Origin of the sequence: Mycolicibacterium thermoresistibile (genome assembly GCF_900187065.1) — a bacterium.
In the GTDB taxonomy this organism is placed as follows: domain Bacteria; phylum Actinomycetota; class Actinomycetes; order Mycobacteriales; family Mycobacteriaceae; genus Mycobacterium; species Mycobacterium thermoresistibile.
The window spans coordinates 345,638-403,308 of the sequence record NZ_LT906483.1; the positions used below are offsets into that span (position 1 = coordinate 345,638).

Sequence of the window (57,671 nt, forward strand, 5' to 3'; positions counted from 1 at the left end):
CGACTTCAAGGGCGAGGCCGGGGCGGACATCTTCCGCAACTTCCCGCAGGTCGTCGCGGTCATCTCGAACATGGCCGAGAAGCGGTCGCTGGCCGAACGGTTCGCCGACACGCTGCGTGGTGAGGTGGCGCGGCGCGAACAGTTGCTGCGGGAGGCCGGCCGGAAGGTGCAGGGCAGCGCGTTCAACTCGGTCACCGAGTACGAGGAGGCGATCGAGGCCGGCCACGACCTGCCGCCGCTGCCGACGCTGTTCGTGGTGGCCGACGAGTTCACCCTGATGCTCGCCGACTACCCCGAGTACGCCGACCTGTTCGACTACGTCGCCCGCAAGGGCCGGTCGTTCCGCATCCACCTCCTGTTCGCGTCCCAGACGCTGGATGTGGGCCGGATCAAGGACATCGACAAGAACACGTCGTACCGGATCGGTCTGAAGGTGGCCAGCCCCAGCATCTCCCGGCAGATCATCGGGGTGGAGGACGCCTACCACATCGAATCCGGGCGCGAGCACAAGGGCGTGGGCTTTCTGGTGCCGGCCCCCGGTGCGGTGCCGATCAAGTTCCGCAGCACCTACGTCGACGGTATCTACGAGCCGCCGGTGCGGGAGAAGGCGATCGCGGTGCACGCCGATCCGCGGCCCAAGCTGTTCTCCGCCACCCGGGTGGAACCTGATCCGGGCACCGTGGTGGAAGTGGCGGAACCCGAGGTGGACGTCCGGCCGCCGAAGAAGCTGATCGCCACCATCGGTGAACAACTCGCCAAATACGGCCCCAAGGCGCCGCAACTGTGGCTGCCGCCGCTGGAGGACGAGATCCCGCTCGCCGACCTGCTGGCCCGCTCCGGTGTCGGGGAGCGTCAGGGCCGCTGGCCGCTCGGTGAGATCGACCGGCCGTTCCTGATGCGCCGCGATCCGCTGATCTTCGACGCCGCCTCCGCGGCGGCGAACATGGTCATCCACGGCGGCCCGAAGTCCGGCAAGACCACCGCGCTGCAGACGTTCATCCTGTCGGCGGCCGCCCTGCACTCCCCGCGTGAGGTGACGTTCTACTGCCTGGACTACGGCGGCGGTCAGCTCCGCGATCTGGCCGACCTGGCCCACGTCGGCAGCGTCGCCTCACCGCTGGAACCCGAGCGGATCCGGCGCACCTTCGGGGAGCTCGAGCAACTGCTGTTGCAGCGCCAGGCCCGCGGCCCGCAGTCACGCGGCGACGGAGACTCACCGGATGGGTTCGGTGAGGTGTTCCTGGTGATCGACAACCTGTATGCGTTCAGCCGGGACAACACCGACATGTTCAACACCCGCAACCCGTTGCTGGCCAAGGTGACCGAACTGGTGAACACCGGCCTGTCCTACGGCATCCACGTCGTGATCACCACACCGAACTGGATCGAGGTGCCGCTGGCCATGCGCGACGGGCTGGGCCTGCGGTTGGAGCTCAAGCTGCACGATCCGCAGGACAGCAACGTGCGGGTGGCCGGTGCGCTGCGCCGCCCGGCCGAGAGCGTGCCCGCCGATCAGCCCGGCCGCGGGCTGACCATGGCCGCCGAACACTTCCTGTTCGCCAAACCGGACCTGAGCGCCATCCCGGCGATCAACGCCCGCCATCCGGGGGTCAGCGCACCGCCGGTGCGGCTGCTGCCCACCCAGCTGGCGCCCGAGGATCTGGGGCCGCTGTATCCGGCGCCGGAGCAGGTCGTCATCGGGCAGCGCGAGGAGGATCTGGCCCCGGTCAGCATCGACTTCGCCGAGAACCCGCTGCTGATGGTGTTCGGGGACAACAGGTCCGGGAAGACCACGCTGCTGCGCCATCTGATCCGCACCATCCGGGAGAACTCGACCCCGGATCAGATCGCGTTCACCGTGATCGACCGGCGCCTGCAGCTCGTCGACGAGCCGTTGTTCCCGGACAACGAATACACCGCGAACATCGACCGGGTGATCCCGGCGATGCTCGGGCTGTCCGCGCTCATCGAGAAGCGCCGGCCGCCGGCCGGTCTCACCGCCCGGGAGCTCAGCGGGTGGCGCTATGAGGGGCACACCCACTATCTGATCGTCGACGACGTGGACCAGATCCCGGACTCGCCGGCGGTCAGCGGCCCGTTCGTCGGCCAGCGGCCGTGGGCGAACCTGATCGGACTGCTCGCCGAGGCAGGCGATCTGGGCTTGCGGGTGATCGTGACCGCGCGGGCGACCGGATCCGCCCACGCGGTGATGACCGCGCCGCTGCTGCGCCGGCTCAACGAGCTGCAGGCCACCACCCTGATGCTGTCCGGCAATCCGCAGGACAGCGGAAAGATCCGGGGCCACCGGTTCAGCCGGCTGCCGGCCGGCCGCGCCATGCTGCTCGACCCGGACAGCGACACCCCGGTCTTCGTCCAGCTGGTCAATCCGCTGGCCACCGCCGCGGTGGCCCACAACAACCAGGCCCACAGCGACCGGCCCCACAGCGACCGGCCCCAGCACAACCGGCACAGAGAGGAGTACAACTGATGACTCTGCGGGTGATTCCCGAGGGCCTCGCCGCCGCCGCCAGCGCGGTCGAGGCGATCACCGCGCGTCTCGCCGCCGCTCACGCCGCCGCCGCACCCGCGGTGACCGCTGTCATCCCGCCGGCCGCCGACGCGGTGTCGCTGCAGACCGCCGCGGGGTTCAGCGCGCACGGCGCCCAGCACGAGGCGATCGCCGCCCAGGGCATCGAAGAGCTGGGCCGCTCCGGTGTCGGCGTGGCACAGTCCGCGACCAGCTACGCCACCGGTGATCTGTTGGCCGCCTCGTCGTATCTGACTGCCCACGGCTGATGATGACGGCTCCGATCTGGATGGCGCTGCCTCCCGAGGTGCACTCCGCGCTGCTGTCCAGCGGTCCCGGCCCGGGCTCGCTGCTCGCCGCGGCGAGCGCCTGGCACGCCCTGAGCGCGGAGTACGCCTCGGCCGCAGCCGAACTCAGCAGTGTCCTGGCCAACGTGCAGGCCGGTTCCTGGGAGGGGCCCAGCGCCGAACGGTACGTCGCCGCGCACGCCCCCTATCTGGCCTGGCTGACCCAGCAGAGCGCGAACAGCGCCGCGACCGCGGGCCGGCACGAGACCGCCGCGGCCGCCTACAGCACCGCGCTGGCCACCATGCCCACCATGGCCGAGCTCACGCTCAACAAGACCACCCATGCGGTGCTGGTGGCGACGAACTTCCTGGGCATCAACACCATCCCGATCGCGCTCAACGAGGCCGACTACGTGCGGATGTGGATCCAGGCGGCCACCTCGATGAGCACCTATCAGGCCGTCGCGGGCACCGCGGTGATGAGCGCCCCGGCCTCGTCTCCGGCGCCGCTGCTGCTGGCCCCCGGGGTCAGCGAGGCGGCCGACGCCATGGCCACCACCCAGCAGATCGGCTCGCAGGCCACCGCGGCCGATTCCGGCACCGCGCTGAACCTGTCCGACCTCATCGCCAATCTGCTGCAGTACTACCAGGATTACCTCGACCAGCTGTTCGGGCCGATCGTCGACTTCCTGCGCGACCCGATCGGCAACCTGTTCCAGCTGATCGACGACTTCCTGACCAACCCGGCCGGTGCGCTGGTCACCTGGTGGCCGCTGCTGTTCGCGGTGGCCTACCAGGTGTTCACCAACCTGGTCGGCTGGCCGACCTGGGCGATGATCCTCGCCTCGCCGGTGCTGATCCCGCTGGCGATCACGCTCGGGGTGGCCGGGCTGGTGATGATCGCCGATCAGGCCCAGCCGCCCGCCGAGGAGGCCGCGCCCGAGGAGGATGTGGCGGCGCCGGTGCGCGCCGAACCGCAGAATCCGCTGCCGCTCACCGCCGGTGTGGCGCCCGTGACGCCGGGGGCCCCGGCCGCCGGCGGGGCTGCGGCGACCGGTGCCCCGGCAACCGCCGCCGCCGCTCCCGCGGCCGCGGCCGCCGCGCCGGTCATTCCGTACGCGGTGCGGGGCGACCATCCCGGCGAGGGGTTCACCCCGACGCTGCGTGACAAGTCCGGTCTGCCGGCGCCGGCCTCCGACATCCCGGCCAGCGCCGTCGCCGCGGTCGGCGCCTCGGCACGGGAACGTCGCCGGGCCCGGCGCAAACGCGGTGCGAAGGTGAAGGATCACGGCAACGAGTTCATGGACATGAACATCGGGGTGCCGCCCGAACCCGCGGAGGAGCCCCAGGTTTCGGCGTCCAGCCGCGGCGCCGGCCCGCTGGGCTTCACCGGCACCGCCCCCAAGGGGGTGCAGGAGGTCGCCGGCCTGACCAGGCTGGGCACCGACGCGTTCGGCAACGGACCGGTCAGCCCGATGCTGCCCGGCACCTGGGATCCGGACGCCGAGAACCCGGGCCCGCCGGCCCGGGATCTGCACGACCCGGATGCCCCGGACCCCGAACAGGAAGGAGGACCGCGGACCTGACCGACATCGCCCACACCTGCCTGTTCAGATCCGGGAACCGGGTTGTGGTCACGACCCGGACTCTCACAGACGTCGACCGAAAGGAAGAATCATGAGCCTGCTCGACGCCCACATCCCCCAGTTGGTGGCCTCGGAGTCCAACTTCGCCGCCAAGTCCGCGCTGATGCGCAGCACCCTGGCCCAGGCCGAACAGGCCGCCCAGTCCGCCCAGGCGTTCCACCTGGGTGAGTCGGCCGCGGCATTCCAGGCCGCGCACGCCCGCTTCCTGGAGGTCTCGGCCCGCATCAACGCGCTGCTCGACATCGCCCAGGCCAACCTCGGTGAGGCCGCCGGCACCTACGTGGCCGAGGACGCCGCCGCCGCCAGCACCTACACCGCCGCCACCGCCGGCTGACCGGGCCGCAGACCACCACCGACGAAGGGAAAACCCATGTCGCAGATCATGTACAACTACCCGGCGATGCTCGCGCACGTCGCCGAGATGAACAGCTACGCCGGCGCACTGCACGCGGTGGGCGCCGACATCGCCAGTGAGCAGGCCGCGCTGGCCGGCGCCTGGCAGGGCGACACCGGCACCACCTACCAGGCCTGGCAGACCCAGTGGAACACCGCCCTGGAGGAACTGGTGCGGGCCTACCGTGCGATGGCCAGCACCCACGAGATGAACACCATGTCCATGAACGCGCGCGACAAGGCCGAGGGCGCGAAGTGGGGCGGCATGTGATGGGGTCTCGTGCGGCCTGATGCTGTGCCGGACACCGGATCCGGGCCGAACGCGATCGAGCTCACCGTCGAGCAGGCGTGGTATCTCGCCGAGGAACTCGACGCGGGCGGCTACCCGTGGGTGCTGGCGGTCACACCGCCGTACAGCGACCCGGCCGACGCCGCGGAGTTCCGCTCCGATCAGCGTGATGAGCTGACCGGACTCGGTGTGCTCGACGCGGACGGCCGGGTCGGCGACACGGTGGCGCGGTGGGTGCGCACGGTGTGCCGCCCCGACCGCTGGCTCGATCTGCGGTTCGTCACCGGGGTCGGCGACATCCTGCGCGGTGTCGTCGCACGCCGGGACGACCGCACGGTGGTGGCGCTGCGCAACGCCGAACTGATCACGTTCACCGCGATGGCCATCGACCATCCGCAGGCGTTGGTGCCGGTGCTCACGGCGGGCCTGGCGAACCGCCCGCCGGCCCGGTTCGCCACCTTCGCGCTGCCCGCCGATGCCGGGGCCCGCGCCGACGAACGGATCCGCAACGGGGCGGACCTGGCGGAGGTGATGGAGTTCCTGGGGATCCCGCTGTCGGCCCGGCCGGTGGTGGAGGCCGCCTTCGACCACCGCCGCCGCTACGTGGAAATCGTCGCGGGCGAACGGGCCAACGGCAATCAGCTCAGCACCGAGGTCGGCGTCAGCATCGTCGACACCGCGCTGGGCCGGGTGCTGGTCAGCCCCGAGCAGGCGTTCGACGGGGAATGGGTGTCCACCTTCGAACCCGGCACCACCGACTCGATCGCCGCCGCGGTGGAACGGCTCATCGCCACGCTGCCCGGCGGAACCTGGTTCCCGCACCTGGCCCGCGCCCGTGACTTCGACCACCGAACCGAAATGCAGAGAAGAGGACCATGTCCGACAACACCGTGATGCCCATCGTGCGCGTCGCCGTACTGGCGGCCGGTGACGACGGCGGGCGTCTCACCGAGATGGCGTTGCCCGCCGAGTTGCCGCTGCGCGAGATCCTGCCCGCGGTCCAACAGATGGCGGCGCCCACCGAGGACGGCGCCGACGTCCCCGATGCGGTGCGGCTGAGCCTGGCGCCGATCGGCGGCGCCCCGTTCAGTCTGGACGCAACCTTGCAGACGGTGGGTGTCGTCGACGGGGATCTGCTGGCGCTGCAGCCGATTCCGAGCGGCCCGCCGGCGCCCCGCATCGTGGAGGACATCGCCGACGCCGCGGTCATCTTCTCCGCCGCGCGCACCCGGCCGTGGAGCCCGGCCCACATCGCCCGGGCGGCGGCCGTCGCGCTGATCGGCCTGATCCTGGCGGCCTCCGCGCTGTCGGTGGCGCATCGGATCCTGACCGGAGATGTGCTGGGGTTGTTCGTGGTCAGCGGGGTCGCGGTCGCCACCGTGCTGGCGGCGCTGCTGGCCCGCCCCCGCTCCATCCCGCTCGCCGCGGCGCTGTCGGTCGCCGCGCTGGTGCCGGTCGGGGCGGCGTTCGCCCTCGCGGTGCCCGGTGATTTCGGCGCGCCGCATCTGCTGCTGGCCGCCGCCGGTGTGACGGCCTGGTCGATCATCAGCATCACGGTGGCCGAACGGTCGGTGGCGGTGTTCACCACCGCCTCGGTGCTCGGTGTCGCCACGATGGCCGCCGCGGCCGCCGCCACCCTGTGGGAACCGTCCTGGGTGGTGCTCGGATGCGGTCTGATCGTGCTGGGACTGCTGGTCACCGTGCAGGCCGCGCAGCTGTCCGCGATGTTCGCCCGGTTCCCGCTGCCGGTCATCCCCGCCCCGGGCGATCCCACCCCGTCGGCGCAGCCCCTGCGGGTGCTGGAGGATCTGCCCCGCCGGGTGCGGGTCGGTGACTCCCATCAGACCGGTCTGATCGCCGCCGGGGTGCTGCTGTCGGTGGCCGGTTCGGTGGCTCTGGTCGCCCCGCCCGGGGCGTCCGGCTGGGCCTGGTACGTCGTGGTCGCCGCGGCCGCCGGTTCGACACTGCGGGCCCGGGTGTGGGATGCGGCGTCGTGCAAGCTGTGGCTGCTGTCGCACAGCTATCTGATCACCGTCGCGCTGCTGATCGGTTTCACCGTCACCGAGCGGTACCCGGCCGCGTGGCTGGCGTTGGCCGTGCTGGCGCTGCTGGTGACGGTGTGGGCGGTGGTCGTCGCCTACCCGAGGATCGCCTCCCCGGACAGCTATTCGCTGCCGATGCGGCGGCTGACCGGATTCCTGGCCACCGCGCTGGACGCATCCCTGATCCCGGTGATGGCCTATCTGGTGGGGCTGTTCAGTTGGGTGCTCAATCGGTGATGAGGCCGGGGCGGAATTCGGGCGGCCGGGTGTCGCGGGCCGGTGCCGCGGCGCTGGCGGTGCTGCTGATCGGCGCACCGAGCGCGGCGGCGATCACCCCGCCGGAGATCGATCCGCAGGAGCCGCCGCCCGCCGGCACCGCCGGACCCGCCGCGCCGATGGCGCAGCGCGGCGCCTGCGTCGCCACCGCGGTGCTGCCCGGAACCGACCCGGCAGCGGTGAGCCCGAACCTGACCGCGCTGAACCTGTCCGACGCGTGGCGGTACAGCCGCGGAGAAGGACAGCTCGTCGCGGTCATCGACACCGGGGTCCAACCCGGCCCGCGGCTGCCCGACGTCGAGCCGGGTGGGGACTACGTGCAGAACGGCGACGGGCTCACCGACTGTGACGGTCACGGCACCGCGGTGGCCGGTCTGATCGCGGGCCAACCCGGGCCGGACGGGTTCAGCGGCGTCGCGCCGGCCGCCCGGCTGCTCGCCATACGCCAGACCTCGAACCACTTCGCCCCGACCGATGCGGGGGCCGACCCGGTGGTCACCCGGGCCGGACTGGACGTGCTCAACATGGCCCGCGCGGTGGTGCGGGCAGCCGACCTCGGCGCCCGGGTCATCACCATCTCGACGGCCACCTGTCTGCCCGCCGACAACACCGTGGCCCAGTCCCAGCTCGGCGCCGCGTTGCGGTACGCCGCGGTGGAGCGGGACGCGGTGATCGTCGCCGCCGCCGGCGATGTCCGCTCCGGCGGGCCGACCGGCACGGCCTGCCGGTCCAACCCGTTGGGCGATCTCAGCCGCCCCGACGATCCGCGCGACTGGGCCGGTGTCGGCTCGGTGTCGATCCCGTCGTGGTGGCAACCGTATGTGCTGTCGGTCGGTTCGCTGAACACCGCCGGACAGCCGTCCGACTTCACGATGTCCGGACCGTGGGTCGGGGTGGCGGCACCCGGTGAGGACATCGCCTCGGTGAGCAACGCGCCCGGCGGCGGGCTGGCCAACGCGCTGCCCCGCGGCCAGGACCAGCAGCTCGCCCCGCTGGCCGGAACCGGTTATGCCGCGGGCTATGTGGCCGGGGTGGCGGCACTGGTGCGCAGCCGGTATCCGGAGCTCACCGCCGCGCAGGTGGTACACCGCATCACCGCCACCGCACAGGGCGCCGCCCGCTCCCCGTCCAACCTGATCGGCGCCGGCCGGGTCGATCCGGTCGCGGCGCTCACCTGGGATGTGCCGACCGAACCCGAAACGACCGGGCCCGCGGCCAAACCCGTCGCCGCACCGCCGGAGCCCGAAGCGGCCGACAACACACCGAAGATCGTGGCGTTCGCCGGGGTCGGCGTCATCGCGCTGCTGCTGGTGGTCGCCGCCGCGGTAGCCGCGCACCGACGAAAGGATTCCCAGACATGACGGCCCGAATCGCGCTGGCAGCACTGTTCGTGGTGGCGGCCGCCATGGCCTATCCGTGGCAGACCACCTTCGACCGGTGGGTGCTCGGGGTCGCTGTCGCAGTCGTCGTGCTGTCGTTCATCGGTTGGCGCGGAATGTTTCTCACCACGATGGTGCGCCGCCGGCTGGCGATGTGGCGGCGCCGCAGGCGGACCGAGCCGGCGCAGGACGACCCGACCACCGCGACCGTGGTGCTGCGGGTCGACTCCGCGGGGAACCGCGACGAACTGCCGCTGGACGTGATCGCCGGCTACCGCGACCGCTACGGCATCCGGGCGCACGGCGTCCGCGTCACCAGCCGGGACCGCGACGGCGGCCGGACCACCTGGGTCAGCATCATCATCCGCGCGGTGGACAACCTCGACGCGCTGCGGGCGCGGTCACCGCGGATTCCGCTGCAGGAGACCTCGGAGGTGGCGGCCCGGCGGCTCGCCGACCACCTCCGGGAGATGGGTTGGCACGCCACGATCGTCGACGCCACCGACGCACCGGCGCTGGACGGCAAGGAGACCTGGCGGGGGCTTCGCGACGAGTCCGGCCATCTGGCCGCCTACCGGATCACCGTCGACGATCGGCTGCCCGAGACCCTCGCCGACCTGTGGGACGGGTCCGCCGCAGAGGTGTGGACCGCGATCGAGTTCAGCGGCACCACAGCGCATCCCATGATCACAGCCGGGTGTGCGTTGCGGTCGGAGAAGAAACCGGAGGCGGCCGGGCCGTTGCCCGCGCTGACCCCGCAGCGGGGTCTGCACCGGCCCGCGCTGGAGGCGCTCGCCCCGACGTCGGGCCGCCGGCTCCCCGGGGAGCCGGTGCCGCTGCCCGACGGTCTGCTGGACAGCCTGTTCTGGCCGGTCCGCGGTGTGCGGAGCACCGCCCGGCAGCGCAGGACGGCCCGGCAGGTCGAAACCGAATCGGTCGACACGGCGCCGGTCAGCCGAACATGACATCGCCGAGGAACCGGGTCATCCGGCGCAGATAGTCCGGCTGACTCACGTGCAGCAGGTGATTGCCCGGAAACCAGTGGAATGCGCAGCGGTCCCAGTGCTTCCACAACAGTTCGGCCTGCTGCGGTGGGGCGAACCGGTCACCGAGTCCGGTGATGATCAGCCGTCGCTCCTTGGGGACCAGCGGCCGGTAGTTCAGCGGTGAGTGGTACATCCCTGCCGCGCCGGCCAATTCGCGGTCGATGGCGGTCACGGCGTTGGTCAGCGCCACCAGTTTGTTGGCCGGGAACCAGTCGTCGAACGCCGCCTGCGGGGTGACCACCGGAACGTTCGGGATCACCGCCTGGATCCGGTCGTCGACGGCGGCGAGCAGCGCGGAGGTGTAGCCGCCCAGCGAGATGCCGGTCAACGCGATGCGGTCGACACCGGTGAACTCCAGATAGTTCATCAGCGAGCGGAAGTCGTGCACCGCCTGGGCCATCGCCTCGGCGAAACCGGCGAGGCCGTGAGCGAAGAAGCCGTATCCGCTGAACGGCGAGTTCCTCTCGGCGCGCCGGCCGTGGAACGGCAGCGTGTAGAGCAGCACGTCGTAGCCGGAGCGGTAGAACCACGGCAGCGACAGGAACAACCCGTTGGCCAGATAGGCCGACCCCATGAACCCGTGGATCACGCACAGGGTGGGCCGGGGCCCGTCGCTGTGGCGCCAGTGCTGGGCCCGCACCACGTTGTTGCGTCGATATCCCCGGCACCGGTCCCGCAGTTCCGGGTTGATCGCCTCGAAGTCGCTGTCGAACCGGATGTTGTGGACGTGGCCGCGGGCCACGAATTCGGCGACCGGATTGGCCGGCCGGGTCGTCACCCGCGGCACCGTCGTCGGCGCCGGGAACGCCCTGGCCGGGTCGCGTTGTTCGGCCAGTTCGGCGTAGAACCGCAGATGTCTGCGTTCGGCCCGGGAGGCATCGCGGTTCAGCAGCGCCCCGACGAAAGGCGGCAGCATCGTCGTGCCGATCAGCGATGCGACCGCGGTGCGCAATGCGAGGTCGGCGGCCAGCGAGGCGTCGACGGTGATGCGCTGGGCCAACGTCAGGTCCGCACGCCGTGGCAACCCGCCGGCGCCGGCATCGGCACCGGGGACGTCCGGGACCGGAAAGGACGGATCAACCGGGGCGGTTGATTGCGAATCACCCACGTGGTCTGCCTTTCTCGACGCTGCGTCAACCGTAATGCCGGCACACCGTGCGTTGACGGTGAACACACGGTGTCGGCTGTGCACGTGCGACGTCGGCTGTGCACGTGCGACGTCGGCTGTGCACACACTGCGTTGACAGTGACCCGGCGGCGGGATTTCGGGCCGAACGGCGCGGCGTCGGCACTGTCGAGACCAAGGCCGCACACTCAACACCGGTATCGCACACTCAACACCGGTATCGCACACGGACCGCAGGGCTCGCACGTGACGGTACAGCCAACTCAGCCGGTACAGCCAACTCAGCCGCGCTTCCCTCACGGGTCGTAGGGCACCCCGACCGTGCGGACGACGAATTCCGGCGGCACGTCGAACGCCAGGGTGCGACGCGGCAGCTGATCGAGCACGTCGGGCGGGATGTCGTCCTTGTAGTGCAGCGACAGCAGCCCTTCCCAGGCCGGATCGACGTCGCCGACGTCGAGGCGGAGTTCCAGCCCGCCGGCGGTGATCTCGGCGGTGACGGCCCCGGCCTGCGGAGCGTCCCACCGCTGGTCGACGATCCGCCCGGCCAGTTTGGGCAGCGACGACAGCGTCGCCAGCGCCCGCTCGTTGGTGAGCACCAGCGAGCCGACATAGCTGGCCACGGTGCCCGGGGACCGTATCCCGCTGATCCTGCCGCTGAACCGGCGGGTCACCGCGACATACTCGGAGAGATGAAGAATGCCCTCATGCTCGAGTTCCCGGCGCAGCTCGGCGGGGAGCTTGCCGATGCGCAGCAGTTTGCGTAGGAACACGGCCATGCGAAGCCAGCATACTCAGCGAGACGACAGTGCCCGTGCCGCCGGCTGAGTCGGGGAATGGTGTTTTCGGCGGCACGGGCGCTACCGGACACATCGGTGGCCGGGCGCGCGTCGTTACACGGATGCGGAAAAAGGCGTGAACCGGCGGACGGTGGGGCTGATCGGTTCGGCGGTGGCCGCCGTCGTGGTGTACGGGCTGCTGTGGTTCGCCACCGCACACGGCTGGGACCGGCTGGCCCGGCTGGACGCCGCGGCGCTGTCGGCGGCCCACGACTTCGGCGCCGACCGGCCCGCCTGGGTGATGAGCTGGGCGGTGTTCTGCACGGTGCTGGGGCCGATGGCGTTCCGGCTGGCCGCGCTGATCGCGGTGGTGGCGGCCGTCCGCCGGCGCAGCCCGCGGGTGGCGGTGTTCCTGCTGGCCACCGTCGTGTTCAACGGCGTGCTGATCGAGGGCGCCAAATGGCTGGCGGACCGGCCGCGTCCCGCCACCGCGCTGGTACCGGCGTGGTCGACGGCGTTCCCGTCCGGCCACGCGGTCGGGGTGCTGCTCGCGGTGCTGGCGTTGCTGACGGTGTTCTGGCCGAAGATCGACCGGCGAGCCGGGTGGACGCTGGCCGCCGCGGTGGTCGTGTTCGCCATCGGTGCCGGCCGGGTGGTGCTCAATGTGCACCATCCCTCCGATGTCCTCGCCGGCTGGGCGCTGGGCTACGCCTGGTTTGTGGGCTGCTATCTGGGATGTCTGCGGCCGACGTGGCCGGACCGGCCGGCGCGGGCAGAACCCGTCACGGGAGGGGCCCGAACACCGGCAGGGCCCGATAGCGCACCCTGAAGGTCGCGGAGTCGACCTCGGTTCCGACCTCGCCGTCGTGGGCCAGCACCGTGGGGCCGTCGACGGTGCTGAACGAGAACTGCGGCACCCGCATCTCGTGGTAGAGCGGGCTGCGGTCCAGACGGCCGAGCAACAGCGCCCCGACGATGCGCAGCCGGGCGAACGGGCGGCCGGTCTCCAGCATCCGCACGTCGATCAGCCCATCGTCGATCCGGGCCCGCCGGGTGGGCGCGAATCCCGACGGCAGGTACACCGAGTTCCCCAGGAAGAACAGCGACGTCTGTAATGTCTTGTTGTCGTACCGGATCCGGACCGAGCGATCCCGCCGCAACGTCTGCGCCATGGCGTACACCGTGGCCAGCGGCTTGCCGATGCGCCGCTCGAGCCGTTCGCGGCGCCGGACGAAATCCGGATAGGCGCCGATGCTGGCGGTGTTGATGACCATCTGATCCTCGTTGAGACACACCAGATCCACGTAGCCGGCGCTGCCGGTCCGGATGGCCTCGACGGTGCGGTCCACGGTGTCGCAACCGATGTCCTTGGCGAAGTGGTTGAACGTGCCGCACGGGAACACCGCCAGCGGCAACCCCGCCTCGAGCGCGATGCCGGCCGCGCAGGCCACGGTGCCGTCACCACCTCCGACGGCGAGCACCTCGGCCCGGTCCGCCGCCTTGCGCAGCGTGCCGACCAGATCATCGGCGCTGTTCGGGTCGAGTTCGACGATCTCGGCGGCCGGCAGGGCGGCCCGCACCTCATCGACCGTCTCCGCACCCGAGCCGTCGCCGGACTCCGGGTTGATGACCAGGACGACACCCGCACCGTCCGGACGCGGCCGCGTCTCCAGCCGCAGCGGATCGGCGGTGGGCAGCCGCGTCGGCGCCACCGGCGGCACCGCCCGGCCACCCAGCACCGCGATCCCGGCCCCGATCCCGAAACCGGCCAGCACGTCACCTGGATAGTGCGCCCCGGTGACCACCCGCGACAGCCCGACCAGCCCGGCCAGCAGGGCCAGCCCGAAACCCAGTGGCGGGCTCTCCAGGCCGACACCGACGGCGAATGCCGCCGCACTGGCCGAATGCCCGGAGGGCAGGGAATGGCTGGTCGGCATCCGGCGCGGCCGCCGGATCAACGGCACGATCGCGTAGTCCGGGCGGGACCGTTTCCAGATCCGTTTCGCCACTTGGTTGGTCACCAGACTGGTGACGGCCAGGCCGGCGACTCCGCGCACCGCCGCCCGGCGCGCCGACGGTCCACCGACCGACGCCATCGCCGCGGCGATGGCCAACCACAACGTGGAGTGGTCGGCCGCCCGGGTCAACGGCGGCATCACGGTGTCGAGCAGCGGGGTCGGGGATTCGGCGATCGCCTCGAACACCTCCCGGTCCAGGGTGCCCAGACCCTCGCCGATCCGGCCCAGGGGGGATTGCCGCCGACGCAGCGGCCCGTCATACATGGGCTCAAACGTAACCCGATGTCACGTCCGGTAAACGCGCTACCGGATCGTGTCCGAACGTTGACGGCATCGATAACAGCGCCGCCGACCATGGGAGGGGTGCGCCGACTCCTGATGCTGGTGGGTGTCGCTGTCCTCACGCTGGCCACCCCGCCGGCCGCACAGGCCGGCTTCACCCCGTGGTTCGCCCGGTCGGTCGGGTCGGCCACCCAGGTGATCTCCGTGGTCGGCGTCGGTGGCTCGGACGCCAAAATGGATGTCTGGCAACGCACCCGACGCGGGTGGGAACCGGTCGGTGCCGGAATACCGGCCAAGATCGGGGCGAAGGGGATGTCGGCCGATCACTTCGACGGCTCGATGATGACCCCGATGGGCATCTACACCCTCGACTTCGCGTTCGGCACCCAGCCCAATCCGGGCGGCGGGCTGCCGTACGTCCAGGTCGGTCCCGACCACTGGTGGGACGGCGACATGAAAAGCCCCACCTACAACACCATGCAGGTGTGCAAGAAGGAGCAGTGCCCGTTCAGCACCGCGTTGTCCAACGGGACGGAGAACCTCAACATCCCGCAGTACGCGCACGCCGTGGTGATGGGCGTCAACAAGGCCCGTATCCCGGGTAAGGGTGGCGCGTTCTTCGTGCACACCACCGACGGCGGACCGACCGCCGGCTGTGTGGCGATCGACGACGCCACCCTGGTGTCGATCATCCGGTGGCTGCGGCCCGGCGCGATGATCGCGTTGACCGAGAAATAGGCGGTCAGATATTCAGTGCACGACCGGGTTTCAGCTGAAAGTTCAGGTTCTCCAGCGTCATCGAGGCGTCGTAGGTGCGGTCGTAGCCGGTCGCGCAGATCTTCCAGCCGTCGGCGGTGCGCCGGTAGCGGTCCCGGTAGAACGCCGCGCCGATCAGCATGAAGTTGAAATCCGGGGCGATCACCCGGTCCTGCAGATACCAGATGCCGGTCGCCTCGTCGCCGTCGACGGTGATCTCCGGATGGGTCACCCGGTGTTCGGTGATGATCTCCGGTCCCAGCGACGTCCGCATGAAGTTCACCAGGGAGTCCCGGTCGGAGAAGGCGTGCTCGGAACCGAGTGACTCACCGTAGTCGCCGGAGACGTCCTCGGTCAGGGTCGACGCGAACTCGTCCCAGTTCTTGGTGTCCAGCGCGCGCAGGTACCGGTACTTGAGCTGCTTGATCTCGTCGATGTCGCTCATCCCGATATTGCAGCACAGGGGAGATCGCGCGGGCGTCAGGAGGCGGTGAGTCCGCGCGTGGCGGGGCCCTCCAGCAGTGCGCCGTCCGGGGCGAACCGCGACCCGTGCAGCGGGCACTCCCATGCCTGATCGGCGTCGTTCCAGTTCACGATGCCGCCCAGGTGCGGGCACACCGGCGACACCCGGTGCTCCACCCCGTCGACCCTGCTGCGCGCCTGCAGGTGCCACGGCGGACCGCTCACCACGCCGCAACCGTCGTCGGGACTGCGGTCGCCGGTGCGGGTGACCGGTGTCAGCCAGCCCCGGGCCAGGTACATCCCGACCTGCAGATTCAGCATCATCGCCTTGGGGATGCCGGACACCTCGTGCGGGCTCCAGCTGGCGAACGCCTCCGCCCAGTCCGTCCGCCCGCCCAGGATCCGGCTGGACAGCGCCAGCGCCGCAGCGGCGCCGTTGGTCATCCCCCACTTGTCGAAACCAATTGCCACAAAGATGGATTCGTTACCCGGCAGGATCGGTCCGACATACGGCAGATCGTCGATCGGCGAGTAGTCCTGCGCGGACCAGAAGTACCTCTGCTGCGCCCCCGGGAAGTGCCTGCGGGCCCACTCGTCGAGTTCGGCGACCGAGGACGCCGGGTTCTTCTCGTGCCCGACCGGATGTCCGGCGCCGCCGACGATGAGCAGATCCCCGGCGCCGGTCGGCGCGTAGCGCAGCGAGCGGGTGGGGGAGTCGGTGGAGATGTACATGCCGCGGGTGATCTCCCCCGGAACCTCGTACGCCAGACAGTAGGAGCGGTTCGGTTCGAGCCGGGCGAAGAAGCCGCCGCGGTCGAGGATCGGGATGCCGGTGGCCAGTACACATCGGTCGGCCCGCAGATCGAACTCGTCGCCGGCTCCGCTGCGGGCGTGCAGGGTCAGCCCGTCACCGCGTCCGGACACCTTGTGCACCCGCAGCCCCTGCACCAGCCGGCCGCCGCGTTCCTCGAGTTCGACGACCAGGCTGTCCAGCAGCGGCATCGGATCGAACTGCGCCTGATCGGCGAGCCTGACCGCACCGTGGAACGGGAACGGCACCCCGCCCTCGGCGTCGTCCACCCACTCGACGTCGAGTCCGGCGATCTTGGCGGCCAGATACTCGGTGCGGGCGGCCGGCACGCCCTGCAGGGACTGGGCGAATGTGTAGGCGTCCTCCCGCTGCACGGACAGACCGTGCGCCGCACAGTGCCGCACCAGCCATTCCAGCCCCTCGAGGTTCCCCTCGACGTACTGCCGGGCCCGCCTGGGTCCGTGTTTGGCGAGGATCTTCGACATCCGGCTGCCCTGCAGGACGCTGATCTTGGCGGTGGTGTTGCCGGTGGCGCCGGCGCCGACGTACGCGGCCTCCACCACCAGGACGTCCTTTCCGCCCCGGGCCAGCAGCACCGCGGTGATCAGGCCGGTGATCCCCGCACCGACGACCACCACATCGGCGCGGCGGTCGCCGGCGTCCAGCGTCCGGGGAGGTGGCGGCTGGTTGGTCCGGTCGGCGAGCCATAGCGACGTCATGGCGTGCCTGTACCCCGCGGGTCACCGGCGAAAACGGCGCGTCCCGGGCGCCGCGGGGTGTCTGCGTGAGGGTCCGCGGGGCGACCACTAAGGTGGGCACCCGATGAGCTCCCCCTTGGGGTTGTCGATCGGGTGCACCAACCTGGTCGCTGCGCAGGTCGGCAATCAACCCGAACTTCGACGCACGGCGCTGCAACGCCCGGACGGCACCGTGCTCACCGGCTTCGTCGAGCGGGTCGGCGATCCGGTGCCGCTGGTGGCCGCCGACGGATCGGCGCACACCGCCGACCGGTTGCTGGTCGAAGCGCTGGAGTTGATGGTGGCCACGGTGGGTGGCGGCCCGGCGCCGGCCACCACCATCGCCGTCCCCGCGCACTGGCCGTCGTCGACACAGTGGGCGTTGCGGAACGCCCTGCGCGGCAACGAAACCCTGTCCCCGGGTGGGGTTCCGCCGCGGTTGGTGTCGGATGCGGTCGCGGCGCTCACCGCGGTGCAGGCCAACCCGGGCCTGGAGCTGCGCGGTGTCGTCGCCCTGCTGGATTTCGGGGGCAGCGGCACCAGCATCACCCTGGCCGACGCGGTGTCGTCCTTCGAGCCGGTCGACGAGACCGCCCGCATCGCCGATTTCTCCGGGGACCAGATCGATCAGGCCCTGCTGTCGTTCGTGCTGGACAGCGTCGCCCAGTCCGGCGGAACGGACCCGGCGGGCACGGCCGCGGTGGGCGCGTTGAGCAGGCTGCGGGAACACTGCCGCCGCGCCAAGGAGCGGTTGTCCGCCGAGACCGTCGCCGAGGTGGCGGTCGAGCTGCCCGGCCACCGATCCGTGGTCCGGGTGACCCGCGCCGATCTGGAGGCTCTGATCTCCGAACCGCTGCGCGGCGTGCTGGCCGGCCTGGACAACCTGCTGGAGCGCAACCGGATCACCTGGGCCGACGTGTCCGCGGTGGTGACAGTCGGTGGCGGTGCCGGCATCCCGCTGGTCACCCAGCTGTTGTCGGAACACTCCCAGGCGCCGGTGGTGACGACCGCCCGGCCCGCGCTGGATGCGGCCGTCGGCGCCGCGGTGCACGCAGCGCAGGGGCTGGCGGCGCAGGCCGAGACCGCGGCGGCACCCGCGGTGGCAGCCGACGCGGCCGCACCGACCGCCGCCGCGGCCGCCGTGCCCGCCGACCCGGAGGGGTCGTCGACGTTCCGGGCGCTGGCCTGGTCGCAGGAGGAGGGGGTCGACGACGTCGTCCCGTTCACCGGCGACGGCGCGTACCCCGACGGACCGTTCACCGAGGGCGGTTATACCGACGGGCCGTTCACCGGCCAGGCCCGTCCCGAGGTGCAGTGGGTGCCCGAGCAACCTGTCGAGGAATCCGGCGCCTGGTCCCGGCTGCCGGTGGCGCTGTTCAGCGTCGCCGGTGTCGCGGTGCTGCTCGCACTCGGCGGCGTGGCGTACGGGTTGACCTCAGTGTCCGAGGACGAACCCGACCCACCCGTCACCGAGGTGCGCACCCCGCCGCCGCCCAGTGCGCCCCTGCCTGTCGCGCCGCCGGTCGAGCCCCCGCCGGTCGAGCCCCCGCCGCCGGTCATGACCGTCACCCAGGCGCCCCCGCCTCCACCGCCGGCGGCCCCGCCGCCCGAGCCGCCACCGACCACGCAGACGCCCACTCCGACGACCACGACCACCACGACCACCACGACCACCACGACGACAGCGACCACGACGACAACGACCACGACAACAACGACCACGACGACAACGACCCCGCCCACGACCACCACGACCGTGCCGACGACGACGGTGCCGACCACGACCGTGCCGACGACGACGCAGACCCGGGTCACCACCACGCACATCTCGGTGCCGTTCCTGCCGGTGCCGATCCCGGTGCCGGCGCCGCAACAGCCGTAGCGCCGCCACGGCTGCCCCTGTCCGCGTCCGGTCCTTCCCTGTACTCGGAGCCACCCGGCATGGCACGCTTACCAGGTCATGGTGCGTCGAATCGGTCCAGGGCGGATGGTGCGCCACCGCCGTCGGGTGCTGACCGCGGCCGCAGTGGTCGTGGGATTGTCGACCGTCCCGGGGGTGGCAGCGCACGCAGCGCCACGGACACCCCAGCCGGACGCCGACTGCTCGCTGAACCTCGTCGATGCGCTCACCCGGCTCCCCGACGACGAGACCACCCTGGTCTGCGTCGATCAGGGCGGCGGCAGCTACCGCTGGGTGACCTACGACTCGCCCTACCCGATGAGCGACCGCTGGTTCAGCTACGGCCCCGAACTGCGGTTACGCGGTCAGGGTCTGCGCAATCCGGAGATGATGTCGGGACGCTGGACCGGCTATCCGCAGGATCCGGACGGTCGGTGCGGGGCCGAACAGATCGAGGTGCTCCGGGCCGGGGAGGTGGGACCCGCACAGACGGTGACCGGCCGTCCCGGCGAGCCCACCGAGATCACGGTGTCGCCGACGATGTACTCGATCGAGCTGACCGGCCACTGTCTGTGGCAGCAGGCCGGCTGATCTGCCGTCCCGGCCGGCTCTGCTGCGGGGTCTTCGTCACCGGGGAACGGACGTCACGCAGCGAGTCCCCCACCCGGTTGTCAGTGGTCGCGCCGCGAACCGGTGACTCGGTGACGGTATCGCCGCGTCCGGTGATCACGTTGAGTCGAGTCCGCTTCCCGGGTGTCACGGTGTCCCCGGCATCATCGGCGGCGTCATCGGTCCGGGCCGAAGCCGCCTGCGCCGGCGGTGCCGGCGGTGCAGGCGTGACGGCCTTCTCTGCCGTCACGGTCCGGGAACCGGTCGGCACGGTCTCCTGAACCGGCAATGATTGCGGGGTAGCGGATTCCGTGGCCGCCGGCTGGATCAGGGTGACCGCACGCACCGCATCGGTGTCCGGCAGTGACGTGGCGGAGGGCAGCCCACCGGAGAACCCACCGGAGCCCCCACCGAAGACACCGTCGACGATGTCGCCGAAGCCGGGGAACCGGTCGATCAGGTCACCGAGGTCGCGCAGGCCTTCGAGCGAGGCGGGAAGTCCCAGCGCGGTCAGCACATCGGCGATCGGATTGCGTCGGGGCGCATCGTTGATGCCCGGGATGCCACCGCCGAGGAATTCCCGCTGGATACCTGCGACCAACGCGGTGACGACGTCCTCGGGTACCCGTGCCCAGTCGATGTCGGGCCGGGTGCCGAAGGGAACGCCGCCGCCGTCGGCGTTCAGACCCGCCTGATCGTGGGTGCGCCGGTATCCGTTGTCCTGATCGACGTCGGTGTAGCCGAGGTTGACCAGGATGCGCAGCGCATCCTCGACCGCGTCGGCGAACGGGTTACTGAAGTTGCCGCCGGTCGCGATGTTGAGCAGGTCCACCGGAATCCGGAACGGCTCGAGCAGTGGCAGTGCCCCGGACCGCAGCGTGAGGTACTCGTTGAGCGCCTCGAAACCCTCATCCGGGATGTCGAGAGCGAACTCGTCGGGGAGCAGGTCGCCGGCGAGATCCAGCAGCAGGTCCCGAGACAGGTTGAGGGGAAGGATCACCGGAAAACCGAGCAGCTCGGTGGAGACGTCGACACCGACACCGTCGCCGATGACCGCGGAGAGCACATTGCCGAGCACGCTGCCGAGGACAGGTTCGAGGACCCGGCCCACGGTGTCATCGAGGTTGTCGATGTCTGTGCCGCGCAGGATGTACGTCGGAAAAACCAGCGCCGCAGCCGAATTCGCCAGTGAGAACGGGTTCTTCCAGGCCGGGAAGTCGGACAGCGGGTCGAATTCAACCGTCGCGTCGAGCTTGACCGGAACCAGCACCGCGTCGCCGTCGCGTTCGACGTCCATGTCAGGGGTGACGGTGTTCAACCCGATCAGATCGGCGAATGACCCGAAGCGGGCGGCGATGCCGCCGTTGGCCCGGCCCGGGTTCCGCAGCAGGATCAACGGCAGGATCGTCAGGCTGGAACCGTCTGCCGCGGTCTCCCCGGTTCCTCCGGGCTGATTCGCCAGATCGGCCACCACCTGCGGATAGGCCATCCCCGCGGCGAGTGAGCCCAATCCGAATCCGAGCACGATGGGAATGCGGTAGTTGCGGAGTGCGAGGGGAGCCTCGGCGCCGGCGGTGATCTCCCGTGGAACCAGGGCACGAGCTGCCGACCCCGCGGCTTGCGCTGCGAGTCGCGCTCCGGTTTCCCCGAAACCCGAACAGCCACTGGGGCAGAGGGCGTCGTACGTCTCGTTGTAAGCGAGGTCGTAGGCCTGCTGCCGGAACTGCTGATACTGCTCTTCGGTGAAGACGATGGTCGTCGGCGGCACCCGGAGGGTGGTGTCGATATCCGCGTACGGCGTGCCGTTGATGTCGCGGGCGATCGCGTCGGGAAGACCCGGCGCCCACAGCGGATTCAGGCCGAGGAGGCTGAGCGCCCCGAACGGCGCGCCGGTGGTGATGATGTTGAGGGGGAGAGCGATCTCCTCCTCCTCGCCGATGGGGAACGAGGCCGGGATCGCGGTGAGCAGATCGCCCAGGTCGGGAAGGTCGAGTCCCAGGTCCTCGAACAGGAAGCCGAAGTCCAGTGAGCGCAGATACCCGACGTTCTCCTCGCTCCCGAGGGCCGAGAGCAGTTCGGGACCGAGCTGGTCCAGATCCTCGAACAGCGCCCGGAGTTCCGCCGGGAAACGGGTCGGCGGGGCGCCCTCGGCGTATGCCCGCAGCACCTCGGCGAGGGCCTCCGCCACGGCGGTCGGGATGATCCGGCCGGATTTGTCGACGTACTGAACCGCGTCGGCACCTGCCGGCGTTGCGGCGGCGGTCGCCGATGGCGCCGCCAGCCCCAACGTCAGTGCCGTCACCGATGCCGCGACCCCGCCCGCCAGCGTCGCCTTCGTGAAGTAGTGCCCCGCCCGTGTCCTGCGCTGTGAGCCCACCCCGCCCCCTCTAAGGGTCTTCTCAGTGTTCGGCGGGGAGCTTAGCAACGCAAGGGGCGTTTCATCTACCAAAAGCGAATAGCTGAAATACGGCCAAGATCAGTATCCATACAGTTCAAGGCAGTATGCGCAACCGTCAATATAGACTGATGAATTTGCTGAAATGTCATTCAGGAGCCGATGTGCATGGTCGGCGATATGCACAGCGTTGTCGGGTTCATAACTATTTCTCAGGAATGCGACGCTGAGCGCAGCCGGCGGGCCTGTCCCGTCACAGGCTCTCCCGCACGAACGTGAGCACCTCGTCGGCGGCGGCGAAACCCCCGAGGTGGCTCTCCTCCAGTCGCAGCACCAACTCGGCGTCCGGCAACCGCTCGACGGCTTTCTGGGCATCGGTGAGTGTCACGATGTGGTCGCTGTCGCCGTGCCACCACCGCACCGGCGCCCTGACGTCGGCGAGCCGGAATCCCCAGTCGCGGCCGAACAGCCGGGCATCGTCGACGATCGCCCGCAGGCCGCCACGGGCGGCCAGCACCAGATCGTCGATGAACATCGCTTCCATCTCCGGGTCGTGGAGCACCCGGCGATCACTCTCCGGGCTGATGCTGGCGTAGGCCTGACAGGCGAAGTGGGCGAACGGCAGCACCGGCGTCACCAGGCCGGCGAGTGTCGTGGCCAGCGGTCCGCGCAGCGTCCCCAACAAAGAGGTGAAGCGCCGGGCCAACTCGATGGCGCCGGTCGCCGACGCGTCCGGCCCCACCGACGGCGTCACCCCACCCAGGACCGCGATGGACCTGACCCGTTCCGCCAGCGGCGCCACCGCGCCGCAGGCCAGCGCGTACGGACCGCCGCCGGACAAGCCGACCACCGCCAGTCGTTCGGCGCCGATGGCGTCCGCCACGTAGGTCACGTCGGTCACCCAGTCCGCCACCGACCGGTACCGGTACGGATCGGACAGGCCCGCTCCCGGGCGTTCCAGCAGCACCACCCGCAGACCGAGTTGTTCGGCCGCGCGCCGCCCGGTCAACGGGAACTGGCGCCGGCCGCCCGGGGTGCCGTGGAGCCACACCACGGGTACGCCAGCCGGATCGCCGAACTCGGCGAATCCGAGTCGACGGCCGGTCGGCAGGTGAACGCGCCCCTCGGCGCGGGGCTTCTCGGTCGGCGGCACCAGAAACGGATGCCGCCACGGGTTTGCTGTCCTCATCGTGCGCCTATCCTCGCAAACATGCGGCGCGGTGTGGTCGGAGCCATGGTCCTGACAGTGGGGATCGGCTGCTCGGCGACGGTCTCCGACGAACCGTCCGCCGGGGCGGACCACGGTGAAGATCACCTGGTGCCGGCGATCGAGGCGACCGATCCGGACGCCCCGCCGGTGCGGCATCGTCAGCTGCGGGTGTCGTTGCGGCCCCCCGACGGCGGCCCCGGCCCCGACCGGCGGACGGTGACCTTCCGCGTCTACGACCCGGTCGACCAGGTGTCGCGCACCCGCGGGCTGATGGGCGTCACCGATCTGCCCGATGACGCCGGCATGCTGTTCCGGTTCGCCACGCCGCGCACCGGGGGATTCTGGATGAAGAACACCGTGCTGCCGTTGTCGATCGCCTACGCCGGTTCGGACGGCGTGATCAGCTCGATCGTCGACATGCAACCGTGCCGAGCCGACCCGTGTCCGTCGTATCCGCCGGATGCGCCGTACCGCATCGCCCTGGAGGTCAACCGCGGTCAGTTCGACGTTCGCGGGGTGACGCCGGGCTGGCGCATCGAACTCCCCGACGACCTGCCGCCGCCACCGGACGGCTGACGCAGAACCTGCTTGCGACAGCCGATTTCAGTGGTCGTCCGGAGCCGATCCGGAGCCGGTCTGCAGTCGGTGCGAATCAGCCCCGGGACGCCCGCGGCGCCGTTACCATCGGAACCCGTGACACGTTACGGTCCGCCCGACGACGGCGGCTATTACGCCGAGGACCCGTACCCGGCCCCGGGCGGGCCGCCGGAGCCCGAAGCCCCCAAGTGGTACCGCACCCCGGCGGCCATGTTCGCCGCCGGTGTCCTGGCGGCGCTGCTCCTGGTGTTCATCGTCTGGGCGGTGTTCCGCACCGGCTCCGAGGACGTGCCCGGCAGCACCGAGGCCCCGTTGACGCCGATCACCCCGACGGCCCCGGCCACCACGGCGACGACCGCCGAACGGGTCACCGAAACCGTGACGGTCACCGAGACGAGCACGGTGCCGCCGACCACCACGACCGTGACCACGACCACGACACCCGAACCCACCGTGAGCACCACGGTCAGCACGACCGTGAGCACCACGGTGAGCACCACGACCGTCACCGTCACCGAACCGCCGCCGGAAGGGGAGTGAACCGACCGGACGGCGGGTCGCTGTAGGGTACGCCCCATGAGCCAGCGGACGGTATCTACGGTCGCGTCGATCATGTTGTCGGCCAGCGTTTTTGCCGTGCAGGGTTGTGTCAGGCCGGATCCCGTCGTGGAACTGCCCGCACCGTCGGCGGGCGGGCCGTGCGCCGAGTCGGTCGCGGCCGCGCTCACCCGACTCGCTGACGGTCAGACGCTGCAGTGCCGCAACGACTCCGGTGAATACCGGTGGGAGTCGTTCACCGACCCCTATCCGAACAGTGACCGCTGGGTGAGCGCAGGGTCCGGGTTGACGCTGTCCGGCCAAGGGCGGCGCAACCCGGAGATGTTGTCCGGCAAGTGGATCGGCTATCCACTGGATCCGGCCGCCCGCTGTCGCGCCGAACAGGCCGTCGTGGTGCGGGCCGGTGAGGTCGGTGAACCCCGGGCCACGGTCGGTGAACTCGGTGAACCGCTCGAATTCGAGGTTCTCCCACTGATGTTCACCATCACCCTGGGCGGTGACTGCCTCTGGCAGAAATCCTGACCCGGCGCGGCCGGCGCGTCCGACGGATCAGCCCGGGAACTGCGGCTCGTGGAACCGGTTCAGGATCGGGATGCGTTCGATGATGCGGTCCCGCAGCCGGGGCTGAGGCGCCGGATCGACCGGCGGTGGAACGTATCCCGGCGGCTGGACAGCCGGTGGTTGGGGCGGCGTGTACTCGGACGCCGGCGGCACATGGGCGGGCTCCGGTGGGGTGTACACCGGAGCCGGCGCGACATTCTCCGGCGCGGGCGGCGGTGCGGCCGGCGGCGGGGCCGGTGCGGGCGCCTCCGGGGCCGGCGGTGGTGCGGCCGGAGCCTGCCACCGCTGTTGTGCGGAGGCCACTTCGCGGACCGGGGCCACCTGCTCGGGTTCGAGCTGCTCGGGCAGGATCTCCGGTGCCTCCGGGGGTGGGGCCGGCGGTGCCTCCGGTGCGGGCGGCGGCGCCTCGGGCGCGGACGGCACGACCTTCGGCGCCGACGGCGGGCCGGCCACCGGACGGGCGTCCCCGGCGGTGGGGGACGTGGCGCGCTGCTCGGAGGCCGGCTGCGGAGTCAACGCCAGCGACAGCGACACCACGAACGTCAGGCTGGCGGCGACCAGCACCGAACTCAGCACGCCGACCCTGGTCAGCCGCAGCGGCCGGGCGGGCGGGTACGCGACGGCGGCGGATCGCGCCGACGCCAGCGCCGCACCCCGGGCCAGCGCCAGATCGCCTTCCTGCGCCGAGAGGACCGGTACCTCGAGCGTTGCCTCCAGCGCGGCGGCGACGTCGCCGACGTCCGGCGCGGAACCCACGACGAACACCGCCTGCGGCGTCGCGGCGGTGTCGCCCAGGGTGGTGAGCAGGTGGTCGGCGATGTTCTCCGGCGCCGGCGCAGCGGCCCGGCCGATGCCGTCCAGCACGACGTCGTCGGCGCCGACGACGGCGATGACGGCGTCATCGGGTTCGGCGATGCACACCGCGATCTCGGTGTAACCGGCGAGGTCGGCGAGGCCGGTGGCCAACGCCTCGGCCGCGTCCAGTTCGGAGACCGAGACGACATTCCGGCAGCCGCGGGCCAGCAGATCGTCGACGACGAGCCCGGCGGCGGTCGTGGCGTCGTGGCTGCAGGTGACGCCGATGGTGGAGATCCCGTCCCCGGAGGCGGCCGCGTTCAGGGCCGGGCCGAACGTGGGGTTCTCGGACAGCGCGAGGACCAGATCGTCGGTGGTCGCCGAACTGAACTGATCAAGGGTCGCGCCGTCGCCTGCGGCCCCTTCGACAAGCACCGCGCGGGTACCGGCGGAGGTCACCGAGAGACCGAGCACAAAGTCCATAAAGGCTCCCAAACGGCTTTCAGTCCGGTCCGAGGGTACCCGTCCGGTCGGAGCCGCGAAATCCGGCCGTCGAAGACCGAGGTCGGCGGGGAAAACAGGGGGCACCGGGGGCGGAGCCGAGCGGGAAGACCGTCCGAAACGCCCCGAAAGCCGAGGTCACGGCGGTTGGAGCCGGTGACGGGAATCGAACCCGCGCCGCTTGCTTGGGAAGCAAGAGTTCTACCATTGAACTACACCGGCACAGCGCAGCAGGTGCTGCTGGTCATGAAGGCTAGCACCCCGAGCCGATACGCTCATCGAGTGCTGCTCTCCGATCGTGACATTCGGGCCGAGATCGCCGCCGGACGCCTCGCCCTCGAACCCTTCGACGATTCCCTGGTGCAGCCGTCCAGCATCGACGTACGGCTCGACAATCTCTTCCGTGTCTTCAACAACACCCGCTACACCCATATTGATCCCTCGATCCGCCAGGATGAGCTGACCAGCCTGGTGCAGGCCGAGGACGGCGAACCGTTCGTGCTGCATCCCGGCGAGTTCGTGCTGGGGTCGACGCTGGAACTGTGCTCGCTGCCCGACGATCTGGCCGGCCGGCTGGAGGGCAAGTCCTCGCTGGGACGGTTGGGGTTGCTCACCCACTCGACCGCCGGGTTCATCGATCCGGGGTTCAGCGGCCACATCACCCTCGAGCTGTCCAACGTCGCCAACCTGCCGATCACGCTGTGGCCGGGAATGAAGATCGGCCAGCTGTGTCTGCTGCGGCTCACCAGCCCCGCCGAATTCCCGTACGGCAGCACCCAGGCGGGGTCGAAGTATCAGGGGCAGCGCGGCCCGACGCCGTCACGCTCGTACCAGAACTTCGTCAAATCGATACGGCCCCAACCCTGACGCCCCGATCCGGCGAATCATCCTGTCGAATCCTCGGGACGTCTGCGGACGTCTCGTTGCGGCGCCGCCGGGCGAGTAGGGTCGAAGGTACGGCTTCGGCTGAGGGGTGAGAGCTGCGCACGCTGATGCGCACAGACTGTTCAGCTAATGCCGGGAACTGTAACGCCACAGACGGTTCCGACGATGAAACACATGATGCCCGGCCTTCGGTGAGGTGGGCTCGACCGGATGACATAGGCAGCGTAGCAAAGGGTTTGGAGGGCATTGTGGACATCGTGCTCGGTGTGTCCATGACACCGACGACGGTCCGCATGGTGCTGGTCGAAGGGGAGAAGGCGGACGGGGTCACCGTCGACCACGACGTCTTCGACATCTCCGCGGTCGACGGCTCGGCAACGCCGAGCGCGGCCGAGCAGGTGGTCGCCGCGGTGCTCGGCACCCAGGAGAGCGCGGCAGCCGGTGGCCACCGCCTGATTTCGATCGGGGTGGCGTGGAGCGACCACGCCGAGGCGGCCGCCCTGCGCGAGGCCCTGGCGGCCCGTGGTCTCGACGACGTCATGCTGGTGTCCGAACTGCACGCTGCCGGGGCGCTGGCCCAGGCCGTCGGTCGGCGCGTCGGCTACGACACCACCGCGCTGTTCTTCATCGAGCGGGACACCGCGACCATGGCGGTGGTGCAGACCGACGACGGCTCGGTGGTCAAGGTGCTGAGCCGCGATCTGCACAACGCGGACGCGATGGCGACCCTGACCGAGATGGCGTTGACGGTCGACGGGCAGGACTCCCCGCCGCAGGGCATGTTCCTCATCGGGTCCGGGGTGGACATCAGCGAGCTCAAGGCCCACCTGGACAAACTGCTCAGGTTGCCGGTGCACGCCCCGGAGGAGTCCGACCTGGCGTTGTGCCGTGGCGCCGCCCTGGCGGCCGCGAACGCGCCGACGTTCGAGCCGTCCACGGTCGGTCTGGCCTATTCGCAGGTGCCCGACGGCGGGCCCACCGTCCCCGCATCGGTGTACGCGGCCGGCTTCGGCGCCGACGCTGCCACCGCCGGGGGACATCCCTATGCCGCCTACGCGGCCTTCGCCGGGGCCCAGACCCAGCTGGCGTCGATCGGCGGCGCGGCCCCGTCACCGGTGCCCGGTGAACCGCCGGTCGATGAGGACCGCAAGCCGTTCCTGCTGGTGGGCAGCGCCCTGACGTCGATCTTCGTGGTCGGTGTGGTGGCGCTGGTCGTGTCGCTGGCGGTGAGCATCCGCCCTACGGTCGATCAGCGGCCCAGCCCGGCCGACAGCGCCCTGGCTCCCGGGGTGGCGGCGCCGGTGCAGCCCGAGACCGTTCCGGAGGCCCTGCCGTCGGCCCAGCCGGTGCTGCCGGTGCAACCGTCCGAACCGGCCGAGACCATCCCGGCGCCGGTGCCGGTGGTGCAGGAGGCCCCGCAGGCGCCCGCCCCGCAGGCGCCGCGCACCGTGTTCGTGGAACGGGCCAACCCGGCCCCGCAGGCACCCGCCCCGGCTCCGGCCGCCCCGCCGCCGGCTCCCCCGCCGGCCGCGCCGGCACCTGCTCCGGTGGCGCCCGCCCCGGTTCCCGCTCCGGTGGTCGTGCCGCCGGCGCCGCAGCCGCCGGTGGTGTTCTGGCCGCGCTCGCAGTTCCCGAACTGGGTGCCCCGCCCCACCTACGTGCCGCCCCGGCCCACCTACACCCCACCGCGGCCGACATGGACCCCGCCCGCGCCCACGCGGACCCCACCCGCACCCACGTGGACCCCACCGCGGCCGACGTGGACCCCGCCGCCCCCCACCTACGACCCGCCGGCGCCGACGTGGACACCACCAGCGCCCACCTGGACCCCGCCCGCGCCGACCCGGGCCCCGTCGCAGGGCTGGCCGTTGCCGCGCGAGGGCCGGGGATCGAACTCCGACTCGGGCCCCGGGTCTGATTCCGACAGGTCCGGACCGGGCTCCCGCGGCGGGTCCGACTCCGGATCCCGCGGCGGCGGATCCCGCGGCGGTGACGGCGACATCCCGTTCTGGCCGTTCGGCTGAGGTGGCGCCGGTTCGTCACCTGCCGTTGGGGCACCGCTCAGGCCGCCGTCGCGGTCCGCTCACTCCGGCCGCCTAGAGATGGCGGTATGCGATGCACCGTCTTCGGCGCCGGATACCTCGGCACCACCCACGCCGCCGGCATGGCGGCACTCGGCCACGAGGTCATCGCGGTCGACGTCGACGCGGGCAAGGTGGCCAAGCTCGCCGCCGGTGAGGTGCCGTTCTACGAACCCGGGCTGCGGGCACTGGTGACCGAGAACCTCGCCACCGGCCGGCTGCAGTTCACCACCGACTACGACGCCGCGGCGGACTTCGCCGACCTGCACTTCCTGGGTGTGGGCACCCCACAGCAGAGGGGCGACTACAGCGCCGATCTGACCCAGGTGCATGCGGTCGTCGACACCCTCGTGCCGCGGCTGCGGCGGCCGGCGGTGATCGTCGGCAAGTCCACGGTGCCGGTCGGCACCGCCCGCGACCTGCTCGAGCGGGCCCGCCGGCTCGCGCCCACCGGCGTCGACGTCGAGGTGGCGTGGAATCCGGAGTTCCTGCGCGAGGGCTTCGCGGTGCGCGACACCCTGCACCCCGACCGCATCGTCGTCGGCGCACCACCCGATTCGGTGCGCGCCGAACCCATGCTGCGGGAGCTCTACGCACCGCTGCTCGGCGACGGGGTGCCGTGGCTGTCGACCGACCTGCAGACCGCGGAACTGGTGAAGGTGTCCGCCAACGCCTTTCTGGCGACCAAGATCTCGTTCATCAACGCGATCTCGGACGTGTGCGAGGCGGTAGGGGCGGACGTGGTCACCCTGGCCGACGCGTTGGGCCACGACCCCCGCATCGGGCGGCGGTTCCTCAACGCCGGACTCGGCTTCGGCGGCGGATGCCTGCCCAAGGACATCCGCGCGTTCATGGCCCGCGCCGGTGAGCTGGGCGCCAACCACACCCTGACGTTGCTGCGCGAGGTGGACAGCATCAACATGCGCCGCCGGGCCCGGATGGTGGAGTTGGCCACCACCGCATGCGGCGGATCACTGCTCGGCGCCAACATCGCCGTCCTGGGGGCGGCGTTCAAACCGGACTCCGACGACGTCCGGGACTCCCCGGCGCTCAATGTCGCCGGCATGCTGCAACTCAACGGCGCCACTGTCACCGTCTACGACCCCAAGGCGATGGAGAACTCGCGGCGGGTGTTCCCGACGTTGACCTACTCGACCTCGGTGGCCGAGGCCTGCGACCGCGCGGACGCGGTGCTGGTGCTCACCGAATGGCAGGAGTTCATCGACCTGAACCCGGCCGAGCTGGCCGACATCGTGCGCGCCAAAGTGATTGTCGACGGACGGAATTGCCTCGACGTCCGACGGTGGCAGCGGGCCGGCTGGAAGGTGTTCTGCCTCGGCCGCACCCCGTGAACACCCCGTAAGCTCGGGGTATGCGGCCTTGGATTCGTTGGTTGAGCCTGCACGGTGTGATCCGGGCGCTGACTGCCTACGGCGCCCGGCGCGGGGACCCGCAGGCCCGGCTGATCGCCGACCCCGCGGTCCGCGCCGATCCGGCGGCCTTCGCCGACGAGTTGCGCGGCCGCGGGCCGCTGATCCGGGGGCGGGCGGCGCTGTTGACCTTCGACCACGGCGTCGCCAACGAACTGCTGCGCTCCGACGACTTCCGGGTGTCGGAGCTGGGCGGCAATCTGCCCGCACCACTGCGGTGGGTCGCGGCCAAGGCCGACACCGGCCACCTGCACCCGATCCAGCCGCCGTCGCTGCTGTCGATCGAACCGCCCGACCACACCCGGCTGCGCAAACTGGTGTCGTCGGTGTTCACCACCCGAGCGGTCGCCACGCTCAAGGAGCGCCTTCAGCAGACCGCGTTCGACCTGCTCGACGGGCTCGACGAGGTCGGCGCGTCCGACGTCGTCGACGTCATCGACCGGTACTGCTCACAACTGCCGATCGCGGTCATCAGCGACATCCTCGGCGTTCCCGACGAGGACCGGGACCGCATCCTGCACTTCGGCGAGCTGGGCGCACCCAGCCTCGACATCGGCCTTTCGTGGCGGCAGTACCGGCAGGTGCGCGAAGGCATCGTCGGGTTCAACACCTGGCTCACGGCACACCTGCAGCGGTTGCGCCGCGATCCGGGTGAGGACCTGCTGAGCCAGCTCATCCAGGCCGCTGACGCCGAGACCACCGAACGGGAGCTGGAGGCGCTGGCCGGCCTGGTGCTCGCCGCCGGCTTCGAGACCACGGTCAACCTGCTCGGCAACGGCATCCGGATGTTGCTGGACACGCCCGGACACCTCGACACCCTGGCCGCGCGACCGGAGTTGTGGCCCAACGCCGTCGAGGAGATCCTGCGGTTGGATCCACCGGTGCAGATGACCGCGCGGGTCGCCCGCGTCGACACCGACATCGCCGGCACCGCGGTGCGGCGCGGGGAGATGGTGATCATCCACCTCGCCGGCGCCAACCGCGACCCGAAGGTGTTCGCCGACCCACACCGTTTCGACATCGAACGCGCGAACGCGCACCGGCACCTGTCGTTCTCCGGCGGCCGGCACTTCTGCCTGGGCGCCGCGCTGGCCCGCGCCGAAGGCGAGGTGGGGCTGCGCACGTTCTTCCAGCGCTACCCAAAGGCCCGGTCGGCCGGCGGCGGCGACCGCCGCGACACCCGGGTGCTGCGCGGCTGGGCGTCGCTGCCGATCACGCTCGGCCCGGCCCGGACCACGGTAGGTTCATAACGTGGACTTCCGGCAGGTGCTGCTCGACGAGACCCGCGCGTTCGGCGAGTTGATCCGGTCCGGCGATCCGCAGACCCCGGTCCCGACGTGCGGGGAGTGGACGCTGCGGCAGCTGTTCCGGCATGTCGGCCGCGGCCACCGGTGGGCAGCCCAGATCGTCTCCGACCGGCTCTCCGAACCACTCGACCCCCGCGCGGTGCGGGACGGCAAACCACCGGAGGACATCGAGGCGGCGCTGCGGTGGCTGCAGGGCGGCGCCCAACTGGTGCTCGACGCCGTCGAAGCGGTGGGCGCGGGCGCCCGGGTGTGGACCTTCCTGGGGCCACGGCCCGCCGGATGGTGGGTGCGCCGACGGGTGCACGAGACCACGGTGCACCGCGCCGACGCGGCGCTGGCGCTGGGCGCCGAGTACACCCTGCCGGCCGAGCTCGCCGCCGACGCGATCAGCGAATGGATCGAGCTGATGGCGGTGCAGGCCCGTCGGACGCAGCTGCCGTTGGAGCGCGGCCGGAGCCTGCATCTGCACGCCACCGACGCCGGCCTCGGTGCGGTGGGGGAGTGGTTGATCACCAGCGACGAGGAAGGTCTGGACTGGACCCACGAGCACGGCAAAGGCGATGTCGCCCTGCGGGGTCCGGCCACCGATCTGCTCCTGGCGCTGTCCCGCCGCCGCACCGTCGACGATCTGGGGGTCGAGCTGCACGGCGACATCGCGGTGTGGGAGCGCTGGCTGGCCAACACCTCGCTGTGAACCCGGACGGCCCCGTGAACCCCGGTGTGCGGTGAGACGGCGTCCGGTCACGTAGGTTTGCGACCATGACCACATCGGCGATGGCAACCGTGCTGGCATGGCATGACGCGCTCAACGAGAAGGACTTCGACACGCTGCTGCAGCTGTCCAGCCCCGACATCGAGGTCGGCGATTCCCAGGGCGCCCGGCAGGGCCACCAGGCGTTGCTGGAATGGCTGAACTCGACCGGAATCACCGCCCTGCCCGGACGGATGTACGTCCACGACAACGTGGTGGTGGTCGAGGAGCAGATCGCGGCCGGCGGGCGGGAGGCGGCGCCGGCCGCCACCGCGTTCCGGGTCGTCGACGATGACGTGGTGTCGGTGTTCCGTCACGACGACCTGGGCTCCGCCCTGCGCGCCACCGGGCTCACCGAGGCCGACCTGGTGGAATGAGGCGCGCCGGCGCGCGATTTCGGGGTCGCCAGCACCGCGGCGATCGCCGTGGTCAGCGGAACCGACAACGCCAACGCGATACCGCCGACCGCCGAGCGGGCGACCTCGATGGCCACCAGCTCGCTGGTGAGCACATCGGTCAACGACCGGTCCGCCACGCTGAACAACAGCAGCAGCGGCAGCGCGCTGCCCGCGTAGGCCAGCACCAGGGTGTAGACGGTGCTGGCGATGTGGTCGCTGCCGACACGCATCGCACCCACGAATGCGGCGCGCCGGGAGCTGCCCTCCAGATTCGCCAGCTCGAACACCGCCGACGCCTGGGTGATCGTCACGTCGTTGAGCACACCCAGTGAGCCGATGATGAAACCGGCGAGCAGCAGACCGGTGATCGACACATTGCCCAGATAGGCTGCCACCTCGTTGTTCTGGTCCTCCGACAGCCCGGTGAGGTGGAGCAGCTCGATCGCCGCCCAGGACAGGAACGCCGCCAGCAGCAGCGACATCAGGGTGCCCAGCAACGCGGCACTGGTCCGCAGGCTCACCCCGTGCGCCAGATAGAGCACCGCGAACAGGATCGCCGCCGAGCCGACCAGGGCGACCGGGACCGCCGGTGCGCCATCGCGCAGCGCCGGCAGCAGGAACACCACCAGCACGCCGAAGGCGATGACGATCCCCAGCAGCGCGCGCAGCCCCCGCCACCGGGCGACGGCCACGATCACCACCGCGAATGCGGCCGCCAACACGGCGAGCGGCAGGCCCCGGGCGTAGTCGTAGAACGCGTAGGTGGTGACCCCGGTGTCGCCGTCGACCTGACGGCTGATGCGGATCTCGTCCCCGGGCGCCAGCTCGGGTTGGCCGGGCCCACCGCTGAACTCGAGCACGGTGCGCGCGCCGCTGTTGGGGCCGGACTCGATGGCGATCAGGTTCTGAACGCACTGCCCGCCGTCACCCGGCGCGGGCAGCGGTGTGGTGGTCAGCACCGCCCCGACCGACGGGCTGCCGCAGGTGGCCAGCGTGCTGGACAGCACCCGGCCGGCTTCGGTGGTGACCGCACCGCCGGTGGCGTCCTGAAACGGCAGCGGGATCTCGGCCTTCTCACCACTGGGCCACAACAACACCGCGCCCGCCACCGTGGCCAGCGCGATCAGGACCAGGGCGGCGACCACCAGCCGGGCCGCCGGCGGACCCAGCGGAGCCGGACCGGTATGGCTGTGGGAGTGCGAGTGCGTCACGGCATTCACCGTAGGGGCGACCGTAACGGGTGCGTCAGCCTACTGGCGGTAGCTCACCAGGAAGTTGCCGAGCCGCTCGATCGCATTCGCCAGGTCACGTGCCCAGGGCAGCGTCACGATCCGCAGATGATCCGGGGTGGGCCAGTTGAAGCCGGTGCCCTGGGTGAGCAGGATCTTCTCCTGCAGCAGCAGATCCAACACCAGCTGCTCGTCATCGTGGATCTCGTAGACCTCGGGATCCAGCCGCGGGAACACATACAGCGCGCCCTGCGGTTTCACGCAGGACACACCGGGGATTTCATTGAGCTTCTCCCAGGCCACATCGCGCTGCTCGCGCAATCGCCCGCCCGGCAGCACCAACTCCTCGATGCTCTGATGCCCGCCGAGTGCCACCTGGATCGCGTGCTGCGCAGGAACATTCGGGCACAACCGCATGTTGGCCAGCAGGCTGATGCCCTCGATGAAGCTGGCCGCGTGCTCCTTGGGCCCGGTGATGCACAGCCACCCGGAGCGGTAACCGGCCACCCGGTAGGCCTTCGACAGGCCGTTGAACGTCAACGTCAACACATCCGGGGCCACCGCCGCCATCGAGATGTGCTTGGCGTCGTCGTAGAGGATCTTGTCGTAGATCTCGTCGGCCAGCAGCAGCAACTGGTGCCTGCGGGCCAGCTCGGCGATCTGCTCGAGGGTTTCGCGGGTGTACACCGCGCCCGTCGGGTTGTTCGGATTGATCACCACGATCGCCTTGGTGCGTTCGGTGATCTTGGATTCCAGGTCCTCGATGTCGGGGTTCCAGCCCTGGGTCTCGTCGCACAGGTAGTGCACCGGGGTGCCGCCGGCCAGCGAGGTGCAGGCCGTCCACAGCGGATAGTCCGGCGCCGGGATCAGCACCTGGTCGCCGTTGTCCAGCAGCGCCTGCAGCGTCATCTGGATCAGCTCGGACGCCCCGTTGCCCAGGTACACGTCGTCGACGTCGAACGGCGGGAAACCCTCGACCAGCTCGTAACGGGTGACCACCGCACGGCGGGCCGGCAGGATGCCCTTGGAGTCCGAGTACCCCTGCGCGTACGGCAGCGCCTGGATGATGTCGCGCATGATCACATCGGGGGCCTCGAACCCGAACGGCGCCGGGTTGCCGATGTTGAGCTTGAGGATCCGGTGCCCTTCCATCTCCAGCCGCGCCGCATGATCGTGTACCGGCCCACGGATCTCGTAGAGCACGTCCTGCAACTTGGACGACTGCGCGAACGTGCGCGGACGCGACGGATGGCCGTGGGGGCCGTGGGCGCTGTAGCCCTGCCACGTCTTCTCAGCGGGCAGCTGGTGCGAGGTCACGTCGACGATTCTTCCATCCCGGTGCAAAGCATTTTCCGGCCCGCCATGACAGCGACTTTGCTGTCGGACTCTCCCTCTGGGCCGATCTTCGCAGGATACTCGCAGGACACGATGCGCATAACCCCCTCAGCATCCCGGATAGTGCGCGAATCGACTGTTAGCTTGACCGTCATGATCGATCGTCACACACCGACCATGACGTTGCTCACACGCGGTCTGGGCGCCGCCGCAGTCGCCGGAGCCACCGTTCTCGGGGCCGCCGGACTGGGATTCGCCGGGCCGGCGGCGGCGGATCCACCCCAGCTCAACGGCACTTTCGTCGGTGGCGACGACGAGATGGTGTGGACGATCTCGTCGAACTGTGTGGAGGGCCGGTGCACGGCCACCGTAGCCAGCAACCAGGGCTGGACCAAGGTCGCCACCTACCACGGTGGCCGCTACCACTTCATCGTCACCAAACCGGACGGCGCGGTGTGCGACGACGGCAGCTACGCACCCGCCTACATCACGATCTCGCTCGACCCGATCACCCTCCAGGGCACCGTCGCCAGCGACTCCAACTACGGCTGTCCGGGCGGCCACATCAGCGAGCAGCCTTTCCAGCTCCGCCGCATCGGCTGAGTCCGCACCCGGTCGACGAGAAAAGCCGTCCCCGCCGGATACTCCGGCGGGGACGGCCCCTTTTCGGTCTCAGCGCTTCTTACCGGGTGGCCGGGCGCCCTTCGCGATACCCAGCCCCTTGACCGGAGGCTGCGGCTTCTCCTCGGCGGACCCGGCCTGCTCGGCCTGTCCCGCCGTGTCCGATGCCTCCGGCTGTTTCGGGGCAGCGGGCTCGGCCGGGGCGGGTGCCGGTGTGGCCGGCGCCTTCTTGGCACCCGGGCGGCGCGCACCCGGTGCGATGGCCAGCCCCTTTACCTCGGGTTCGGGCTGGGCCGGCGCCTGGGTCTCGGCCGCCGCGGTGTCGGCGGTGTCGGCCTTGGCGGTGTCGGCTCTGGCGGTGTCGGCTTTGGAAGTGGCCTTCCGGGCGCCGGGACGACGGGCCCCGGCGGCGATCCCCAGCCCCTTGACCTCGGGTTCGGGCTTCGGCGTCTCGGTCTCGGCGGTGCCGGAGTCGGCCTGGCCGGCCGGTGCGGTCTTCTTGGCGCCGGGCCGCTTGGCGCCCGCCGCGATGCTCAGCCCCTTGGCGGCCGGAGCGCCGCCCGTCTTCTCGCCGTCGGCCGCGGCCGCCGCCGTCTTCTTCGCACCCGGACGCTTCGCGCCGCCGGCGATGCCGAGCCCCTTGACCGGCTTCGGCGCCGCCGCCGGTGCCGGCTTCGCCTCCGCCTCGGGCGCGGCGGGGGCCTCGGTGGCGGTGGCCGCCTGCGCCGCCGGCTGCGGGGCCGCGGGTTCGGCCTCGGCCCGCTTGGCGGCCCGCTCCTCGGCCTCCTTGGCCGCGGTGCCCTTCTCCGGCAGCGTAACGGTGCTCTTGTCGAGCGCGTTCAGCAGCAGCTGAGCGACGTCGAGCACCTCGGCCTTCTCCACCTCACGGGCGGCGGCGACCTCGTCGACACCGTCGGTGATCATCACGCGGCAGAACGGGCAGCCGGTCGCGATCGTGGAGGCGGTGTCCATGGCCTCCTCGGTGCGCTCGGTGTTGACGCGCTTGCCGATGTGCTCTTCCATCCACATCCGCGCACCGCCCGCACCGCAGCACAGGCCCCGGTCGGCGTGCCGCGGCATCTCGGTCAGCTTCACCCCGGAAGCGCCGATCAGCTCGCGCGGCGCCTCGTAGACCTTGTTGTGCCGGCCCAGGTAGCACGGGTCGTGGTAGGTGATCTCCGTACCGCCGTCGGCGGGCTTGACCGGGATCAGCTTCTTGTCCCGGACCAGCCGGTTGAGCAGCTGGGTATGGTGCAGCACCGTGTAGTTGCCGTTGACCTGCGGGTACTCCCGGCCCAGCGTGTTGAAGCAGTGCGGGCAGGTGGTGATGATCTTGCGGTCCACCCGCTCGACGCCCTCGAACAGCTCGTTGAGCGTCTCCACGTTCTGCGCGGCCAGCTGCTGGAACAGGAACTCGTTGCCGGAGCGGCGGGCCGAGTCACCGTTACAGGTCTCGCCCTCGCCGAGCACCAGGAACTTCACCCCGGCGGCGGCCAGCAGTTCGGCGACCGCCTTGGTGGTCTTCTTCGCGCGGTCCTCATAGGCGCCGGCGCAGCCGACCCAGAACAGGTACTCGAAGCCCTCGAAGCTGTCGACATCCTTGCCGTAGACCGGCACATCGAAGTCGACCTCATCGATCCAGTTGGTCCGGTCCTTGGCGTTCTGGCCCCACGGGTTGCCCTTGGTCTCCAGGTTCTTGAACAGCACGCCGAGCTCACCCGGGAACTCGGACTCCATCATCACCTGGTAGCGGCGCATGTCGACGATGTGGTCGATGTGCTCGATGTCCACCGGGCACTGCTCCACACACGCTCCACAGGTGGTGCAGGACCACAACACATCCGGGTCGATGACACCGCCCTCTTCCGCGGTGCCCACCAGCGGACGCAGCGCCTGCTCCGGGCCGGAGCCCTCGATGCGGGCGAAGCCGTCCTCGGGCACGCCGTGGCCCCGCAGCTTGTCGCCCAGTTCGGCGAAGTCGACCGAACCCTCCTCCGGGCGCGGCTTCTCATCGAGGAGGTACGGCGCCTTCGCGAACATGTGGTCGCGCAGGTTCATGATGACGAGCTTGGGCGACAGCGGCTTACCGGTGTTCCAGGCCGGGCACTGCGACTGGCAGCGGCCGCACTCGGTGCAGGTGATGAAGTCGAGGTTGGCCTTCCAGGTGAAGTCCTCGATCTTGCCGCGGCCCAGCACCGCGTCCTCTGGCGGATCCTCGAAGTCGATCGGCTTGCCCTGGTAATCGATCGGCAGCAGCGGGCCCAGGCCGTCCGGCATCCGCTTGAACAGCACGTTGATGGGGGCGGTGCCGATGTGCAGGTGCTTGGAGTGCAGCACGATCAGCAGGAACACCAGCATGACCGCGATGTGCAGCAGCAGGGCGATGGTCTCGACCCAGGCGTTCACCTCGGGCCCCAGCGGACGCATGATCACGCCCATCAGCTGGGAGAAGAAGGCGCCGTTGCCGTACGGCAGCGCGTTGGTGTTCACCGCCGCGCCGCGGATCAGCGCGTAGGTCCAGATGACGTTGAAGATCATGAACAGGATCAGCCAGGCGCCGCCGGTGTGCGAGCCGTAGAAACGGGACGCACGGCCGTGCTCCTTCGGCTCCTGCAGCACCCGGATGATCGCGAAGATGATGATGCCGACCAGTACCGCGACGGCGAAGAAGTCCTGCAGGAAGCCCAGCACATCCCAGCGACCGATGATCGGGATGTGGAAGTCGTGGTCGAACAGCAGCCCGTAGGCCTCCAGGTAGACCGTGGCCAGGATGAAGAAGCCCCACATCGTGAAGAAGTGGGCGATGCCGGGGATCGACCAGCGCAGCAGCCGGGTCTGCCCGAACACCTCCTTGACCTGCGTGAGGACACGCGCACCGAGGTTCTCGGTGCGGCCGGCCCACTCGTTGACCGGTTGGCCGGAGCGGATCAGCTTGGTCAGCCACAGCACCCGCCGGGCGGCGAAGACCAGCACTATCGCGGTCATCGACAACCCGACGATGAGCCTGATCAGCATTTGCGTATCCACCGCATGCCTCCCGCTAGTTAAGTTACCAGTCGGTAACTTACGTCTTGTTACTGGTCAGTAACATGTGCTCGATGCCAGCTCATAGTGTCATCTCGGCGACAGGCGCCGCTACAAAGGCTTACCTAAGTCACTCGCGAGTCACGTGCGGGGATACCCGGCGGGGCCGTGATCGACTCGTCGGTCGGGGCGGTTCGGGTGGCTGACATCGACCGTGTCAGGTCGGCTCGGATCCCGCCGGTTCCAGCAGCGCGCGCAGCATGGACAGCATCTCCGAGCGGGATTCGGCGCCGAGCCGGCGCCGAATGCGCGCCACGTGGTGTTCGACGGTCTTGGCCGAGATGAACAGTTGGTTGCCGATCTCCCGGTAGGGCAGACCGCGCAGGAGCAGTTCGGCGACCTCGCGTTCCCGTTCGGACAGCTTCGCTGCCGGACGGGTCGCCGCCGCCGCGGCGGCCAGCGGTGCCCGGGCGACCTCGGGGGCGTCGGCGGACTCGGCCGGTTCCTGGTTGTCCACGGTCTGCTTGAGGTCGCGGGCCAACTGCAGCATGGCCGCCGACACCCGGCTGTCGGGGGTGTGCAGGGCGGCCTGACCGGCCAACCGGGTGGCGTCCCAGGTCAAACCGACCTGCGACAGTGCCCGCGCGGCCGCGGTCACCTCGTCGGCCTCGACATGGTTGGCCAGCACCCGCAACCAGGTGCGCCCGGCGTGGGCCAGCACCTTGGCGAACGCACTGTCGGCCGCCTCGTCGCGGCTGGCCGCGGTGAGCGCCTGACCGTGCGGCGCCACCGCGTCCGGCGCGTTGGCCAGGATGCCGGCGTGCACCCCGGCCCAGTGCAGCGGAACTGACCACAGCACCGGATTGCCGAGCGCGTCGAGCAGCCCGAACGCCTCGTCGAGCGGGTGCCGGAGCCGGTCGATCTGCCGCATCCGCGCGGCCGCCACCCACAACTCGCCGAGCGGCAACAGCGAGAACAGGTCGACGGAATACTCGGCGAGCACCTCCATCGCGGTGTACCAGTGCTTCTGCATGGCGCCGGTGTCACCCCCGCGGCGGGCGATCGCGGTCTGCAGTGCGGCCGCCCACAGCGCGTCGCGGCGGTGCAGGTCGGCCAACGGCAGCCGGGCGACGTCGGCGCCCGCCGCCGACAACTGCCCGTCGAGCATCCGCACCCAGCCGAGCAACAGGCGGTGCCGGTGGTCGAAGAAGGCGGCGTCCGAGATCCCGGTTCCCGGGTCCGGTGTCGTCCCGGATCGGTGTGGGGGCGGGGCGCCGGCGCGCACCGCCCGGCTGATCACACTGCGCGCCCGCACCGGGTCTCCCCCGTGCAGCGCGGCAAGGGTGACCAGCGCCGCCGGGCTGTCCGGCGCGACGCCGGGCGGTTGCTGATCGGCCACGCTGATCGCCTGGCTCAACCGAGCCACGGCGCTCGGATACGGCTGGTCCAGCGATGCCAGCAGGCCGTCGGCGATGCTGCGCGCCGCGCGGGCGGTCGTGGTCGGCGGTCCGGCGTTCTCGGCGCCGAGCGCGGCGCGCGCCGCGGCCGCATCCCCGGCGGCGATCGACACCACCGCACCGGCCGCGCTGACGAACGCATCCGGATAGGGGCCGAGCCAGCGGAACAGCTCCGCGGCCTGCCCGGCGCTGCCGTCGTGGACGGCGATGCTGGCGCCGATCCGGACGCCGGCCGCCCGTTCGGCCGGGTCGGAGGAGGTGAGCAGATCATCGGCGAGTCGGGCGGCGGTGGTGCAGTCGCCGCTCAAGGCCAGCGCATCGGCGAGGCGTGCGCTCAGTGCGGTGGCCCCGGCCCCGGCGGCGGCCCGGTACAGCCGTGCCGCCCGGGCCGGTTGTCCGCGGGTGCGCGCGGCCAGGTCGGCGAGCGCCTCGGCGAGCCGGTCGTCGTGGAGCCCGTGCTCGGCCATCCGCAGCGCCAGATCCGCTGACAGGGTGGACATCTCGATCTGAGAGGCGAGCAGTGCCAGCTCGATGTCGTGGTGCCGTGCGGCGCCGCTGACCTGGGCCACCCCGCGGTGCACCGTCTGCAGGAAACCGCCGCTCAACGACGGATCGAGCAGACCGGTGGCGCGGGCGCGGTCCACCAGGGCAGCGGCCGTGTCCGGGGACACCTTCAGCGCCGCCGCCACATCGTCGGGGCCGAGATCCGGACTGAGCGAACAGATCAACAGCGTGTCGAGGACCGGTTCGTCGAGCCGGTGGAGCCGGTCGACGAGGGCGACCCGGGCGGCGCGGGTGACGACCGCGGCGACCGGCTCCCCGGTGGCGGTGCCCAGCGCGGCCAGCGCCGGGCGCACCAGAAAGGGCAGTCCGGCGGTGGCCGAGAGCACGGTCCGCACCACGTCCGGTGCGGGGCCGGCGCCCAGGATCGTGGCGGCCGACTCGGTGAGCTCCGGCAGCGTCAACGGCCGCAACCGCGTCAGCGGATTCTCCCGCTCCAGCACCGTGGTCAGGCCGCGCAGCCCGGCGTGGTGGGCCAGCGGCTCGGCGGCCACGATCACGGTCGCGGCCGTGTCGGTCACCCGTTCGGTCAGCCGGCTCAGATCGTCGTCGTCGAGCAGGTGCACATCGTCGACGACGATCGCGGTCCCGGCCGGGTCGCCGGGTTTGGGCGCCCACGTGATCACCTCGACGCCGGCGGCCCGCAGCATGTCCCGGACCGCGGTGAGCACCGTGCTCTTCCCGGTACCGATCCCGCCGGTCACCATCTTCTTGACCGGGGTCGTCGGCGCGGCCGCCAGTGCTGCCACGAAATCCCGTGCTGCCGGAGGTATTCCGGACAACTCGACCGGCGCCGGAGTCTTCGTCATCGTGCGGTCGCCGGTCAGATGTCGTCGCCGCCACCACCCCCGCCACCACCGGTGTCGCCGGAGTCGTCCCCCCCGCCCGGATCGGGGACGACCGTCGTGGTCGGCGGCGGCGCCTGGGTGGTCGTGGGTGGCGGCTGGGTGGTCGTGGGTGGCGGACTGGTGGTGGTCCGCGTCGTGGTGGTGGTGGTCGGCTGCGTCGTGGTCGTCGTGGTGGTGGTCGTCGTCGTGGTGGTCGTGGTGGTCGTCGTCGGGGATTCGGTCGTGGTCGTGGTGGACTCCGGCGGCGGCGGAGGCGGCGGGATGACGCTCGTGCTGGGCCGGCCGTCGGAGCCGGTGACCGTCACGGTCTGCGGGGTGTTCGGTGGGGGCGGAGCGTCGCCGGGCGGGGGTTCGGAGAACTCGGTGGCCGTCTCGGTGACCGGCGTGGAATCGCTCGTCGCGCTGGTCAGCGTGTAGGCCAGGCCGCCCATCGCCGCGAGCGCGGCCGCCGCGGCGAATGCGAACAGCACCGGCGGGCGCTTGTACCAGGGCAGCGGGGCGGGCTCGGCCTGGTATCCGCCGGTGTCATCGGTGAAGTCGACCGGGGGCCGGGCGCCGGTCGCGGCGCCGCCCGCACTGTAATCGGCGCCGGTGTAGGGCACCGGTTCCTCGGCGGGCGAGTCGTCCTGCGACCAGGCCAGCGCCCGGAAGGTCGCCGACGCCGCCCCGTCGGACGCCGACTCGGAGGCTGCCAGGCCGGCCGCGCCCGCGGCCCACGCCGCCGAGGACATGGCGGTCGGCACATCGGCGGCCGGCGCCAGACCGGTCGGGGCATCGGCGTCGCCGCCGCGGGCGGAGATCAGCGCCGCACCGGCCGCCACATTGAACTGCGGTTGCGGTGTGGTGATGACCGGCGCCCGCCACCGCTCCGACAGCCGCTGGGTGATCAACGGGATCGCGGCGCCGCCACCGACGGTGGCCACCGCGGTCACACGCTGTGGCGCAATCTGATTGCGCTGCAACGTGTCATCGATCGCATTGAGCACCCCGGCCAGCGGGCCGGCGATGAGCTGTTCCAGTTCGGGCCTGGTCACCCGGACGTCGGACTGGAATGCCGGCAGCGCCACCGGGACCACCGCGACGGTGTCGGCGGACAACCGCTCCTTCGCCCGCCGGCAGTCCTCCCGCAACCGGGCCAGCGCCCCCACCGCGGCGGTGGCCGCCGGGTCGGCTTCGGCATCGGCCGCCGCCCCGGCCAGGACATGGTCGAGCAGCAGCTGATCGATCAGGTCGCCGGAGAACTCGGTGTGGCGCACGGTGTCGCCGATGGCGTCGAGATTCGACCCGGCATTGGCCAGCGAGATGCTGGTGCCGGTGCCGCCGAAGTCGCACAGCACGATCACCCCCTCGGCGGGGAGACCCGGCGCGGCCTGCAGCGCCGCCAGCGCGGCCACCGAATCCGGAACCAGGGCCGGCGGGAGGCCGTCGGGGCACAGGCTGGGTTTGTCCCGTAGCGCCCCGCGCAGCGCGCCGACGGTGCCCGGACCCCAGTGGGCCGGAATCGCGACTGCGATCGGTGCCCCGTAGCCCACCTGCCGGGCCATGGCGTCGAGCGCCTCGACCAGCACCCGCTCGCCCCGGTGCGCCGTGCCGTCGGCGGCCACCAGCGGCACCGGGTCGCCGATCCGCTCCACGAAACCGCTGAGCACCATGCCGCCACCGAGGCCGGGCGCGGGACCGTCGACGGAGCCGGCACCCGGGTCCGGCACCCCCACTTCCGGAGGGCGGTCGCCGAACATCGTCAGGACGGCGCGCCGCAGAACCGGTGGTTGTCCGATGCGTGCCGCCACGAGGTTCGTCATCCCGACCGACAAGCCCAGTGGGTCGGTCATACATACCCTCCCTGCAATCCGGTGCAGTCCGGCTCCTGATGCGGGCCGGTTTCACGATAGCGGCCGACACCCCTACCGTCACGGACCAACCCCCTACGCGCGTCGAGCCCCTAATGGCCAATCCCCTAACGGCGCGGGGGCGGAGGTGGGATCGGCACCGATCCCAATGGGTGTCGGCGTCGATAGCATCGGGCTCATCGCAGGTTGCCCCTGGTCGGGGTGATGAGGGCAAACAAGGCAGGTGTGCGGATGGCCAACTCGCTTCTCGACTTCGTGATGTCGTTGGTGCGGGATCCCGATGCCGCTGCACGCTATGCAGCCGACCCCGACCGCGCCATCGCAGAGGCCAACCTCACCGGGGTCACCAGCGCGGACGTCGACAATCTCATCCCGGTGGTGACGGAATCCATGCCGATGGGCGGGTCGGCCGGGGTGGGTCCGTTCGGTGGCGCCGACCCGGGCACCGAGGCGGCCGGCAATGTGTGGGCCAGCGGCGCCGCCACCGCGGCGTTCGACGCATTCGCCGCGCCCCTCCCCGAACCGACGGTGCCCGAACCGGTGATCGGCGACGGCACCTGGTCCGCTCCGGTGATCGACGCCGGAGTCATCGACGCGGGGGAGCCCGGGCAGGGCGGTGCGGCGTCGACACTGCCGGTCGACGAGAAACTGTCGCCGCAGCTCGACCAGGTCATCGACAGTGCCGACGAGCATGCCGGCCAGCATGTCGACGCGGAGGCGCTCGACGACTGGACGGGGATCGTCTCAGACCCGTCGGGCTCCGGCAGCAGCGCCGACCAGGAGCCGTTCGATCCAGGCCCCAACCTCGACTTCTTCAACTGATCTCGTTACCCGAACTGCGCGGTCACCCCGACCGCGCAGTTCGTGTTCTCTGCACCGGTCACACCCCTTTCTGACAGCTCTGACCTGGGTAGACAGCGGCGATTTTCGGGTGACCGCCCACGACCCCCAGATAGCCCCCTAATCCCCTATTGGGGTATCCCGCGAACCCCCGTATGGGGCCGTCCGGAAATGGGCGGCGGCCCCGTTTCCGGGGCGACCGCGCGGCCATAACGTGGAGTCAGATCGCCGGAGTTCCGGTGACACGCCCCTCCTCCGAACACCAGAAAGCGCACAGAAAGGCACGTGCAATGCTCACCCTGATCGACTTCATCCTGGACCTGTTCCGCAGCCCGGCCCTGGCGGCCCGTTTCATCGCCGACCCGGAGAACACCATGCGCGACGCCGGCCTGCAGAACGTGACCGCGGCCCAACTGCAATCGGTGGCGGCCAGCGCGGCTCCCGCCGGGGTTCTGCTCGGCGGCGGCGATCCGGTCGTCGGCCTGCAGCGGGCGGTCGCCGACCACCACAACATCGCCTCGCCGTTCTCGCCGCAGACCTCGGTGGGCTGGCAGCCCACCTTCGCCCCGGAGACCGAGGTGGCGAGCCGCAACCACATCCAGCCGGAGGTGTTCAGCCCGGACCAGAGTGCCGGCGCCAACGCCCAGACGGGTGGTTTCAACCTCGGCTTCGGCGACATCACGCTGGGCGACAAGACCACCAACACCGCCACCAACGGTGGTGTGGTCGTTGGCGGTGACAACGACGGCGACATCGTCTCCGGTGACGGTGCGGTCCTCGGTGACGGCAACACCACCAACAACGGCGATATCTGGGCCGGTCCGGGCTCCAACGTCGCCGTCGGCAAGGGCAACGACATCGAGGACAACTCGAAGTCGGCCGGCGGGGATCTGATCTCCGACAACGACGCGCCTGTGCTCAACGACGTCGACACCAGCGGTGGCAACGGCGGCGGCGCCGTCGGCGGTGGCAGCCTCATCGGCATCGGCGGCGGGAACGCGTCCGGCGGTGACGGCGGCAGCGGCGGCTCGATCATCATCCACGATGACCGGACCTCGCTGGTCGGCGGCAACCAGTACGACGTGCGCGGCGGCGGGCTGGGCAGCGGCAACGTGGCCGACAGCTCGACCAACGTGTCCACCCAGGTGGAGACCAACACCAAGACCTCGTACGACATCGAGGACAACTCGTCGAGCTTCGACACCAACATCGGGTCGAACAACGACACCTCCCTGGCCTCGGGCAACGGGTTCGCGTCGGGCAACACCCTGGACGCGCTGACCGACATCGCGCCGAGCAGCAGCACCAACACGGGGGTGGGTCTGGACGCCTTCTGATCCTGGGGAGACCTGGATCCACCGACAATCCACCGAGAACGCCCGACCGGCGGGGACGACCTGGTCCCCGCCGGTCGGCGCGCTTACCGTAGGGGCACCATGACGCAACCGAACGAACCCCGCCCGCAGCCGGTGCCGGCGAGTCGGGCTCCCGCGGGCGGGCCGGCGAACCCGGTGCCGGTGATCGTCGAACTGATCGACCACACCAGCCGGATCGCCGAACTCAACCAGCGCGGAGATCTGGCCGAGCGGTTGCGACGGGCCAAGGCCCGCATCACCGACCCTCAGATCCGGGTGGTCATCGCCGGCCACCTCAAACAGGGCAAGAGCCTGCTGCTCAACGCGCTGCTGAACATGCCGGTGGCCCGGGTCGGTGACGACGAGAGCACCGTGCTGACCACCGTGGTCTCCTACGGTGACCAACCGTCGGCCCGGTTGGTGGTGGCCCAGCCCGACGGCGCGGAACCCGAGGTCGTCGAGATCCCCACCACCGAACTGAAGAACGATCTGCGCCGGGCGCCGCAGGCCCGCGGCCGGCAGGTGTTGCGCGTCGAGGTGACCGCACCCAGCCCGATCCTCAAGAGTGGGCTGGCGTTCGTCGACACCCCGGGGGTCGGCGGGCACGGTCAGCCGCATCTGTCGGCGACGCTGGGTCTGCTGCCGGACGCCGATGCGCTGTTGATGATCAGCGACACCAGCCAGGAGTTCACCGAGCCGGAGATGCGGTTCATCCGTCAGGCCCTGGAGATCTGCCCGCTGGCGCTGATCGTGGCGACCAAGATCGACCTGTACCCGCACTGGCGGGACATCATGCGGGCCAACGCCGAACACCTGCGCCGGGCCGGGATCACCACGCCGATGGTCCCGGCGTCATCGGTGCTGCGCAGCCACGCGGTCCAGCTCAACGACAAGGAACTCAACGAGGAGTCGAACTTCCCGGCCATCGTGAAGTTCCTCAGCGAGCAGGTGCTGTCCGGGGCCAAGATCCGGGTCCGGGACCAGGTGCTGTCCGATATCCGTTCGGCCGCAGAACATCTCAAGCTCTCGATCGAGTCCGAGTTGTCGTCGCTGAACGATCCGGAGGCTCGGGAGCGGCTCACCGAGGAGCTGGAGCGGCGCAAACGGGAAGCCCAGGACGCGTTGCAGCAGACCGCGCTGTGGCAGCAGGTTCTCAACGACGGCATCGCCGATCTCACCGCCGACGTGGATCACGATCTGCGGCAACGGTTCCGCAACATCACCAACTACACCGAACAGGTGATCGACAGCTGCGATCCGACGAATCACTGGGCGGAGATCGCCACCGAACTGGAGAACGCGGTGGCCACCGCGGTGGGTGACAACTTCGTCTGGGCCTACCAGCGGGCCGAGGCGCTGGCCCGGGAGGTGGCCCGCACCTTCGTCGAGGCCGGGCTGGACGCGGTGCCGATGCCCAAGATCGACGCCCGCCAGATGGGTGCCGAGCTGGGTGACCTGAAATCGTTGAACCAGTTGGAGGCCAAGCCGATCCGATTCGGCGACCGTGCCGTGTCCGGATTGCGGGGATCGTTCGGCGGGGTGCTGATGTTCGGCATGCTGTCGTCGTTCGCCGGGCTGGGCATGTTCAACCCGCTGTCGCTGGGCGCCGGGCTGCTGATGGGGCGCAAGACCTACAAGGAGGAGATGGAGAACCGGATCCTGCGAATCCGTAACGAGGCCAAGATGAACGTCCGCAAGTTCGTCGACGATGTGGCGTTCGTGGTGTCGAAGGAGTCGCGGGATCGGCTCAAGGGCATTCAGCGGATGCTGCGGGACTACTACCGCGGTATCGCCGATCAGACCACCCGCTCGCTCAACGAGTCGCTGCAGGCGGCGATCGCCGCGGCCAAACTCGAGGAAACCGAACGCGACAACCGGGTGCGGGAGCTGGAACGTCAGCTCAACATCCTCAACCAGGTGCTCGACCACGCCGAACGGCTGGCGACGTCGAGCGGTTAGGCCCGCTCAGGGGCCGTCTCAGGGGAACTGTGCAGTCCAGGCGGTGAGCATGCAGCCTTGGCGGTGAGCGTGCAGTGGCTGCGCTCGTTGTGCGGTAACGGCGGGGATTCGGGCGATTTCCCTTCGTCGGTGCACTTTCGGCTCCGTCAGCGCACACCGGCGGCGGCCAGGGCACATTCGGAACGGACGGGAACCCGTCGCCCGGTCACTAAGCTCGAATAGTTGTGAGCACAAGTGACCGGGTGCGCGCGATCTTGGGCGGCACGATCCGGGCCTACCGGGCCGAGGCCGCCTACCGCGATCGCCCCGACGTGCACAACGAGCTGATGCGGATCGGGGCGAGGCTCAACGAGCCCATCCGCGTCGCGCTGGCCGGTACCCTCAAGGCCGGCAAATCGACGCTGGTCAACGCCCTGGTCGGGGAGAGCATCGCCCCCACCGACGCCACCGAGGCCACCCGCATCGTCACCTGGTTCCGGCACGGTCCGACCCCGAAGGTCACCGCGAATCACCGCGGCGGTCGACGCTCCAATGTGCCGATCACCCGCAACGGCGGCCTCACCTTCGATTTCGCCAACCTGGATCCCGAGGACATCGTCGACCTCGAGGTGGAGTGGCCGGCCGCGGAACTGATCGACTACACGATCATCGACACCCCCGGCACCTCGTCGCTGAACCGGGACGTCTCGGAACGCACGCTGCGGCTGCTGGTGCCCGAGGACGGGGTGCCCCGGGTCGACGCCGTGGTGTTTCTGCTGCGCACGTTGAACGCCGCCGACATCGCGCTGCTCAAACAGATCGGCGATCTGGTCGGCGGCTCGGCGGGGGCGCTCGGCGTGATCGGGGTGGCGTCGCGGGCCGACGAGATCGGCGCCGGACGCATTGATGCGATGCTGTCGGCCAAGGACGTCGCCAAACGATTCACCGACGAGCTGGAACGCACCGGGGTGTGCCAGGCGGTGGTGCCGGTGTCCGGCCTGCTCGCGCTGACCGCCCGCACGCTGCGGCAGAGCGAGTTCGTGGCACTGGAGCGGCTGGCCGGGGTGGATCCGGCGGTGTTGACGAAGGCGATGCTCAGCGTGGACCGGTTCGTCCGCGAGGACGCCGACCTGCCGGTGGACGCCGCGACGCGGGCCGCGCTGCTGGACCGGTTCGGCATGTTCGGCATCCGGATCTCGATCGCGGTGCTGCGGGCCGGGATCAAGGACTCGGTGGCGCTGGCCGACGAACTGCTGGAACGCAGCGGGTTGATCGCCCTGCGTGATGTCATCGATCAGCAGTTCGCGCAGCGCAGCGACCTGCTCAAGGCGCACACCGCGCTGCTGTCGTTGCGGCAGTTCGTGCAGCGGCATCCGATCTACGCGACGCCCTACATCCTGGCCGACATCGAACCGCTGCTGGCCGACACCCACGCGTTCGAGGAGCTGCGGCTGCTGAGCCAGCTGCGGTCCCGGCCGACGACGTTGAACGAGGAGGAGATGGCCTCCCTGCGCCGGCTGCTCGGCGGGTCGGGGACCGATGCGGCCAGCCGGCTCGGCCTGAGCCCGGACGCCCCGTACGACGGGCCGCGGGCGGCGTTCGCGGCGGCGCAGCGCTGGCGGCGCCGGGCCGAACATCCGCTCAACGACCCGTTCACCACCAGGGCCTGCCGGGCGGCGGTGCGCAGCGCGGAGGCGTTGGTGGCGGAGTACGCCGCTCTCGGCCGCCGTTGAACGGCGCAATGGTGTGAGCCGTTGAACGGCGCAATGGTGTGAGCCGTTGAACGGCGCAATGGTGTGAGCCGTTGAACGGCGGATTTAACGTTTCGGCCGCGCCGAGCGACATATCGGGTATGCGAGGTTGGCTCGGGCTGTCGGTCGGAGCAGCGCACCTGGTCGCTGCCGCCTCGGGCCGGCGTCCGCTGGTGCGACGAAGCGTGGTCACCCTGTTCGCGCACCGACCCCCGGAGGTCGGGGTTCCGGGGGGCAACCCGCGCCTGACCGAGCCGGGACTGGTGCTCACCGATTTCACCGATCGGGTCGGCGACCCGGTGCCGGTCGTGGCTCCCGATGGATCTCTGCACCGTGGCGAGCGGTTGCTCGTCGCGGCGCTGGACGGTCTGACCCGCGCCGCGACCCGGCATTGTCCGGAGGCGGTGGGGGTGGCGGTCCCGGCGTACTGGCCTTCCCACGCGGTGGCGGCGCTGCGCCGCGAACTGCCGGGCGCGATCGTGGTGCCGGATCATGTCGCAGCGCTCACGGCGGTCCAGCGGGCGGCGGGACTGCCGGCCCGAGGTGTGGTCGTGGTCTGTGATTTCGGCGCCCGGGGCACGAGCGTCACGCTGGCCGATGCCGGCGCGGGGTTCCGCCGCGTCGACGCGACCGTGCGTCAACCGGACTTCTCCGGCGAGCTGATCGATCAGGCCCTGCTGCGCCATGTGCTGGGCCAGGCGCTGGACGGGGCGGGTGGTGATCCGTCGCGCACCGCCGCGGTGTCGGCACTCGGCCGGTTACTGCAGGACTGCCGAGCCGCCAAGGAGCGGTTGTCCCACGACACCGCGACCGGTGTCGTGGTGGACGGGGCCACGCTGCGGGTCACCCGCGCGGAACTGGAGTCGCTGCTGCGGCACCCGTTCTCCGGTGTGCTGGCTGCCGTGCAGGAGGTGCTGCAGCGCAACCGGATAGCGCCGGCCGATGTGGCCGCGCTCGTCACCATCGGTGGAGGTGCGCGCATTCCGGCGGTGACGGAGTGGCTTTCGCAGACGTTGCGGTTGCCGGTCACCACGACGGTGGACGCCGCGACCGTCGCTGCGAGCGGCGCCGGGCTGATCGCCGCGCGCAGCCGGGAGCGGGAGCCGGCGACGGTGCTGGTACCGTCGATCGCCCCGCATCCTCGGCCGGAGGCCGACGGCGCGACCGAACTGGCCTGGAGCGCAGCCGATCCGGCCCCGGAGCCGGTCACCGAGCTGGTGTTCACCGAGTCCGCCGCCCGGCCCGACGTGCAGTTCGCGGCCGACGGCTCGGCGTCGGCGGGAAGCGCCGGACCGTCGTCGCCGTGGTATCGGCGACCCGGGGTGCTGGCCGGTGCGGCCGCCGGCGTCGTGGCCACCGCCGCGGTCACCCTCGCCCTGACGTCGGACGACGGCGCGTTGTCCACCGCGGACTCCGCGGCGTCGATACCGGTGGCCCCGCAGCCCGTCGAGTTGCCGCTGGCTCCCGCCGACCCGGATGCGCCGGCTCGGGACGTTTCCGCACCGGAAGTCGGGGCGCCGGCCCCGGCGCCGCTGCCCTCGACCCGCGTGGTGACGAGTCCGGGTGCTGCCGCCCCCGCCCATCGCGCCCCGGTCGGCCCGGTTCCCGCCGGTCGAGCCGAAGCTCCCACGGCGGGCAACGTCACCAAGGCCGCCGGTGTGCATCCGGGACCCCCACCGGCTCCCGCACCGGCCGCCCCGCCCCCGCCGGCGGCGCTGCCGTCGCCCGGGGTGGTGCCGTTCCCGGTGGTGATTCCGGTGCCGGTTCCGACCCTGGCGTCACCCGCACCCCCGCCGACGAGTGAGCCCCCGCCGAGCCCACCGTCGAGCGAGCCCCCACCCTCGAGCGAGCCCCCGCCGACCAGTGCGGCGCCCACCGCGAACCCGGCACCGCAACCCGAGCCCGAACCCCAGCCCGAGCCCGAACCCGAACCCGAACCGGACCCGGAAGAGGAGCCGACGGCGGAGTGACGCCACTCACCCCGTGGTTTCGGCCCTGACACGACTCTGCGGCCACGGCGTGGCGCTCTCGCGCTCATCCGCCATGGCCGCAGAGGTGGGCTGTCGTCCGACTATTCGCCCTCGTCCGGCGGGGCCGTCACGGTCTGCGTCTCCGTCTCGGTCTGCGTGACGGTTTCGGTGGTCGTGGTGGTCGTCGGCGACTCGGTGGTGGTCGTCGTCGTGGTCGTGGTGGTCGTGGTCGGCGTCTGCGTCGTGGTCGGCGGTGGGGACGGCTCCTCGGCCGGTGTGGTCGTCGCCGGCGGCACGGTCTGGGTCACCGTCGCCGGAGGCGGCGCCACCGGCGCGCCCGTGGTGGTGGTCGTGGTGGTCGTCGTCGTGGCGGTCTCGGACGACGCGTCGTCACCGGACGTCAGACGGATCAGCGCGAACACGATCAACCCGAGCAGCACCGCGCCGAGGGCGCCGAACGCGACCAGCGCGGCCGGTTTGCGGTACCACGGCACCGGCGGCTCCTCCGGCGGACCGGGCGGTCCACCGTACTCACCGCCGCCGTACCCGGGGACGTAGCCGCCGGAGCCGCCGGCGGTGTAGTCGCTGTAGGCCGTCGGTTCGCTGTCGGAATAGTTACTCGGGTCCTCAGGAGGTCTCGACACGGCCACTGATAGTAGGGCGATCAGCGCAGCTGGGGAACCACCTGCGTGGCGATCAGCTCCAGGTGGTCCAGATCGGACATGTCCAGCAACTGCAGATACACCCGCTGCACCCCGGCCTCGATGAACGGGCCGAGCCGGTCGACGATTTCGGCCGGGGTGCCGACGACCGGCGAATTGCTCCGCAGCTCATCGACTTCGCGGTTGATCGCCGCCGCCCGCCGGGCGATCTCGGCGTCATCGCGTCCCGCGCACAGCACGAACGCCGCCGAGTAGATCATCGAATCGGGTTCGCGGCCCGCCTCGGCGACCGCCGCGGCCACCCGTTCGAACTGGGCTTTGAGCGCGTCGAGCCGCACGAACGGGATGTTGAACTCGTTGGCGAAGCGGGCCGCCAGCGCCGGTGTCCGTTTCGGCCCCTGACCGCCGATGATGATCGGCGGGTACGGGTCCTGCACGGGTTTGGGCAGGCCGGGCGAGTCCACCACGGTGTAGTGCTTGCCGGTGAAGTCGTACTTCTCCCCGGACGGGGTGGTCCACAGCCCGGTGATGATCTCCAACTGTTCGGTGAGCCGGTCGAACCGTTCGCCCAGCGGCGGGAACGGAATCGCATACGCCTGATGCTCCGGCTCGAACCAGCCGCTGCCCAGGCCGAATTCCACTCGGCCACCGCTCATCTCGTCGACCTGGGCGACGGAGATGGCCAGCGGCCCGGGATAGCGGAAGGTGGCGGAGGTGACCAGGGTGCCGAGCCGGATCGATGTGGTCTCCCGGGCGATACCGGCCAGCGTCACCCACGAGTCGGTGGGGCCGGGCAGCCCGTCACCGCTCATCGCCAGATAGTGATCGGACCGGAAGAACGCCGAGTACCCGAGATCCTCGGCGGCGCGGGCGACCGCGAGTTGATCGGCGTAGGTACCGCCCTGCTGAGGTTCGACAAACACCCGAAAGTCCATGCCGGCAACTCTAGTTGTCGTCACCGGCCGGCGCCGGTCACGAGCCGCTCAGAGGCCGCGTCGCGCTCGGCGGACCGCAGCGAACGACTGGTCGTCGCCGGAGAACGCCACCCGGGCGGCGTCCCGCCCGCTGACGAACATCAGCAGTTCACCCGGGTCGCCGGTGACGGTCACCTCCGGGCCCTTGCCCACCGTCGCGAGCGTCTGGTTGTCGCTGGTCCGCAGCGTCACCCGGGCCGGCGCCCTGGCGAGCGTCATCCGCGCCATCAGCGCGACGGGCCGCCGCAGCGCCGCGGTGACGTCGTCGTCGAGCTCCCGGATGTCCCAGTCCGGGCCGGCCCGCCGGACGTCCTCGTGGTGGATGAACATCTCGGCGACGTTCACCCAGCGGTCGAGCACCTTGAACGCCGAGAGCAGCGGCGGCCCGGACGCGATCTTGTCGAGCAGTTCGTCCCATCCGGTGTTCTGCGCCACCTGATTCTGGACCTTGGCGGTGTAGCCGCTCAGCGGCGCGGCCAGGATCCCGGCCGCCGCGTCCGGGCGGCGTTCCCGGATGACCAGGTGCGCGGCCAGGTCCCGGGTGGTCCAGTCACCGCACAGCGTCGGCGCGTCGGGCCCCACGGCGCGCAACGTCTCGACGAGTGCGGCGCGCTCCTTCTGGGCGACGTTCATCGGCGTCTCCTCCCTGGTCGGGTCGGGGGATCAGATCGTCAGAACGTCTCGACACCCTCGACGGCGACGAACATTCCATGCCCGGTCCGGTCGTTGGTGAAACGGGTGCCGTCGCGGGTGGCCTCGATCGTCCAGCCCAGCGCGGAGTAGGTGCGGTAGTCGAGGGTGACCGCCGGGATCGCACCGAGGTTGCCCACCACCCAGCGCACCGCTCCGTCGGCGGTGATGTTCACCCCGTTGGCCGGCACGCCGTCCACCTCCGGCGGGTCGTGGAACGGCGCCTCGCAACCCACCTCATCGGCGCTCAACTGACAGCGGGTCTGACCGGATTTCGTCTCGATGAACACATATCCGTTCTGCGGGCGGAGCACCTCACCGCGCGGTGACGGCGTCGCGGTGCCGGTGTCCGGCGGGGGAGTCGTCGTGGGAGGGGTGGTCCGGGTCGGCCGGGGAGTCGGGAACGTCGGTTCCTCGCCCGTCGGCCCGGTGCCCACCGGGCTGCCCTCGGTGGTACGGGAACATCCGGCGACCCCCACTGCGATCAGCACGGCGATCAGCGCGGTGACGCCGAGCACCACCGCGCCGACCGGTCCGACGAATCTCCGCACCCACCTACCGTACGCAAATGTGACTCAGGTGACGTGAGTGACTCGCAGGGGGCGCGCATTCCCGGCTGTCAAATTAGCCTTGGTCTCGTCTGGTTTCGTTGACGTTGTCATCGATCACGCGCCGGCGGGAGGGGGTGGTGATGGACGCGCAATCCGTTGCCGCCGACCTGCCGCCGGCGATCGACTTCGACCGGCCCTGGCACGCGCTGAGCACCGATGCGGTGCTGGCCGAACTCGGCTGCGACGCCGACGGCTTGACCGACGAGCAGGCGCGCCGCCGCCGGGCCCGGTACGGCCCCAATCAGCTGACCGCGTCCCGTAAGACCCACCCGGTGGTGCGGTTCATCAAGCAGTTCCACAACGTGCTGCTCTACATCATGACCATCGCGGCGGTGATCACCGCGTTCCTCGGGCACTGGGTGGACACCGGCGTGCTGCTGGGCGCCGTCATCGTCAACGCGGTCATCGCGTTCGTCCAGGAGGGCAAGGCCGAGTCGGCGCTGGATGCCATCCGCGCATTGCTGTCGCCGCGGGCCACGGTGATCCGCGGCGGGCGACCGGTCGACATCGACGCGGTGGACGTCGTGCCCGGTGATGTGGTGCGGCTGGTCTCCGGTGACCGGGTCCCCGCCGACGTCCGGCTGCTCACCGCGGACGGGTTGCTCGCCGACGAATCCGCGCTGACGGGCGAATCGGTGCCGGTGGAGAAGACCCCGGCCGCCGTCGGCGCGGACGCCCCGGTCGGCGACCGCGTCGGCATGGCGTACTCCGGGACGGTGATCGTGCACGGTCAGGGCACCGGGGTGGTGGTCGGCACCGGAACCGCCACCGAACTGGGGCGCATCAACCGCATGCTGGCCGACATCGCGGCGACCGAGACCCGGATGCAACGCCAGATCGCCCGGTTCGCCAAGGCGCTGGCGGCGGTGATCCTGCTGGCATCGGCCGCCACCTACGTCCTCGGTGTGCTGGTGCGCGGACACGACCCGTCCGAGATGTTCATGATGGTCGTCGCGCTCACCGCCTCGGCGATTCCCGAAGGGCTGCCGGCGATCCTGACCGTGACGATGGCGATCGGCGTGCAGAAGATGTCGCGACGCAACGCCATCGTGCGCCGGCTGCCCGCGGTGGAGACCCTCGGCTCGGTCACGGTGATCTGCTCGGACAAGACCGGCACCCTGACCACCAACGAGATGACCGTGCAGCGGGTGCTCTGCGGTGGCCACGAATTCGACGTGGGCGGCGTCGGTTACACACCGGTCGGTGACGTCACCGTCGACGGGCGGGTGGTCGACCCGGGCCGGTACCCGGCGCTGGTGGCCCTGGTGCGGGCCGGCGTGTTGTGCAACGACTCCAGATTGCACCGCGAGGGCGAGGACTGGACGATCAGCGGCGACCCCACCGAGGCGGCGTTGCTGGTGTTGGGACACAAACTCGGCCTCATCCACGACGAGCTCGAATCACGATGGCCGCGAGTGGATTCGGTGCCGTTCGAATCCGAACTCCGGATGATGGGCACCCTGCACGTCGACAAGGAGGCCGGGGCGGACGCCGAACCGCTGGTGCTCGTCAAGGGGGCGCCGGAACGGGTGGTCGAGCTGTGCGATCGGCAGCTGGACAGCCGCGGCGAACAACCTGTCGACCCGGCGTACTGGCACCGCGTCGCCGCCGAGACCGCCGACCGCGGGCTGCGGGTGCTGGCGCTGGCGCAGCGGCGCGGCCACCCGCAGACCCCCGGCGCGCTGACCCTGGCCGACCTCGAGGGCGGCTTCACCCTGCTCGGGTTGGTCGGCATCATCGATCCGCTGCGGCCGGAGGCGATCACCGCGGTGCGCGAATGCCACCGGGCCGGTATCCGGGTCACGATGATCACCGGCGACCACGCCGGCACCGCCCGCGAGATCGGGGCCCAGCTCGGCATCGGCGGTGGTAAACCCGCGGTCACCGGGGCGCAGATCGCCGAGATCGACGATGCGGATCTGCGGGTGATCGCCCGCGACCGCGATGTGTTCGCCCGCGCGTCCCCCGAACACAAACTGCGCCTGGTGCGCGCGTTGCAGGCCGAAGGTGAGATCGTCGCGATGACCGGCGACGGCGTCAACGACGCTCCCGCCCTCAAACGCGCCGACATCGGGGTGGCGATGGGCAAGCGGGGCACCGAGGCGGCCAAGGAGTCGGCGGACATGGTGCTGGCCGACGACAATTTCGCGACCATCGCCGCCGCGGTCGCCGAAGGCCGCACCGTCTACGACAACATCCGCAAGTTCATCATGTTCATGCTGCCCACCAACGGCGGTGAGGCGCTGGTGGTGATCGCGGCGATCCTGTTCCAGCTCACCCTGCCGCTCACCCCGGCGCAGGTGTTGTGGATCAACCTGGTCACCTCGGCCACGCTCGGGCTGGCGCTGGCGTTCGAACCGGCCGAACGCGGCGTGATGGACCGCAAACCCCGCCCGCCCCGGGAGAGTCTGTTGTCCGGTCATTTCGTCTGGCGGGTGGTGCTGGTGTCGGTGCTGATGGCGGCCGGCGCGTTGGCGATGTTCCTGTGGGAGCTCGAACTCGGCACCAGCATCGAGACGGCCCGCACCATGGCCGTCAACGCGATCGTGGCGGCCGAGATGTTCTATCTGCTCAACAACCGTTATCTGACCGAACCGGTGCTCAACCGAGCCGGGCTGTTGGGCAACCGGGTCGCGCTGGCCACCGTCGCGGCCTGCGTCGGGTTGACGGCGCTGTTCACCTACGCGCCGTTCATGAACTGGATCTTCGGGTCGGCGCCGCTGGGGTGGTCGGACTGGGTCAAGGTCGCCGCCGCCGGCGCGCTGGTGTTCGTCGCGGTGGAGATCGAGAAGGCGGTGATGCGGCGCTACCGGGTCCGCCCGGCAGCCGTGGCCGCGTGATCCCTCCCCGTCGGGAGGGGGCGACGCGGCCAGGAACGGGCGGCCGGGAACGGCTTGTCTGCCCTGCGGGTGTGTCCGAAAGAGCCCGTCGATCGCGCCGTGGACTGCTCGCCGACCGTCGGCTGTGGCGAGATTCACGGTGGCGGCAGGTCGGCGAGTTCGCGGTGTTCCCGGAGCAGCGGGCCGTGACCGCGAACAGGTCGCTCACCTCGCCGCGCCGGCGCGTCGTCACCGCAGCGCCACCCGTCGCGCATCCGTGCGGCTTCGTCGAGGTCAGACCG

47 protein-coding genes and 1 tRNA gene (2 of these 48 running past the window's edge) are annotated in these 57,671 nt (G+C 70.7%); 29 read left to right on the top strand and 19 right to left on the bottom strand.

The features are described 5' to 3' along the window. The 9 genes from eccCa to eccE all read left to right on the top strand — a co-directional run. Positions 1 to 2,488 carry the 3' portion of a type VII secretion protein EccCa gene (gene eccCa / locus CKW28_RS01530; RefSeq protein WP_003924389.1) on the top strand. 1,520 nt of this gene lie to the left of the window's left edge, so only the last 2,488 of its 4,008 coding nucleotides appear in the window; the start codon falls outside the window, past its left edge; its stop codon occupies positions 2,486 to 2,488. Continuing rightward, positions 2,488 to 2,796: a PE family protein gene (locus tag CKW28_RS01535; protein ID WP_003924388.1), complete on the top strand. Its 309-nt coding sequence runs from the start codon at positions 2,488 to 2,490 to the stop codon at positions 2,794 to 2,796. Before eccCa ends, CKW28_RS01535 begins: the two co-directional genes overlap by 1 nt. Before the next feature lie 2 nt (positions 2,797 to 2,798). Then, complete coding sequence (locus tag CKW28_RS01540) at positions 2,799 to 4,400, top strand: PPE family protein (protein WP_061252297.1); 1,602 nt, start codon at positions 2,799 to 2,801, stop codon at positions 4,398 to 4,400. Between the two features lie 91 nt (positions 4,401 to 4,491). Next, on the top strand, positions 4,492 to 4,794 hold the full coding sequence (locus tag CKW28_RS01545; protein WP_003923964.1) for a hypothetical protein: 303 nt from the start codon (positions 4,492 to 4,494) through the stop codon (positions 4,792 to 4,794). Between the two features lie 36 nt (positions 4,795 to 4,830). Then, positions 4,831 to 5,124 (top strand): WXG100 family type VII secretion target, encoded by a 294-nt coding sequence (locus CKW28_RS01550; protein WP_003923962.1) that lies wholly within the window; start codon positions 4,831 to 4,833, stop codon positions 5,122 to 5,124. Positions 5,125 to 5,133: 9 nt separating this feature from the next. Then, positions 5,134 to 6,036, top strand: a complete 903-nt coding sequence (locus CKW28_RS01555) for an ESX secretion-associated protein EspG (protein ID WP_234785053.1) — start codon at positions 5,134 to 5,136, stop codon at positions 6,034 to 6,036. After that, positions 6,018 to 7,421, top strand: coding sequence for a type VII secretion integral membrane protein EccD (gene eccD / locus CKW28_RS01560; protein ID WP_003923960.1), 1,404 nt, complete (start codon positions 6,018 to 6,020; stop codon positions 7,419 to 7,421). The genes CKW28_RS01555 and eccD overlap by 19 nt, the downstream gene beginning before the upstream one ends. Continuing rightward, on the top strand, positions 7,421 to 8,821 hold the full coding sequence (gene mycP, locus CKW28_RS01565) for a type VII secretion-associated serine protease mycosin (protein ID WP_003923959.1): 1,401 nt from the start codon (positions 7,421 to 7,423) through the stop codon (positions 8,819 to 8,821). Before eccD ends, mycP begins: the two co-directional genes overlap by 1 nt. Further along, positions 8,818 to 9,804, top strand: a complete 987-nt coding sequence (gene eccE, locus CKW28_RS01570; protein ID WP_003923957.1) for a type VII secretion protein EccE — start codon at positions 8,818 to 8,820, stop codon at positions 9,802 to 9,804. Before mycP ends, eccE begins: the two co-directional genes overlap by 4 nt. Here the strand turns inward: eccE and CKW28_RS01575 are convergent. Both CKW28_RS01575 and CKW28_RS01580 read right to left on the bottom strand, forming a co-directional pair. After that, positions 9,791 to 10,993: an alpha/beta hydrolase family protein gene (locus CKW28_RS01575; RefSeq protein ID WP_003923956.1), complete on the bottom strand. Its 1,203-nt coding sequence runs from the start codon at positions 10,991 to 10,993 to the stop codon at positions 9,791 to 9,793. The two genes, eccE and CKW28_RS01575, sit on opposite strands and share 14 nt — an antisense overlap. Before the next feature lie 314 nt (positions 10,994 to 11,307). Next, complete coding sequence (locus CKW28_RS01580) at positions 11,308 to 11,790, bottom strand: hypothetical protein (protein ID WP_003923955.1); 483 nt, start codon at positions 11,788 to 11,790, stop codon at positions 11,308 to 11,310. 136 nt (positions 11,791 to 11,926) lie between these two features. Between CKW28_RS01580 and CKW28_RS01585 the strand changes: the two genes are divergently transcribed. Continuing rightward, the gene (locus CKW28_RS01585) at positions 11,927 to 12,619 is read left to right on the top strand and encodes a phosphatase PAP2 family protein (RefSeq protein WP_003923954.1); all 693 of its coding nucleotides are present in this window, start codon (positions 11,927 to 11,929) and stop codon (positions 12,617 to 12,619) included. On the opposite strand, the gene CKW28_RS01590 is transcribed toward CKW28_RS01585, so the two are convergent. Then, positions 12,573 to 14,072 (bottom strand): bifunctional phosphatase PAP2/diacylglycerol kinase family protein, encoded by a 1,500-nt coding sequence (locus CKW28_RS01590; RefSeq protein ID WP_003923953.1) that lies wholly within the window; start codon positions 14,070 to 14,072, stop codon positions 12,573 to 12,575. The two genes, CKW28_RS01585 and CKW28_RS01590, sit on opposite strands and share 47 nt — an antisense overlap. Positions 14,073 to 14,171: 99 nt before the next feature. Between CKW28_RS01590 and CKW28_RS01595 the strand changes: the two genes are divergently transcribed. Further along, on the top strand, positions 14,172 to 14,828 hold the full coding sequence (locus tag CKW28_RS01595) for a L,D-transpeptidase family protein (protein ID WP_040546075.1): 657 nt from the start codon (positions 14,172 to 14,174) through the stop codon (positions 14,826 to 14,828). Between the two features lie 4 nt (positions 14,829 to 14,832). On the opposite strand, the gene CKW28_RS01600 is transcribed toward CKW28_RS01595, so the two are convergent. Next, positions 14,833 to 15,291, bottom strand: coding sequence for a nuclear transport factor 2 family protein (locus CKW28_RS01600; RefSeq protein WP_003923951.1), 459 nt, complete (start codon positions 15,289 to 15,291; stop codon positions 14,833 to 14,835). Positions 15,292 to 15,326: 35 nt separating this feature from the next. Further along, positions 15,327 to 16,838 (bottom strand): FAD-dependent oxidoreductase, encoded by a 1,512-nt coding sequence (locus CKW28_RS01605; RefSeq protein WP_003923950.1) that lies wholly within the window; start codon positions 16,836 to 16,838, stop codon positions 15,327 to 15,329. Between the two features lie 103 nt (positions 16,839 to 16,941). Here CKW28_RS01605 and CKW28_RS01610 point away from each other — a divergent pair, with 103 nt between their 5' ends. Then, positions 16,942 to 18,738: an Hsp70 family protein gene (locus CKW28_RS01610; RefSeq protein WP_061252296.1), complete on the top strand. Its 1,797-nt coding sequence runs from the start codon at positions 16,942 to 16,944 to the stop codon at positions 18,736 to 18,738. Positions 18,739 to 18,912: 174 nt separating this feature from the next. Further along, a complete protein-coding gene (locus CKW28_RS01615) occupies positions 18,913 to 19,347 on the top strand; it encodes a hypothetical protein (protein ID WP_234785052.1) in 435 nt (144 codons plus the stop codon). On the opposite strand, the gene CKW28_RS01620 is transcribed toward CKW28_RS01615, so the two are convergent. Together CKW28_RS01620 and CKW28_RS01625 are read right to left on the bottom strand one after the other, a co-directional pair. Further along, entirely contained in the window at positions 19,280 to 21,742 is a 2,463-nt protein-coding gene (locus CKW28_RS01620) for an alpha/beta hydrolase family protein (protein ID WP_003924859.1), read from the bottom strand. The genes CKW28_RS01615 and CKW28_RS01620 overlap by 68 nt on opposite strands. A 271-nt stretch (positions 21,743 to 22,013) precedes the next feature. Further along, the gene (locus CKW28_RS01625; RefSeq protein ID WP_003924860.1) at positions 22,014 to 22,949 is read right to left on the bottom strand and encodes an alpha/beta fold hydrolase; all 936 of its coding nucleotides are present in this window, start codon (positions 22,947 to 22,949) and stop codon (positions 22,014 to 22,016) included. 21 nt (positions 22,950 to 22,970) lie between these two features. Here CKW28_RS01625 and CKW28_RS01630 point away from each other — a divergent pair, with 21 nt between their 5' ends. The 3 genes from CKW28_RS01630 (at position 22,971) to CKW28_RS01640 (ending at position 24,647) form a co-directional block, all read left to right on the top strand. Then, positions 22,971 to 23,546, top strand: coding sequence for a DUF192 domain-containing protein (locus CKW28_RS01630; RefSeq protein ID WP_003924861.1), 576 nt, complete (start codon positions 22,971 to 22,973; stop codon positions 23,544 to 23,546). A gap of 117 nt (positions 23,547 to 23,663) precedes the next feature. Further along, a complete protein-coding gene (locus tag CKW28_RS01635) occupies positions 23,664 to 24,107 on the top strand; it encodes a hypothetical protein (RefSeq protein WP_003924862.1) in 444 nt (147 codons plus the stop codon). Between the two features lie 36 nt (positions 24,108 to 24,143). Then, the gene (locus CKW28_RS01640) at positions 24,144 to 24,647 is read left to right on the top strand and encodes a hypothetical protein (RefSeq protein WP_040546468.1); all 504 of its coding nucleotides are present in this window, start codon (positions 24,144 to 24,146) and stop codon (positions 24,645 to 24,647) included. Positions 24,648 to 24,674: 27 nt separating this feature from the next. Here CKW28_RS01640 and CKW28_RS01645 read toward each other — a convergent pair whose 3' ends face one another. Beyond that, the gene (locus CKW28_RS01645; RefSeq protein ID WP_003924864.1) at positions 24,675 to 25,964 is read right to left on the bottom strand and encodes a DUF7159 family protein; all 1,290 of its coding nucleotides are present in this window, start codon (positions 25,962 to 25,964) and stop codon (positions 24,675 to 24,677) included. A gap of 166 nt (positions 25,965 to 26,130) precedes the next feature. After that, a tRNA-Gly gene (locus CKW28_RS01650) sits at positions 26,131 to 26,204 on the bottom strand. 60 nt (positions 26,205 to 26,264) lie between these two features. Between CKW28_RS01650 and dcd the strand changes: the two genes are divergently transcribed. The 6 genes from dcd to CKW28_RS01680 all read left to right on the top strand — a co-directional run bounded on the left by dcd (position 26,265) and on the right by CKW28_RS01680 (position 32,813). Further along, positions 26,265 to 26,849: a dCTP deaminase gene (dcd, locus tag CKW28_RS01655; protein ID WP_003924865.1), complete on the top strand. Its 585-nt coding sequence runs from the start codon at positions 26,265 to 26,267 to the stop codon at positions 26,847 to 26,849. Between the two features lie 266 nt (positions 26,850 to 27,115). Next, on the top strand, positions 27,116 to 28,891 hold the full coding sequence (locus CKW28_RS01660) for a DUF7159 family protein (RefSeq protein ID WP_061252295.1): 1,776 nt from the start codon (positions 27,116 to 27,118) through the stop codon (positions 28,889 to 28,891). Positions 28,892 to 28,977: 86 nt separating this feature from the next. Beyond that, positions 28,978 to 30,300, top strand: a complete 1,323-nt coding sequence (locus tag CKW28_RS01665) for a UDP-glucose dehydrogenase family protein (protein ID WP_003927667.1) — start codon at positions 28,978 to 28,980, stop codon at positions 30,298 to 30,300. Between the two features lie 20 nt (positions 30,301 to 30,320). Further along, positions 30,321 to 31,628: a cytochrome P450 gene (locus tag CKW28_RS01670; protein ID WP_050812094.1), complete on the top strand. Its 1,308-nt coding sequence runs from the start codon at positions 30,321 to 30,323 to the stop codon at positions 31,626 to 31,628. Between the two features lies 1 nt (position 31,629). Further along, on the top strand, positions 31,630 to 32,379 hold the full coding sequence (locus CKW28_RS01675; RefSeq protein ID WP_003927665.1) for a maleylpyruvate isomerase family mycothiol-dependent enzyme: 750 nt from the start codon (positions 31,630 to 31,632) through the stop codon (positions 32,377 to 32,379). A gap of 65 nt (positions 32,380 to 32,444) precedes the next feature. Next, positions 32,445 to 32,813 carry a nuclear transport factor 2 family protein gene (locus tag CKW28_RS01680; protein ID WP_003927664.1) on the top strand — a complete coding sequence of 123 codons (369 nt, stop codon included), beginning with the start codon at positions 32,445 to 32,447 and terminating at the stop codon, positions 32,811 to 32,813. Here the strand turns inward: CKW28_RS01680 and CKW28_RS01685 are convergent. Together CKW28_RS01685 and CKW28_RS01690 are read right to left on the bottom strand one after the other, a co-directional pair. Next, a complete protein-coding gene (locus tag CKW28_RS01685) occupies positions 32,750 to 34,045 on the bottom strand; it encodes a YibE/F family protein (protein WP_003927663.1) in 1,296 nt (431 codons plus the stop codon). The two genes, CKW28_RS01680 and CKW28_RS01685, sit on opposite strands and share 64 nt — an antisense overlap. Before the next feature lie 39 nt (positions 34,046 to 34,084). Next, positions 34,085 to 35,389: a pyridoxal phosphate-dependent aminotransferase gene (locus CKW28_RS01690; protein ID WP_040548384.1), complete on the bottom strand. Its 1,305-nt coding sequence runs from the start codon at positions 35,387 to 35,389 to the stop codon at positions 34,085 to 34,087. Between the two features lie 186 nt (positions 35,390 to 35,575). On the opposite strand from CKW28_RS01690, the gene CKW28_RS01695 reads away from it, so the two are divergent. Next, positions 35,576 to 36,001 carry a hypothetical protein gene (locus CKW28_RS01695; RefSeq protein ID WP_040548381.1) on the top strand — a complete coding sequence of 142 codons (426 nt, stop codon included), beginning with the start codon at positions 35,576 to 35,578 and terminating at the stop codon, positions 35,999 to 36,001. Between the two features lie 69 nt (positions 36,002 to 36,070). Here the strand turns inward: CKW28_RS01695 and CKW28_RS01700 are convergent, their stop codons facing one another. The 3 genes from CKW28_RS01700 to CKW28_RS01710 form a co-directional block, all read right to left on the bottom strand. Next, on the bottom strand, positions 36,071 to 39,034 hold the full coding sequence (locus CKW28_RS01700; RefSeq protein ID WP_003927659.1) for a 4Fe-4S dicluster domain-containing protein: 2,964 nt from the start codon (positions 39,032 to 39,034) through the stop codon (positions 36,071 to 36,073). A 226-nt stretch (positions 39,035 to 39,260) separates the two neighbouring features. Beyond that, a complete protein-coding gene (gene iniR / locus CKW28_RS01705; RefSeq protein ID WP_040548358.1) occupies positions 39,261 to 41,870 on the bottom strand; it encodes an isoniazid response ATPase/transcriptional regulator IniR in 2,610 nt (869 codons plus the stop codon). 14 nt (positions 41,871 to 41,884) lie between these two features. Further along, on the bottom strand, positions 41,885 to 43,741 hold the full coding sequence (locus CKW28_RS01710; protein ID WP_003927657.1) for an Hsp70 family protein: 1,857 nt from the start codon (positions 43,739 to 43,741) through the stop codon (positions 41,885 to 41,887). 249 nt (positions 43,742 to 43,990) lie between these two features. Here CKW28_RS01710 and CKW28_RS23895 point away from each other — a divergent pair, with 249 nt between their 5' ends. The 5 genes from CKW28_RS23895 (at position 43,991) to CKW28_RS01735 (ending at position 51,613) form a co-directional block, all read left to right on the top strand. Continuing rightward, the gene (locus CKW28_RS23895; RefSeq protein ID WP_197700608.1) at positions 43,991 to 44,581 is read left to right on the top strand and encodes an Rv0340 family IniB-related protein; all 591 of its coding nucleotides are present in this window, start codon (positions 43,991 to 43,993) and stop codon (positions 44,579 to 44,581) included. A 308-nt stretch (positions 44,582 to 44,889) separates the two neighbouring features. Continuing rightward, a complete protein-coding gene (locus CKW28_RS01720; RefSeq protein WP_003927655.1) occupies positions 44,890 to 45,936 on the top strand; it encodes an IniB N-terminal domain-containing protein in 1,047 nt (348 codons plus the stop codon). Positions 45,937 to 46,035: 99 nt separating this feature from the next. Continuing rightward, entirely contained in the window at positions 46,036 to 47,913 is a 1,878-nt protein-coding gene (locus tag CKW28_RS01725) for a dynamin family protein (RefSeq protein WP_081475595.1), read from the top strand. A gap of 224 nt (positions 47,914 to 48,137) precedes the next feature. Continuing rightward, positions 48,138 to 49,625, top strand: coding sequence for a dynamin family protein (locus CKW28_RS01730; RefSeq protein ID WP_003927653.1), 1,488 nt, complete (start codon positions 48,138 to 48,140; stop codon positions 49,623 to 49,625). 119 nt (positions 49,626 to 49,744) lie between these two features. Further along, entirely contained in the window at positions 49,745 to 51,613 is a 1,869-nt protein-coding gene (locus tag CKW28_RS01735) for an Hsp70 family protein (RefSeq protein ID WP_040548355.1), read from the top strand. 101 nt (positions 51,614 to 51,714) lie between these two features. On the opposite strand, the gene CKW28_RS01740 is transcribed toward CKW28_RS01735, so the two are convergent. Genes CKW28_RS01740 through CKW28_RS01755 form a run of 4 tightly spaced genes read right to left on the bottom strand, consistent with a single transcriptional unit; the run spans position 51,715 to position 54,490 of the window. Then, on the bottom strand, positions 51,715 to 52,257 hold the full coding sequence (locus CKW28_RS01740; protein ID WP_040548373.1) for a hypothetical protein: 543 nt from the start codon (positions 52,255 to 52,257) through the stop codon (positions 51,715 to 51,717). Between the two features lie 20 nt (positions 52,258 to 52,277). Next, on the bottom strand, positions 52,278 to 53,210 hold the full coding sequence (locus CKW28_RS01745) for an LLM class F420-dependent oxidoreductase (RefSeq protein WP_003927650.1): 933 nt from the start codon (positions 53,208 to 53,210) through the stop codon (positions 52,278 to 52,280). A gap of 48 nt (positions 53,211 to 53,258) precedes the next feature. After that, a complete protein-coding gene (locus tag CKW28_RS01750) occupies positions 53,259 to 53,882 on the bottom strand; it encodes a TIGR03085 family metal-binding protein (RefSeq protein WP_003927649.1) in 624 nt (207 codons plus the stop codon). 38 nt (positions 53,883 to 53,920) lie between these two features. Continuing rightward, complete coding sequence (locus tag CKW28_RS01755; protein ID WP_003927648.1) at positions 53,921 to 54,490, bottom strand: hypothetical protein; 570 nt, start codon at positions 54,488 to 54,490, stop codon at positions 53,921 to 53,923. Positions 54,491 to 54,630: 140 nt separating this feature from the next. Here CKW28_RS01755 and CKW28_RS01760 point away from each other — a divergent pair, with 140 nt between their 5' ends. Beyond that, entirely contained in the window at positions 54,631 to 57,390 is a 2,760-nt protein-coding gene (locus tag CKW28_RS01760) for a cation-transporting P-type ATPase (RefSeq protein ID WP_050812096.1), read from the top strand. 134 nt (positions 57,391 to 57,524) lie between these two features. On the opposite strand, the gene CKW28_RS01765 is transcribed toward CKW28_RS01760, so the two are convergent. Further along, on the bottom strand, positions 57,525 to 57,671 hold the 3' portion of the coding sequence (locus CKW28_RS01765) for a hypothetical protein (protein ID WP_040548352.1). 102 nt of this gene lie beyond the right edge of the window; only the last 147 of its 249 coding nucleotides appear in the window; the start codon falls outside the window, past its right edge; its stop codon occupies positions 57,525 to 57,527.

Excerpts from the sequence above, each read along its gene's own strand:
- CKW28_RS01625 (WP_003924860.1), bottom strand. The coding sequence starts at position 22,949 with ATGAGGACAGCAAACCCGTGGCGGCATCCGTTTCTGGTGCCGCCGACC.
- CKW28_RS01535 (WP_003924388.1), top strand. The coding sequence starts at position 2,488 with ATGACTCTGCGGGTGATTCCCGAGGGCCTCGCCGCCGCCGCCAGCGCG.
- CKW28_RS01745 (WP_003927650.1), bottom strand. The coding sequence starts at position 53,210 with ATGGACTTTCGGGTGTTTGTCGAACCTCAGCAGGGCGGTACCTACGCC.
- CKW28_RS01640 (WP_040546468.1), top strand. The coding sequence starts at position 24,144 with ATGAGCCAGCGGACGGTATCTACGGTCGCGTCGATCATGTTGTCGGCC.
- CKW28_RS01610 (WP_061252296.1), top strand. The coding sequence starts at position 16,942 with ATGAGCTCCCCCTTGGGGTTGTCGATCGGGTGCACCAACCTGGTCGCT.
- mycP (WP_003923959.1), top strand. The coding sequence starts at position 7,421 with ATGAGGCCGGGGCGGAATTCGGGCGGCCGGGTGTCGCGGGCCGGTGCC.
- CKW28_RS01700 (WP_003927659.1), bottom strand. The coding sequence starts at position 39,034 with ATGCTGATCAGGCTCATCGTCGGGTTGTCGATGACCGCGATAGTGCTG.
- CKW28_RS01710 (WP_003927657.1), bottom strand. The coding sequence starts at position 43,741 with ATGACCGACCCACTGGGCTTGTCGGTCGGGATGACGAACCTCGTGGCG.
- CKW28_RS23895 (WP_197700608.1), top strand. The coding sequence starts at position 43,991 with ATGGCCAACTCGCTTCTCGACTTCGTGATGTCGTTGGTGCGGGATCCC.
- CKW28_RS01540 (WP_061252297.1), top strand. The coding sequence starts at position 2,799 with ATGACGGCTCCGATCTGGATGGCGCTGCCTCCCGAGGTGCACTCCGCG.
- CKW28_RS01735 (WP_040548355.1), top strand. The coding sequence starts at position 49,745 with ATGCGAGGTTGGCTCGGGCTGTCGGTCGGAGCAGCGCACCTGGTCGCT.
- iniR (WP_040548358.1), bottom strand. The coding sequence starts at position 41,870 with ATGACGAAGACTCCGGCGCCGGTCGAGTTGTCCGGAATACCTCCGGCA.
- CKW28_RS01670 (WP_050812094.1), top strand. The coding sequence starts at position 30,321 with ATGCGGCCTTGGATTCGTTGGTTGAGCCTGCACGGTGTGATCCGGGCG.
- eccE (WP_003923957.1), top strand. The coding sequence starts at position 8,818 with ATGACGGCCCGAATCGCGCTGGCAGCACTGTTCGTGGTGGCGGCCGCC.
- CKW28_RS01605 (WP_003923950.1), bottom strand. The coding sequence starts at position 16,838 with ATGACGTCGCTATGGCTCGCCGACCGGACCAACCAGCCGCCACCTCCC.
- CKW28_RS01725 (WP_081475595.1), top strand. The coding sequence starts at position 46,036 with ATGACGCAACCGAACGAACCCCGCCCGCAGCCGGTGCCGGCGAGTCGG.
- CKW28_RS01645 (WP_003924864.1), bottom strand. The coding sequence starts at position 25,964 with ATGGACTTTGTGCTCGGTCTCTCGGTGACCTCCGCCGGTACCCGCGCG.
- CKW28_RS01590 (WP_003923953.1), bottom strand. The coding sequence starts at position 14,072 with ATGTATGACGGGCCGCTGCGTCGGCGGCAATCCCCCCTGGGCCGGATC.
- CKW28_RS01580 (WP_003923955.1), bottom strand. The coding sequence starts at position 11,790 with ATGGCCGTGTTCCTACGCAAACTGCTGCGCATCGGCAAGCTCCCCGCC.
- CKW28_RS01600 (WP_003923951.1), bottom strand. The coding sequence starts at position 15,291 with ATGAGCGACATCGACGAGATCAAGCAGCTCAAGTACCGGTACCTGCGC.
- CKW28_RS01550 (WP_003923962.1), top strand. The coding sequence starts at position 4,831 with ATGTCGCAGATCATGTACAACTACCCGGCGATGCTCGCGCACGTCGCC.
- eccD (WP_003923960.1), top strand. The coding sequence starts at position 6,018 with ATGTCCGACAACACCGTGATGCCCATCGTGCGCGTCGCCGTACTGGCG.
- CKW28_RS01630 (WP_003924861.1), top strand. The coding sequence starts at position 22,971 with ATGCGGCGCGGTGTGGTCGGAGCCATGGTCCTGACAGTGGGGATCGGC.
- CKW28_RS01750 (WP_003927649.1), bottom strand. The coding sequence starts at position 53,882 with ATGAACGTCGCCCAGAAGGAGCGCGCCGCACTCGTCGAGACGTTGCGC.
- CKW28_RS01720 (WP_003927655.1), top strand. The coding sequence starts at position 44,890 with ATGCTCACCCTGATCGACTTCATCCTGGACCTGTTCCGCAGCCCGGCC.
- CKW28_RS01695 (WP_040548381.1), top strand. The coding sequence starts at position 35,576 with ATGACGTTGCTCACACGCGGTCTGGGCGCCGCCGCAGTCGCCGGAGCC.
- CKW28_RS01665 (WP_003927667.1), top strand. The coding sequence starts at position 28,978 with ATGCGATGCACCGTCTTCGGCGCCGGATACCTCGGCACCACCCACGCC.
- CKW28_RS01680 (WP_003927664.1), top strand. The coding sequence starts at position 32,445 with ATGACCACATCGGCGATGGCAACCGTGCTGGCATGGCATGACGCGCTC.
- CKW28_RS01545 (WP_003923964.1), top strand. The coding sequence starts at position 4,492 with ATGAGCCTGCTCGACGCCCACATCCCCCAGTTGGTGGCCTCGGAGTCC.
- CKW28_RS01760 (WP_050812096.1), top strand. The coding sequence starts at position 54,631 with ATGGACGCGCAATCCGTTGCCGCCGACCTGCCGCCGGCGATCGACTTC.